The sequence below is a fragment of the Paraburkholderia sp. J41 genome (assembly GCF_905220235.1).
Lineage (GTDB): Bacteria > Pseudomonadota > Gammaproteobacteria > Burkholderiales > Burkholderiaceae > Paraburkholderia.
Window position 1 is genome coordinate 115,343 of the sequence record NZ_CAJMZE010000003.1, and the last position, 57,671, is coordinate 173,013.

Annotated in this window: 46 protein-coding genes (1 of these 46 cut by a window edge); 26 read left to right on the forward strand and 20 right to left on the reverse strand. The window is 67.1% G+C overall.

Features of this window, described 5'->3' with window-relative positions; all coding sequences use genetic code 11:
• Positions 1–92 precede the first annotated feature (92 nt).
• A complete protein-coding gene (locus U5805_RS04155) occupies positions 93–1,646 on the forward strand; it encodes a methyl-accepting chemotaxis protein (protein WP_322102171.1) in 1,554 nt (517 codons plus the stop codon).
• Here the strand turns inward: U5805_RS04155 and U5805_RS04160 are convergent.
• Positions 1,621–1,881 (reverse strand): hypothetical protein, encoded by a 261-nt coding sequence (locus U5805_RS04160; RefSeq protein ID WP_322102363.1) that lies wholly within the window; start codon positions 1,879–1,881, stop codon positions 1,621–1,623. The two genes, U5805_RS04155 and U5805_RS04160, sit on opposite strands and share 26 nt — an antisense overlap.
• 297 nt (positions 1,882–2,178) lie before the next feature.
• Between U5805_RS04160 and serC the strand changes: the two genes are divergently transcribed.
• From serC to U5805_RS04180, 4 genes are all read left to right on the forward strand, one after another.
• Complete coding sequence (gene serC, locus U5805_RS04165; protein WP_322102172.1) at positions 2,179–3,273, forward strand: 3-phosphoserine/phosphohydroxythreonine transaminase; 1,095 nt, start codon at positions 2,179–2,181, stop codon at positions 3,271–3,273.
• Positions 3,266–4,645: a tetratricopeptide repeat protein gene (locus U5805_RS04170; RefSeq protein ID WP_322102173.1), complete on the forward strand. Its 1,380-nt coding sequence runs from the start codon at positions 3,266–3,268 to the stop codon at positions 4,643–4,645. Before serC ends, U5805_RS04170 begins: the two co-directional genes overlap by 8 nt.
• Positions 4,646–4,809: 164 nt before the next feature.
• A complete protein-coding gene (locus tag U5805_RS04175; protein ID WP_322102174.1) occupies positions 4,810–5,457 on the forward strand; it encodes an arylsulfatase in 648 nt (215 codons plus the stop codon).
• Between the two features lie 322 nt (positions 5,458–5,779).
• Entirely contained in the window at positions 5,780–6,574 is a 795-nt protein-coding gene (locus tag U5805_RS04180) for a YkgJ family cysteine cluster protein (protein WP_322102175.1), read from the forward strand.
• Between the two features lie 103 nt (positions 6,575–6,677).
• On the opposite strand, the gene U5805_RS04185 is transcribed toward U5805_RS04180, so the two are convergent.
• From U5805_RS04185 to U5805_RS04195, 3 genes are all read right to left on the reverse strand, one after another.
• Positions 6,678–7,379 (reverse strand): fumarylacetoacetate hydrolase family protein, encoded by a 702-nt coding sequence (locus U5805_RS04185; RefSeq protein ID WP_322102176.1) that lies wholly within the window; start codon positions 7,377–7,379, stop codon positions 6,678–6,680.
• Between the two features lie 137 nt (positions 7,380–7,516).
• Positions 7,517–8,437 carry a helix-turn-helix transcriptional regulator gene (locus U5805_RS04190; RefSeq protein ID WP_322102177.1) on the reverse strand — a complete coding sequence of 307 codons (921 nt, stop codon included), beginning with the start codon at positions 8,435–8,437 and terminating at the stop codon, positions 7,517–7,519.
• Between the two features lie 197 nt (positions 8,438–8,634).
• Positions 8,635–9,357 (reverse strand): GntR family transcriptional regulator, encoded by a 723-nt coding sequence (locus tag U5805_RS04195; protein WP_322102178.1) that lies wholly within the window; start codon positions 9,355–9,357, stop codon positions 8,635–8,637.
• A gap of 158 nt (positions 9,358–9,515) precedes the next feature.
• On the opposite strand from U5805_RS04195, the gene U5805_RS04200 reads away from it, so the two are divergent.
• The 4 genes from U5805_RS04200 (at position 9,516) to U5805_RS04215 (ending at position 16,174) form a co-directional block, all read left to right on the forward strand.
• Positions 9,516–10,736: a pyridoxal-phosphate-dependent aminotransferase family protein gene (locus U5805_RS04200; protein ID WP_322102179.1), complete on the forward strand. Its 1,221-nt coding sequence runs from the start codon at positions 9,516–9,518 to the stop codon at positions 10,734–10,736.
• A gap of 240 nt (positions 10,737–10,976) precedes the next feature.
• The gene (locus tag U5805_RS04205; RefSeq protein WP_322102180.1) at positions 10,977–12,266 is read left to right on the forward strand and encodes an MFS transporter; all 1,290 of its coding nucleotides are present in this window, start codon (positions 10,977–10,979) and stop codon (positions 12,264–12,266) included.
• Positions 12,263–13,099, forward strand: a complete 837-nt coding sequence (locus U5805_RS04210) for a 2-keto-4-pentenoate hydratase (RefSeq protein WP_322102181.1) — start codon at positions 12,263–12,265, stop codon at positions 13,097–13,099. The genes U5805_RS04205 and U5805_RS04210 overlap by 4 nt, the downstream gene beginning before the upstream one ends.
• Positions 13,100–13,132: 33 nt before the next feature.
• Complete coding sequence (locus tag U5805_RS04215; protein ID WP_322102182.1) at positions 13,133–16,174, forward strand: FAD-binding and (Fe-S)-binding domain-containing protein; 3,042 nt, start codon at positions 13,133–13,135, stop codon at positions 16,172–16,174.
• Between the two features lie 106 nt (positions 16,175–16,280).
• Here U5805_RS04215 and U5805_RS04220 read toward each other — a convergent pair whose 3' ends face one another.
• Positions 16,281–17,618: a carotenoid oxygenase family protein gene (locus U5805_RS04220; RefSeq protein ID WP_322102183.1), complete on the reverse strand. Its 1,338-nt coding sequence runs from the start codon at positions 17,616–17,618 to the stop codon at positions 16,281–16,283.
• A 288-nt stretch (positions 17,619–17,906) separates the two neighbouring features.
• Between U5805_RS04220 and U5805_RS04225 the strand changes: the two genes are divergently transcribed.
• Together U5805_RS04225 and U5805_RS04230 are read left to right on the forward strand one after the other, a co-directional pair.
• Positions 17,907–18,233: a helix-turn-helix transcriptional regulator gene (locus U5805_RS04225; protein WP_322102184.1), complete on the forward strand. Its 327-nt coding sequence runs from the start codon at positions 17,907–17,909 to the stop codon at positions 18,231–18,233.
• Entirely contained in the window at positions 18,230–19,558 is a 1,329-nt protein-coding gene (locus tag U5805_RS04230) for a type II toxin-antitoxin system HipA family toxin (protein ID WP_322102185.1), read from the forward strand. The genes U5805_RS04225 and U5805_RS04230 overlap by 4 nt, the downstream gene beginning before the upstream one ends.
• Before the next feature lie 152 nt (positions 19,559–19,710).
• Here the strand turns inward: U5805_RS04230 and yddG are convergent, their stop codons facing one another.
• The 3 genes from yddG to U5805_RS04245 form a co-directional block, all read right to left on the reverse strand.
• The gene (yddG, locus tag U5805_RS04235; RefSeq protein WP_322102355.1) at positions 19,711–20,637 is read right to left on the reverse strand and encodes an aromatic amino acid DMT transporter YddG; all 927 of its coding nucleotides are present in this window, start codon (positions 20,635–20,637) and stop codon (positions 19,711–19,713) included.
• 323 nt (positions 20,638–20,960) lie between these two features.
• Complete coding sequence (locus tag U5805_RS04240; RefSeq protein WP_322102186.1) at positions 20,961–22,646, reverse strand: MFS transporter; 1,686 nt, start codon at positions 22,644–22,646, stop codon at positions 20,961–20,963.
• 117 nt (positions 22,647–22,763) lie between these two features.
• Positions 22,764–23,888 carry a zinc-dependent alcohol dehydrogenase family protein gene (locus U5805_RS04245; RefSeq protein ID WP_322102187.1) on the reverse strand — a complete coding sequence of 375 codons (1,125 nt, stop codon included), beginning with the start codon at positions 23,886–23,888 and terminating at the stop codon, positions 22,764–22,766.
• Positions 23,889–24,211: 323 nt separating this feature from the next.
• On the opposite strand from U5805_RS04245, the gene U5805_RS04250 reads away from it, so the two are divergent.
• A complete protein-coding gene (locus U5805_RS04250; RefSeq protein WP_322102188.1) occupies positions 24,212–25,243 on the forward strand; it encodes an alpha/beta hydrolase in 1,032 nt (343 codons plus the stop codon).
• Between the two features lie 69 nt (positions 25,244–25,312).
• On the opposite strand, the gene U5805_RS04255 is transcribed toward U5805_RS04250, so the two are convergent.
• Positions 25,313–25,519, reverse strand: a complete 207-nt coding sequence (locus U5805_RS04255) for a hypothetical protein (protein ID WP_322102189.1) — start codon at positions 25,517–25,519, stop codon at positions 25,313–25,315.
• Between the two features lie 156 nt (positions 25,520–25,675).
• The gene (locus U5805_RS04260; RefSeq protein WP_322102190.1) at positions 25,676–26,095 is read right to left on the reverse strand and encodes an H-NS family nucleoid-associated regulatory protein; all 420 of its coding nucleotides are present in this window, start codon (positions 26,093–26,095) and stop codon (positions 25,676–25,678) included.
• A gap of 299 nt (positions 26,096–26,394) precedes the next feature.
• On the opposite strand from U5805_RS04260, the gene U5805_RS04265 reads away from it, so the two are divergent.
• The gene (locus U5805_RS04265; RefSeq protein ID WP_415914537.1) at positions 26,395–27,429 is read left to right on the forward strand and encodes a flavodoxin family protein; all 1,035 of its coding nucleotides are present in this window, start codon (positions 26,395–26,397) and stop codon (positions 27,427–27,429) included.
• Positions 27,426–28,130 carry a PIG-L deacetylase family protein gene (locus U5805_RS04270; protein WP_322102192.1) on the forward strand — a complete coding sequence of 235 codons (705 nt, stop codon included), beginning with the start codon at positions 27,426–27,428 and terminating at the stop codon, positions 28,128–28,130. Before U5805_RS04265 ends, U5805_RS04270 begins: the two co-directional genes overlap by 4 nt.
• A 19-nt stretch (positions 28,131–28,149) precedes the next feature.
• Here U5805_RS04270 and U5805_RS04275 read toward each other — a convergent pair whose 3' ends face one another.
• Positions 28,150–29,094 carry a glycosyltransferase family 2 protein gene (locus U5805_RS04275; protein WP_322102193.1) on the reverse strand — a complete coding sequence of 315 codons (945 nt, stop codon included), beginning with the start codon at positions 29,092–29,094 and terminating at the stop codon, positions 28,150–28,152.
• 305 nt (positions 29,095–29,399) lie between these two features.
• Here U5805_RS04275 and U5805_RS04280 point away from each other — a divergent pair, with 305 nt between their 5' ends.
• Positions 29,400–32,204, forward strand: coding sequence for an ATP-binding cassette domain-containing protein (locus U5805_RS04280; protein WP_322102194.1), 2,805 nt, complete (start codon positions 29,400–29,402; stop codon positions 32,202–32,204).
• Between the two features lie 130 nt (positions 32,205–32,334).
• Here the strand turns inward: U5805_RS04280 and U5805_RS04285 are convergent, their stop codons facing one another.
• From U5805_RS04285 to U5805_RS04295, 3 genes are all read right to left on the reverse strand, one after another.
• On the reverse strand, positions 32,335–33,534 hold the full coding sequence (locus U5805_RS04285) for a phosphatidylserine decarboxylase family protein (RefSeq protein WP_322102195.1): 1,200 nt from the start codon (positions 33,532–33,534) through the stop codon (positions 32,335–32,337).
• A gap of 204 nt (positions 33,535–33,738) precedes the next feature.
• On the reverse strand, positions 33,739–35,115 hold the full coding sequence (locus tag U5805_RS04290) for a sorbosone dehydrogenase family protein (protein ID WP_322102196.1): 1,377 nt from the start codon (positions 35,113–35,115) through the stop codon (positions 33,739–33,741).
• Positions 35,108–35,554: a hypothetical protein gene (locus tag U5805_RS04295; protein WP_322102197.1), complete on the reverse strand. Its 447-nt coding sequence runs from the start codon at positions 35,552–35,554 to the stop codon at positions 35,108–35,110. Before U5805_RS04295 ends, U5805_RS04290 begins: the two co-directional genes overlap by 8 nt.
• A gap of 238 nt (positions 35,555–35,792) precedes the next feature.
• On the opposite strand from U5805_RS04295, the gene U5805_RS04300 reads away from it, so the two are divergent.
• The gene (locus U5805_RS04300; protein WP_322102198.1) at positions 35,793–35,969 is read left to right on the forward strand and encodes a hypothetical protein; all 177 of its coding nucleotides are present in this window, start codon (positions 35,793–35,795) and stop codon (positions 35,967–35,969) included.
• A gap of 49 nt (positions 35,970–36,018) precedes the next feature.
• Here U5805_RS04300 and U5805_RS04305 read toward each other — a convergent pair whose 3' ends face one another.
• The 4 genes from U5805_RS04305 to U5805_RS04320 all read right to left on the reverse strand — a co-directional run bounded on the left by U5805_RS04305 (position 36,019) and on the right by U5805_RS04320 (position 40,842).
• The gene (locus U5805_RS04305) at positions 36,019–37,668 is read right to left on the reverse strand and encodes a GMC family oxidoreductase (protein ID WP_322102199.1); all 1,650 of its coding nucleotides are present in this window, start codon (positions 37,666–37,668) and stop codon (positions 36,019–36,021) included.
• Between the two features lie 57 nt (positions 37,669–37,725).
• Positions 37,726–38,463, reverse strand: a complete 738-nt coding sequence (locus tag U5805_RS04310; protein WP_322102200.1) for a gluconate 2-dehydrogenase subunit 3 family protein — start codon at positions 38,461–38,463, stop codon at positions 37,726–37,728.
• Positions 38,460–39,392, reverse strand: coding sequence for a hypothetical protein (locus U5805_RS04315; RefSeq protein WP_322102201.1), 933 nt, complete (start codon positions 39,390–39,392; stop codon positions 38,460–38,462). Before U5805_RS04315 ends, U5805_RS04310 begins: the two co-directional genes overlap by 4 nt.
• A gap of 304 nt (positions 39,393–39,696) precedes the next feature.
• A complete protein-coding gene (locus U5805_RS04320; protein ID WP_322102202.1) occupies positions 39,697–40,842 on the reverse strand; it encodes an enolase C-terminal domain-like protein in 1,146 nt (381 codons plus the stop codon).
• A 227-nt stretch (positions 40,843–41,069) separates the two neighbouring features.
• Between U5805_RS04320 and U5805_RS04325 the strand changes: the two genes are divergently transcribed.
• From U5805_RS04325 to U5805_RS04365, 9 genes are all read left to right on the forward strand, one after another.
• On the forward strand, positions 41,070–42,866 hold the full coding sequence (locus U5805_RS04325; protein ID WP_322102203.1) for a thiamine pyrophosphate-requiring protein: 1,797 nt from the start codon (positions 41,070–41,072) through the stop codon (positions 42,864–42,866).
• Between the two features lie 203 nt (positions 42,867–43,069).
• Positions 43,070–43,363 (forward strand): hypothetical protein, encoded by a 294-nt coding sequence (locus U5805_RS04330; RefSeq protein ID WP_322102204.1) that lies wholly within the window; start codon positions 43,070–43,072, stop codon positions 43,361–43,363.
• A 271-nt stretch (positions 43,364–43,634) separates the two neighbouring features.
• On the forward strand, positions 43,635–47,720 hold the full coding sequence (locus U5805_RS04335) for a CheR family methyltransferase (protein WP_322102205.1): 4,086 nt from the start codon (positions 43,635–43,637) through the stop codon (positions 47,718–47,720).
• Positions 47,721–47,749: 29 nt separating this feature from the next.
• Positions 47,750–48,346 (forward strand): helix-turn-helix domain-containing protein, encoded by a 597-nt coding sequence (locus tag U5805_RS04340; RefSeq protein ID WP_322102206.1) that lies wholly within the window; start codon positions 47,750–47,752, stop codon positions 48,344–48,346.
• Between the two features lie 145 nt (positions 48,347–48,491).
• Positions 48,492–48,788, forward strand: coding sequence for a hypothetical protein (locus U5805_RS04345; protein ID WP_322102207.1), 297 nt, complete (start codon positions 48,492–48,494; stop codon positions 48,786–48,788).
• A 145-nt stretch (positions 48,789–48,933) separates the two neighbouring features.
• Positions 48,934–50,214 carry a HAMP domain-containing sensor histidine kinase gene (locus tag U5805_RS04350; RefSeq protein ID WP_322102208.1) on the forward strand — a complete coding sequence of 427 codons (1,281 nt, stop codon included), beginning with the start codon at positions 48,934–48,936 and terminating at the stop codon, positions 50,212–50,214.
• Between the two features lie 173 nt (positions 50,215–50,387).
• On the forward strand, positions 50,388–50,642 hold the full coding sequence (locus tag U5805_RS04355) for a DUF6723 family protein (protein ID WP_322102209.1): 255 nt from the start codon (positions 50,388–50,390) through the stop codon (positions 50,640–50,642).
• A 40-nt stretch (positions 50,643–50,682) separates the two neighbouring features.
• Positions 50,683–50,913, forward strand: coding sequence for a hypothetical protein (locus U5805_RS04360; protein WP_322102210.1), 231 nt, complete (start codon positions 50,683–50,685; stop codon positions 50,911–50,913).
• Positions 50,910–51,929, forward strand: coding sequence for a chemotaxis protein CheB (locus U5805_RS04365; RefSeq protein ID WP_322102211.1), 1,020 nt, complete (start codon positions 50,910–50,912; stop codon positions 51,927–51,929). The genes U5805_RS04360 and U5805_RS04365 overlap by 4 nt, the downstream gene beginning before the upstream one ends.
• A gap of 52 nt (positions 51,930–51,981) precedes the next feature.
• On the opposite strand, the gene U5805_RS04370 is transcribed toward U5805_RS04365, so the two are convergent.
• On the reverse strand, positions 51,982–55,791 hold the full coding sequence (locus U5805_RS04370) for a chemotaxis protein CheB (protein WP_322102212.1): 3,810 nt from the start codon (positions 55,789–55,791) through the stop codon (positions 51,982–51,984).
• Positions 55,792–55,949: 158 nt separating this feature from the next.
• A complete protein-coding gene (locus tag U5805_RS04375) occupies positions 55,950–56,201 on the reverse strand; it encodes a hypothetical protein (RefSeq protein WP_322102213.1) in 252 nt (83 codons plus the stop codon).
• A gap of 311 nt (positions 56,202–56,512) precedes the next feature.
• On the opposite strand from U5805_RS04375, the gene U5805_RS04380 reads away from it, so the two are divergent.
• On the forward strand, positions 56,513–57,671 hold the start of the coding sequence (locus tag U5805_RS04380) for a PAS domain S-box protein (protein WP_322102214.1). 1,163 nt of this gene lie beyond the right edge of the window; the window shows 1,159 of its 2,322 coding nt (coding positions 1–1,159); its start codon is at positions 56,513–56,515; its stop codon lies beyond the right edge, outside the window.

Below are 57,671 nucleotides of genomic sequence, written 5' to 3' on the forward strand. Positions count from 1 at the left end.
AGCCGCGAGGCCGAGCACGAAAAGTCATGCGCCGTGCTGCCTTGCTGGAGACCAAGGCTCGCCACCGGCGACGCTCGTCCTTCGCCCCGAAGATGAAAAACCTCACCCTGAACGCCCGGATCGCCGCGATCATTCTCTTTCTCGCCCTGTTGCTGATCGCCACCGGCGCCATCGGCATCGCGGGCATGTCCACGAGCAACCGCGCGCAGCGCGAAGCCTATGGCGTGTACTACGCGTCGGCGGTCACGCTCGGCAAATCGAATACGGCGATGTCGCGGGCGCGCTTCGGCCTGGATTGGGCCATCGCCAATCCGCAGTCGCCGCAGCTCGGCGTTCAGCTCGACCGCGCGAGCGCGCTGCTTGCCGATTCCGACGCGTGGTGGCAGCGCTTTCGCGCCTTGCCGAAATCGGCCGAACTGGCGGCGCTTACCGACGACCTCGACGCGAAGCGCGGCGCCGTGCGCCGCGACGGCATCGACCGCTTGATCGCCGCGATCCGCCGCGGCGACACCGGCTGGATGGACGCGCAACGCGCGCAGCAACTCATCGGCCTCTACACGGCGATGAACACGAGCCAGGGCGCGCTTGAACGCTGGCTCGACCAGCAGTCCGACGCGGCCGCGCAGCGTTCGGACGCGCGCTTTCATACGATGCTCGCAATTTGCGCGGCCAGCATCGCGCTCGCGCTCACCGCGTCGTTCTTCGGTTGGCGGGCTTTGCGGCGCGCCATCATGACGCCGCTCGGTTCGGCCATGCGCCAGTTCGAAGCCATTGCGGCGGGCGACCTGACGACGCGCGTGGAAATTCGTTCGAACGACGAAATGGCGACGTTGCTGCGCTCGCTCGCGCAGATGCAGGCGAGCCTTGCCGCGACGGTGTCGGCGGTGCGCTCGGGATCGCAAGCCATCGCGGGCGCGACGCAGCAAATCGCCGCCGGCAATCAGGACCTGTCGCAGCGCACCGAGGAACAGGCCGCTTCGCTGAGCGAGACGGCGTCCGCCATGGAGCAGCTCACGGCAACCGTTCAGCAGAACTCCGCGAACGCGGGCCAGGCGAGCGAGCTTGCGCGCAGCGCGGCGCAACTGGCCGGTCGCGGGCGCGAGGCCGTGGGCACGATGATCGAGACCATGCGGGCGATCCATACCGGCTCGGCGCGCATGACCGGCATTATCGGCACGATCGAGGGCATTGCGTTTCAGACCAACATTCTCGCGCTGAACGCGGCGGTGGAAGCCGCGCGAGCGGGCGAGGAAGGGCGCGGCTTCGCCGTGGTCGCGGGCGAGGTGCGCAGCCTCGCGCAACGCTCGGCCACGGCGGCCCGCGAGATCGGCGCGCTGATCGCCGAGGCGACCGCGCGCGTGGAAGCGGGCGCCGGGCTGATCCAGGATACCGGCGCGACGATGGCCGAGATCGACGCGGCCATCGCCGGCGTCACGCATATCGTCGCCGGGATTGCGCAGGCTTCGGGCGAACAGAGCCAGGGCATCCAGCAGGTCGGGCTGGCGATCACGCAGATGGACGAGGTGACGCAGCAAAACGCCGCGCTCGTGGAAGAAAGCGCGGCGGCGGCTTCCGCGCTTGCCGGCCAGGCGCATACGTTGCGCGAGCTGACGGCCGCGTTCAGGATGGAGCGTGGCGTTGCTTGAGCGCCAATGCGAGCGTGGCCGCCGCCGCGAGCGCGAGAAACGGGAAACCGACGAGTCCCGTCAACGTGAGATCAATCGACACCGACGACGTATAGAGCGCCTGGCAAGCGGCGAGCACCAGCGAGGCGCGTTCGCCGTGCGCGCCGGCGGCCTGCACGGCGGCGTCGGATTGCTGCGAGGGCGGCGCATTGCTGCCGGGCGCGGCGCGGCGGGTTGGAACGGAGCTTCGGTGCATCGGAGGTTCGGGCGCGGTGAAGGACGCCCAATCTTCGCGCGCTGCCTGTTGGCCGGAATGACAATGTTGCGTCAATTCCTGCCGTAGCAGGTCGCGCCCATGCCGTCGTTGCGTTCCTGCGTGCGCCCGATCGAAGGGTTCGGGAAAGCTGCGCGAAAGCGCGGTCGGGGGAACTGGGTTCGGTTTCTCTCGCACCTTCCGGCTTTGCGAGGCGCGTGGCGCGGTTAGTCTGTCGACATCCCGCATCACGCCCGCGCGACGGCTTTGAAAGCCGGTCGCGTCTTTACCGGACGCCTCATGACGCCCAACGCGCTCAACTTTTCCGGCGGCCCTGGCGCCTTGCCGGCCACCGTGCTCGACGAAACGCGCGACGCGATCGTCGCGCTGCCCGAAACCGGGCGCTCCGTGCTGGGCATGAGCCATCGCTCGGCGTGGTTCCTCGGTCTGCTCGACGAAGCCGAACGCAATATCCGCGCATTGCTCGGCCTGCCCGAGCGCTATGCCATTTCGTTTCTGCAAGGCGGCAGCAGTCTGTTGTTCGCGACGATTCCGATGAACTTCGCGACGCGTGCGTTCGCGCCGCCCGAATATGTGAACTCGGGCTATTGGAGCCGCCGCGCCAGCGCCGAGGCGCAACGTACCGCCGCGTGCCGCATCGCATGGGACGGCGCGCCAACGGGCTTTAGCGAGTTGCCGGCTTTGCAACAGCTTGCCGTTGCGCCGAACGCGGCCTATCTGCATTACGTGTCGAACGAGACGGTGGAAGGCCTGCAATTCGGCGATGGCGAAGCACGGTCGGCGGTGCCGCTGATCGCGGATATGTCGTCGGACTTTCTTTCCCGGCCGCTTGCCGCCGAGCGTTTCGCCATGATTTACGCGCACGCGCAAAAGAATCTGGGCCCGGCGGGCGTGACCGTCGCGCTGATCGACCGCGCCTTGCTCGAACGCATTCCGCCGAATCTGCCGCATATGCTCGACCTGCGCACGCAGATCGAACATCGCTCGAATTACAACACGCCGCCGGTATTTGCGATCTATGTGCTCACGCTGGTCACGCGCTGGCTGCGCAACGAGATTGGCGGTCTTGCCGCGATGCAGCGCATCAACGAAGCCAAGGCGCAGCGTCTTTACGGCACGCTCGACGCCATGCGCGAGGTCGTCAAGGTGCATGCGGCGGCGCCGTGGCGCTCGCGCATGAACGCGGCGTTCACGTTCGGCGACGCGCGGCTCGACCGCGCATTCATCGCCTGCGCGAACGCGCGCGGCATGGCCGGTCTCGAAGGGCATCGTTCGCTTGGCGGGCTGCGCGCTTCGCTCTACAACGCGGTCACGCTCGAAGCCGTCGACGTCCTGTGCGAAACGCTGATCGAATTTGGACGCCGCCATGCCTGAGTCTCGCGACGACAATCCCAACCCGAGTGCCGCGGCGGATGCCGGCGCGAAGTCCGCGGCCGTGGCGGAGCGCATCGAAGACCTGGCGCGCGCCCTGGACGCGGCGCCGCTCGACGCGGGTCTGCATGCCCGCATGCTCGCCGCCGCGCACGAACTGGCGCTGGCGGCGTTCGCGATGCTCGGCGAGGCGCCGCGCGAACAGTTGGCGCTCGTGCTTTACAACGTGGCCACGGTCTATGCGATCAAGGGACGGCGCGAAGCGGCGATCCGCTGGTATCGGCATACGCTCGACATCGACGCCGGGCTGGCCATTGCGCATCAAAATCTCGCGGTGGCGCTCGAACGCGAAGGACAGCGCGAAGCGTCGGCGTTTCATCGCGAGCGGGCGTATCGGTTGCAGCGGGTTTTCGTCGACGGCGCGCTCGGCGAAGAGCAGCGCCGCGTTCTGATTCTTGGCGCGGGAAAGGGCACGGGCAACGTTCCCATCGACACGCTGCTTTCCCGGCAGACGACCGCGCGAATCCGCTATGCCATCGACTACGCCGGGCAAGCCGAGGACGCGCAACTGCCGCCTTATGATCTCGTGTTCAACGGCATTGGCGACCCGGATATCGCCGCGCCGCTTGCCGCGCGGCTCGCGCGTTTTTCGGCTGCGTGCGAGCGCCCGGTGCTCAACCGGCCCGAGGCGATCGAGCGCACGCATCGCCACAAAACGGCGGCGCTGCTGGCGGACCTGGACGACGTGATCGTGCCGCCGTGCGTGCGTCTCGACGCGCGTCCCGCAAGCGCCGAAGCGTTGGCGAGCCAGCTCGCGAAATCGGGCGTTGCGTTTCCGGTTTTGATGCGCCCGCTCGCGATGCACGGCGGCGACAATCTCGAACGCCATGCGTCGCTCGACTCGCTCTGGCGCGCGATTGTCGATCGGGACGCGCCTTGCTATCTCAACGCGTTTTACGACTTTCGCAGCCCCGACGGTTATTACCGCAAATATCGCGTGATTTATGTCGACCGCGAAGCGTATCCATACCATCTCGCGATATCGCCGCACTGGATGGTCCATTATTTTTCGGCGGGAATGCTCGAGGCGCAATGGAAACTCGACGAGGAACGCCGCTTTCTCGCCGATCCATCGGCCGCGCTCGGCAAGCGCGCCAGCAACGCGATTGCGGCCATCGGGCGGCGGCTCGATCTTGAATACGGCGGTGTCGATTTCACGCTCACGCCGAAGGGCGAAGTGCTGGTTTTCGAAGCGAACGCCACCATGCTCACGCACGGCGAAGCCGTGACAGGGCCGCTCGCGCACAAAAATGCGTACGTCGGCAGGATTATCGAAGCGTTTGAAAAGATGGTGCGCGCGCGATTGCTTCGATAACGGCTTGCAGCGAACCGCCGATGCCGTCGATAAACCGCGGCATGGCATTTTCTCAGGGAGGTACCGGACATACCATTACGCGAGGTTGCCTTGTTAGCGGCTTGCCGCGTTGAAACAATGTGCGCGCATCAACACACAGGGTTTATTCAACGAGGAGACCGGCGATGCGCATAGCGTTCCTGCATACGATCGACGACAACCCGCGCATTTTCGAGGCCGCCGCCGGGCAGCTCGGTTTGCGGGCCGTCGATTTTCTCCATGAAGTGCGGCCGCATCTTCGCGAGGCGGTTCAGCAAGCGGGTGCCATGCCCGCCGACGTGAAAGAGGAAACGCGCCGCTGCATCCGCGAGTTGGCCGCGCGGGCGCACGCCGTGGTCGTGACTTGCGCCACGCTCGGTGCGGCTCTCGAAGAAACAGAAAGTACCGGAGCCATTGTGAGAGCCGATGTGGCGTTGGCATCGGCGGCGGGCAAGGCCAGCGGGAAAGTCGTGGTGCTGTGCGCGGTGGAATCGGCCGTGGAGCCGAACCGGCAACTCTTCGCGCGGCATGCGAGCCCCACGGTCAGCTCGGTGGAAGTCATTCATGTCGAAGCGGTGTGGACGCTGGTTCGCAACGGCGAACTCGACGCGTGCTTCGCGGCCCTTGCCGCCGCCACGCATGCCGCTTATGAGAACGGCGCCGCGCGGGTTGCCTATGCGCATCCGTGGATGGCGCCGGCCGCGCGTCTCGTGCGCGAGGACCGGCAGCCGCTCGACAGCGCCCGCGCCGCGTTGCGTGCGGTGATGGAACGCAGCGGCAAAGGGAGCGCGTAGTGGGTGAGCGCAATACGTGCGCAATACGTGCGTAATACGTGTATATCCGTGCGCATGATACGTGCGCATAGGTGCGCGTCGAAGTTGCGCATATTGGATTGCGATTCGGGCCACGCGTTAAGGCAGCGAGTTAAATCGACACGGCTGTGAATTCGTATCGTCGTGTCAAGAATTCGTCATTGATTCGAAAGAGAAGGCCGGTTCGCTCTCGTTCGCTATGCCGCGCATCGGGAAATATTCAGGTAGACGCTGTAACCAGGAAGCGCAGAATGACGAATTAAGGTTCTTACGGCATGCCCGCCGGAACCAGGACGCTTCCGCCATGAGCCAAACGCTCCATTTTTCCTGCACGATGTGCGGCAAGTGCTGCCACGACTTGCGATTGCCGCTGAGCGTCGACGAAGCCATTGGCTGGCTCGGCAACGGCGGCAAAGTCGAATGCTTTTGCGAAGCGATCCCGTGGCCGCTGGAGCCTGCCGCCGACGATCTGCCCGCGCGCCACAAGCGGCGGCGCTCGTTTGCGGCGCGCAGCGGCAAGCTGCCGGTGAGGGTGATCGTCAATCTGGTGGCTTCGTATGAAGGCGCGTGTCCGTTCTTGCAGGCGGACCTGCGCTGCGGCGTGTACGAGACGCGTCCGCGCGTGTGCCGCATTTATCCGGCGGAAGTCAATCCGTTTGTCGAACTCGACCCCGCGAGAAAGGCGTGCCCGCCCGAAGCGTGGAGCCCGGAAAACCGTGTTCTCGCGCGCGGCGGCGTGATTGTCGATGCGCAAATCGCGGCGCTTGCCGCGCAGTCGCGAGAAGCCGACGCGCAAGACGCGAGCGTGAAAGCGGCGCTCTGCGCGAGTCTCGGCATATCGACGGCCGCATTGTCGAACGAGGGCTTCGCCATTCACTCGCCGGATCGCGATGCGTTGTATCGTGCGTTGCGCGCCGCGCGCGAGTCGGGCTTGCGCGCAGCGGACTTGCACGACGAGCCGGACGCGATGCAGTGGTCGTTCGCGAGCAACCGGGCGCCCACGCGAACCGTGCTGGAAGAGATCGGCGCGAACGTCACGCCGTTGCAGGATAACGCCACGAATGCATGCCGTTATCTGGGCTTTCATGCGGACCAGTGAAACGGCAAGCGCAAAGCATTCAAACACCCGGGCGCGAAACCCTCGCTCATTCCTTGCGACGGTTTCGCGCCCGCAGCCTTGTTTGGATGCTCAATACGGCGAGTTACGCGGCCGCATTGCCCACGACGAATTCGAACTCACCCACGCCTTCCACGCCGCCGCTCACGCGGTCGCCGCGCTGCAAGGCGCCCACGCCCGCGGGCGTGCCCGTGAAGATGACGTCGCCGGGCATCAGTTCGATGGACTGCGAAACATAGCTCACGATCGACTCGACCGGCCAGATCATGTCGCGAAGATCGCCTTGTTGCCGAATCTCGCCGTTCACCGACAACCAGATTTTTCCCGCGCTGGGATGGCCGATCTCCGAAGCGGGGCGAATGGCCGAGACCGGTCCCGACTGGTCGAAGCCCTTGGCCCAATCCCACGGGCGCCCGAGTTTTTTCGCTTCCGCTTGCAGGTCGCGACGAGTCAAATCGACGCCGACCGCATAGCCCCACACGTGTGAGAGCGCTTCCGATTCGGGGATATTGAGGCCGCGCCCCGAAATGGCAATGACCAGTTCGATTTCGTGGTGCAGGTCCGAAGTCAGCGGCGGATAAGCAATCGTGCCTTGCGCGGCAACGACGGCGTCGGCGGGCTTGCCGAAGAAGAACGGCGGCTCGCGGTTCGGATCGCCGCCCATCTCGCGGGCGTGGTCGGCGTAGTTGCGCCCGACGCAGTACACGCGTCGAACGGGAAAGCGCGCGTTGCTGCCGGCGATTTCGATCGAAGGTGTTTTCGGCGGATCAAAAGAATAGGTTGTCATGCTGGCTGCCTTGGTGGGTCGTATGCGGATCGTGTTCGTAGCGATAAGTCGAAAGCTCACGCGCTGTGCGTGTGACCCGAGATTAACAAGGCGGCCGGCCGCGAAATGGGATGCTGATCGGGTTTTCCAGGACACATCTACGCCGGCGGATCGGCGAGATCCCGGCAAGTCTTGCGGTATTCCCTCGGCGTGAGCCCGAGCCGCGCATGGAAGCGGCGCGCGAAATAGCCTTCGTCGCGAAAGCCCACGGCGCGTGCGACTTCGGCGATGGGCAGCGCCGTTTCGGCCAGCAGCGACTGCGCGTGGGAAATGCGCCGCTCGGTGACGAGTTCGGTGAAAGTCTGGCCCGTTTCCTTGCGGATGATGTGCGAGAGATAGTTGGGCGTCAGGGCGATTTTGGCCGCCGTGCTCGCCAGCGTGAGATCGGGCTTCGAAAGATTTCCGCTCAAATGCCGGATCGCGCGGCGCAGCCCCGGCGACTGGCTGACGCGCTCCACGCTCGACTTTTGCAGCGCGTGGAGGGCTTCGGCTTGCGCGGCGCACGCAAGCCCGATCAATTGAAGCAGATAGCCGCGCAGCAGTATCGCCGAGCCGAATCCGCGGTTGCGGTCCGCTTCGAGCATGCTGGCGGCAAGGGTCGCGGCCGTGCGCCGATCCTCGCCGTGCAGCACGAAATCGACACGCTCCTGAAACCGGAAGGGCGCGAACTCCGCCGTGCCGGGCACGAAGGCGTCGTCGGCGTCCGCAAGCCCGGACTCCATGTCGGGGCGGAGAAACGAGCGCGCGAAGTTGATGACGATAAAGCGCGCGCCTTCGGGATGCGGAATCAAATGCGTCTGAAACGGCGCGACGAACGCGATGGCGCCTTCGGGAAACGGCCGGTTGGCGCCGCCGATCAACTGCGTGGTGTCGCCTTTCAGATTCAACTGAATCTGGAAATACGCGTGGCGGTGCGGCTCCACGATGGCGGGCCGCGCGGTCTGCTCGCGAATATAGAAGTCCAGTCGGTCGCTACGCTGGCTCATGCCGTACGTGCGAGGAAAAGCGTTGGAAGCCATGCGAGCTGACGATGAAGCGCGGCGGAATTGCCGCGTAGCTTACTACAGCGCGAGGCGGCATGAAGGGGCCATGAAGCGGCCATGAAGCGGCATGAAGCGCCGCGAAGTGCGCCGAAGCCGGCTGCGACTCGGCGGCGGTTAACGCAACGGGCGGCGCGACGCGGCGCGGCGTTGTTCGCGCTGCATCGTCACGCTGTTCAAGCCAGCAGGTTCGCGGCCGGTGCGGGCTGCTCGAGTCCCACGGCCAGCACCGCGTCGCGTTTTTGCAGGAGATGGCTGCGGAGAATCGCGGCAAGACGCTTGCCGTCGCGCGCATCGAGCGCTTCGAGCATGTCGTTGTGGTCGTGAATTGCGCGGTCCCATTTCGAAGGCGCGAAATTCGAACGGAACCGCAGCGCCTGCAAGCGCCGGTTCACCGAAACATACGTCTGCCGCAGCGCCGAATTGCGCGCCGCCTCGTTGATCTTGTCGTGGATCGCCTGGTTGCGGCTGTAATAGCCGGGCAGATCGTTTTGGGCGCGGCACGCCAGCATCGCGTAATGGAGCGCCTTGATCTCCGCGATTTCCTCCGCCGTGATGCGCTCGCAGGCCAGTTCGCCCGAAAACGCTTCGAGCCCGCTCATCAGCTCGAACATCTCGCGCAGTTCCGCCTCCGACATCGTGTAGACGGACGCGCCCCGATTGGGCGAAATCACGATCAAGCCTTCCGCCGCCAGCACCTTGAACGCCTCGCGCAACGGCGTGCGCGAAATGCCGAGCATCTCGCACAGCTCGCGTTCGTTGAGCTTGCTGCCCGGTTCGATGACGCCTTCGACGATAAAGCGGCGCAGATGATCCACCACCGTGTCGTGAAGCCGTTGACGTTCGACGGGCGGAATCGTCACGCCGGTCTTTGCTCCCGCAAGTGCGTCATTTTGCATACAAAAAACGAAAAGAGTTCTTTCAGTCATTTTATCCGATGCGGATTTTTGCGGCAATTTACACCGCCACGGCGGGTATACCCAGGTCGAAAAGCATTTGCCGCCGCCTGCCGCGAGTCGTATAGTTTTTTGAATGCAAAATTCAAACGGAGAGGACAATGCTCAAACTTGACTTTCATCCTGCTGGGCGGCACTTCCTGCAAATTCCCGGTCCGAGCCCCGTTCCCGACCGCATTCTCCGCGCGATGAGCTATCCGACCATCGACCATCGCGGGCCGGAATTCGGTGCGCTCGGGCTGCGGGTGCTCGACGGCATCAAGAAAATCTTCAAGACGCAGCAGCCGGTGGTGATTTACCCGGCTTCGGGCACGGGCGCGTGGGAAGCGGCGCTGACGAATACGTTGAGCCCCGGCGACACCGTGCTGATGTACGAGACGGGACACTTCGCGACGCTCTGGAAAAAGATGGCCGAAAGTCTGGGCCTGAAGCCGGAATTCCTGGGCTTGCCCGGCATCGAGGGCTGGCGCCGCGGCGTGCAGGCCGACCTGATCGAGAAGCGCTTGCGCGAGGACAGCGGGCACGCGATCAAGGCGGTCTGCGTCGTGCATAACGAAACGTCCACCGGCGTGACTTCCGATATCGCGGCGGTGCGGCGCGCGATGGACGCGGCGGGCCATCCGGCGCTGTTGCTCGTCGACACCATTTCGGGGCTCGCCAGCGCCGATTACCGCCACGACGAATGGGGCGTGGACGTCACGGTGTCCGGCTCGCAGAAAGGCTTGATGCTGCCGCCCGGCATCAGCTTCAACGCCGTCTCGGCCAAGGCGCTGGCCGCCAGCGCGAGCGCCCGCCTGCCGCGCAGCTTCTGGGGCTGGGGCGAGATCATCGAAATGAACAAGAGCGGCTACTGGCCGTACACGCCGAACACGAATCTGCTCTACGGCCTGGCGGAAGCGCTCGACATGATTCTCGACGAAGGGCTCGACAACGTATTCGCGCGCCATCAGCGGCTGGCCGAAGCGTGCCGGCGAGCGGTGCGCGCGTGGGGCCTGGAGATTCAATGCGCCGATCCCGCGGTCTACAGCCCGGTGCTCACGGGCGTCATGACGCCCGAGGGCGTGGACGCCGACGTGGTGCGCAAGATCATCTACGAACGCTTCGACATGTCGCTCGGCACGGGCCTCGGCAAGGTGAAGGGACGCATGTTCCGCATCGGCCACCTGGGCGACTGCAACGATCTCACGCTGATGGCGACGCTCGCGGGCTGCGAAATGGGCTTGCGGATTGCCGGCGTGGGCGTGGCCGAAAGCGGTCTGCCCGCCGCGATGGACTATCTCGCGGCGCAGTCGAATGTCGTGCAACTGAAGGCCGTGGCGTAGCGTCGTTCGCGGCGCGCGCGGTCGCCGGGCTGGGCGCGAACCTGCGAGCAGATTTACCGCCACGGCTTGCGCACCGGGCGCATCACCCGCAACCCCCGCACCAAACGCATTACCGCACCAAACGCATCACCCGCATTACCCGCACCAAACGTATCACCCGCTTCGAACGGCGCACAGAACGCCGTGCCTCGCACGCGGTATTTCCCGTGGTTCTGCGCATCACAAATACGGAGACAGACGATGAAACGGTATCGCCCGACGAGTGCGACTAGCATCGTGCTCGTAATGCTGTGCGTCATGTATTTCATCACCTATCTGGATCGCGTCAACGTCAGCACGGCGGCGGTCGGATTCGGTAAGGAGTTCAAACTATCCCATACCGAGGTCGGGCTGGTGTTTTCCGCCTTCGCCTATCCTTATCTCGTGTTCCAGATCATCGGCGGCTGGGTCAGCGACCGGTTCGGCGCGCGGCGCACGCTGCTGTTTTGCGGCGCGCTCTGGGGTTTTGCCACGCTGATGACGGGCATGGCAGGCGGCCTCGCGTCGCTGCTGGTGGCGCGGCTGCTGCTCGGTTTCGGCGAAGGCGCGACGTTCCCGGCGGCCACTTCCGCAATGGCGCGCTGGGTCGCGAAAGAGCGGCGCGGCTTCGCGCAAGGCATCACGCATGCGGCTTCGCGCATCGGCAACGCCATCGCGCCGGCCGCCATCATCCTCATTCTTTCGCACTACGGCTGGCGCGCATCGTTCTATTGCTGCGCGGCGATCAGCCTCGTGTGGGTCGTGGTCTGGTCGCTCACGTTCACCGAAAACCCGAAGGATCACCCGCGCATCACGGCGGAGGAACTCGCGATCCTGCCGCCGCCCAAGGAGCGGGCCGCGAACGTGCCGTGGGGCGCCCTGTTTCGCCGCATGCTGCCCGTGACCGTCGTCTATTTCTGTTATGGCTGGACCTTGTGGCTGTTCCTGAGCTGGATTCCGCAATACTTTCTCCATAGCCAGCACGTGCAATTGCAGAAGTCGGCCATCTTCTCTTCGGTGGTGTTCTTTTCGGGCGTGATCGGCGACACGCTGGGCGGCCTCGTGACCGACTGGCTCTACGAACGAACCGGCAGCCTGAAGCGCGCGCGAAGCTGGATGGTGTCGATCTGCATGCTCTGCACGCTCGCCGCGCTCATTCCGCTGATGTTCACGCACGACCTCTATATTTCGATCGCGTGCCTCGCCTCGGGGTTTTTCTTCGCCGAGATGACCATCGGCCCGATGTGGGCGATTCCGATGGACATCGCGCCGCAATACTCGGGCACGGCAAGCGGGATGATGAATACGGGCTCCGCGCTGGCCGCGATCATTTCGCCTGTGGTGGGCGGCTATCTGATCGACCAGTCGGGCAACTGGCAACTGCCGTTTGCGGGCAGCATCCTGCTGATGGCCGTGGGCGTCGTGCTGGCGTTTCGCATGCAGCCCGAAAGCCGCTTCACGCACGGCGTGGAAAGCAGCGAAGTGGCGGCGCCGCTGGGAGCGCAGCGATGAGCGAAGGCGATATCGGCATGAACGCGAAGACGAGCGCGAGCACGAACGCAAATGCAGTCGCGAACGCGGGCAAGCCTTCGGGCGAGGCCGCCAACCTCGCGAGCGCGCTCGGCGAGGCGTGGCGCACGGGCCAAACGCTGCAAACGGTGCCCGCGCAATGGGTGCCCGCCGATGCGCAGTCGGCGTTTGCCGTGCAGCACGAGTTGCTGGCGAGGCAAGGCTGGCGCATCGGCGGCTGGAAAGTGGGCGCGAAGTCGGCGGACGGCCCGATCCAGGGCGCGCCGCTGCCCGAGCCCGCATGCCGGCGCAGCGGCGCGCGATTCCCGCGTGCGGCGTACGCGCCGCTCGGCCTCGAACTGGAGATCGCGTTTCGCTTCGGCCGCACGTTCGCGCCGCGCGACGAACCCTATGACGCCGCCGAAGTGCTGGCTTCGATCGAGTCGATGGCGGCCGCCATCGAGATCGTCGCGAGCCGGTTCGCCGACTGGCCGCGCATCGACAAGTTCGCCCAACTCGCCGATTTGCAGAACCATGGCGCGCTCGTGGCGGGCGAGTTCGTGCCGTATCGCGCGGACTTTCCGTTCGTTGCGCCGCACGCGCGCTTTCGCTTCGGCGCCGAGGACATCGCGAAAGACATCGCGAACCCCGCCGGCGACCCGCGCAGACTGCTGCCGTGGCTGGTCGATCACTGCACGCGCGCGCGGCGGGTGGCGATCACGCCGGAAACCATCGTCACCACCGGCTCCTGCACCGGCATGTTTTTCCCCGCGCGACCCGGCGCGGCGCGCGGCGAGATCGACGGGCTTGCGCCCGTGGAGCTTTTCATCGAGTAACGCGTTTGCGCTTTGCCTTGAGGAGGCCCTTCCATGACCTCGCCGTCTCAGCATCTGCTCGTCAAGCCGGTTCATCTCGTGCCCTCGGCGGCGGGCTATACGTCGCCGCTCGCGCGCCAGTTGCGCGAGTCCGTGCGCGGCGACGTGCATTTCGATCTCGCGAGCCGCGGCCGCTATGCCACCGACGCCTCGATCTACCAGATCATGCCGATCGGCGTGGTGGTGCCGCGCGACCAGGACGACTTGCGCGCCGCGCTGGAGATCGCGCGCGCCGGGCGCATTCCCGTGCTGGCGCGCGGCGGCGGCACGAGCCAATGCGGCCAGACGACCGGCGAGGCGCTCGTGATCGACACCTCGAAGTGGCTCAACAACATCGTGGCGTTCGATGCCGATGCGCGCACGGTCACGGTCGAGCCCGGCGTCGTGCTCGATCATCTGAATGCGTGGCTCAAGCCGCATGGCCTGTGGTTTCCCGTTGACGTCTCCACGGCGGCGCAGTGCACGATCGGCGGCATGGCGGGCAACAACTCGTGCGGCTCGCGCTCGATCGAGTACGGCAACATGGTACACAACGTGCTGGCGGTCGACGCGATTCTCGCGGACGGCACGCAGGCGTGTTTCCGCTCGCTTGCCTTGCCCGTGCAGGGCGCGCGGCTTGCCGGGATCGTCGATGAGGTTCGCCGCATCGCCGTGCGCGAGCGCGACGAGATGATCGAGCGCGTGCCGAAAGTGCTGCGGCGCGTGGCGGGCTACAACCTCGACATTTTCGATTGCCAGAACCCGCGCGCCTACACCGACGACGGCCACGCCAATCTCGCGCATCTGCTGGTCGGCTCCGAAGGCACGCTGGCCTTTAGCCGCCAGGTGACGCTGAAACTCGCGCCGCTGCCCACGCACAAGACGCTCGGCGTGATCAGCTTCCCGAGCTTCTGGCAGTCGATGGAGATGACGCAGCACATCGTCAAGCTCGCGCCGAGCGCCGTCGAACTCGTCGACAAGACGATGATCGAGTTGGCCTTGAGCAATCCGGCCTTTCGGCCGGTGATCGAAAAGGCGCTGGTGGGGCGGCCCGACGCGATCCTGCTGGTCGAATTCGCGGGCGACGAGCGCGGCGCGCAGGTGAGCCGCTTGCGCGACCTCGCCGATCTCATGGGCGAACTGGGCTTGCCGGGTTCCGTGGTCAGCATGACGGACGCCGGCGAGCAGAAGGCGCTTTGGGAAGTGCGCAAGGCCGGGCTGAACATCATGATGAGCATGAAGGGCGACGGCAAGCCGGTCTCGTTCATCGAGGACTGCGCGGTGCCGCTCGAACATCTCGCCGAATACACGAGCCGCCTCACCGCGATTTTTCGCGCGCACGGCACGGAGGGCACGTGGTACGCACATGCGAGCGTGGGCACGCTTCACGTGCGTCCGATTCTCGACATGCGCCGCGACGGCGCGGAAAAAATGCGCGCCATCGCGGAGCAGGCGGCCGAACTGGTGCGCGAATACCAGGGCGCGTTCTCGGGCGAACACGGCGACGGACTATGCCGGGGCGAATGGATCGCGTGGCAGTACGGGCCGCGTCTGAACCGTGCGTTCGGCGAAATCAAGCAGCTGTTCGACCCCGACAACCGCTTCAATCCGGACAAGATCGTGCGCCCGCCGAAGATGGACGAGCGGCGTTTGTTCCGCTTCGCGCCGGGGTATCGCGAACGCGCGCTGCGCCCGCAACTCGACTGGTCGAGCTGGAACGTGCGCCGCGATCCGTCGACGGGCATCGAATCGGCGCCGGGCAGCGGCGGCGACCTGAGCGGCGGCCTCGCGAAAGCCGTGGAGATGTGCAACAACAACGGCCATTGCCGCAAGTTCGACGCGGGCACGATGTGTCCGAGCTACCGCGTGACCAAGGACGAAAAGCATCTCACGCGCGGGCGCGCCAACACGCTGCGGCTCGCGCTTTCGGGGCAGCTTGGCGAGAGCGGGCTGGCCAGCGCCGACGTCAAGGAAGTGCTGGATCTCTGCGTGTCGTGCAAGGGCTGCAAGCGCGATTGCCCGACCGGCGTGGACATGGCGAAGATCAAGATCGAGGCGCGCGCCGCCTGGTCGCGCGAGCATGGCGTGACGTTGCGCGATCGCGCGATCGCGTTCTTGCCGCGCTATGCGCGGCATCTCTCGCGCGTGGGCGGCGCGCTCGCGCTGGCGGACAAGCTGCCGCTGCTTTCCGCGGGCATGAAGCGCCTCGCGGGCTTCGCGCCGCAGCGCTCGTTGCCGCGGTTTCGCCGCTCGTTTCTGGCCGGCGCGAGCGAAGCGGCGCGAAAGCATGAGGCGCATGAGGCGCGCGGGGAAGCGCCGGTGCGGGAAGTGGTGTTGTTCGTCGATACCTTCAGCGATCACTTCGAGCCGGAGAACGCGCGCGCCGCGCAGCGCGTGCTGCAAGCCGCGGGCTATCGCGTGCATTTCAACGTCGATGCCGGAAAGCGGCCGCTCTGCTGCGGCAGAACGTTTCTCGCGGCGGGACTCGTCGATCACGCGAAGCAGGAGGCACGCAGGCTGCTCGACGCGCTGCTGCCCTATGTCGAGCGCGGTGTCGCGATCGTCGGTCTGGAGCCGTCGTGCCTGCTTTCGTTGCGCGACGAATTCCTGCAATACGGTTACGGCGACGACGCGCGCAAGCTCGCCGAACACGCTTTTCTCTTCGAGGAATTTCTCGTGCGCGAAAAGCAGGCGGGGCGGCTCGACTTGCGGTTGAAGAAGATAGCCGCGCCGCGCGCCTGGGTACACGGCCATTGTCATCAGAAAGCGTTCGACGCGTTTCGTCCGGTTCGCACCGTGCTCGAATGGGTGCCCGAACTGGACGTTGCGCTGATCGAGTCGTCGTGCTGCGGCATGGCGGGCAGCTTCGGCTACGAGGCGGAACATTTCGAGGCGTCGCGCGCGATGGCCGAGCTGACCTTGCTGCCCGCGGTGCGCGGCGCGGTGCGGGAAGATGTCGTCGTGGCGGACGGCACGAGTTGCCGGCATCAGATACACGACGGCGCGCATCGAAGCGCGCTGCATGTCGCGAAGGTGCTGGAGATGGCGTTGGCGTGAAGCGATGCGGCGCCGGGGCGGTTGGCCGCGTGCGCCGTCGCCGCGTCCGGGCGATGCGTTTCGCACCGTAATTTCCGCGCCCGCGCGCGCAATCGCGAAAGCCGCATCATGTCGCGGCGGCCTGCTCCAGCCATGCGCCGTGAAATCCGGTGGGAATGCGCACGGGCAGATGAACGGTCGCGACAGGGCCGCCGGAAATATCGCGCGCATCGAGCACCACCACGTCGCTCGTATCGCTCGCGTGCCGATAAACACAGGCGAGCAGCCAGCCTTCGTCCTCGGCGCGCGCGCCCGCACGCGGCACGAAAATGGGCTCGCTGTTCTGATCGCCCTGCGGCAGCGAAAAACGCGCGAATGTCCCGCTAGCCCAGTCGTAGCGCACGAGGCCGCGCATTTCGAAGGGCGTCGGTTGCTCGACCGCGTAGAGATAGCGATACGCGCGCCCGCAAAAACGGTCGTTGATGCGAGGCAGTTCGACGCCGCATTCGCCGACGGCCGTCTCGCCGACTTCGCCGGTTGTCAGGTCGATGCGGTAGCGCCACAGCGCGCCGGGCGGATTGTCGTCGAACCCCGCGCCATCCGGCGCGAGCCGCAAGTACCACGGGTAGCGGATCGCGTCGAGCACGATCGTCGCGGCGTCGGCATCGTAGGCGTTGACGACGTGCTGGATGAAGCACGGCGCGATGCCCAACCATCGAACCGCGCCGCCGTTGCGCGGCACCACGCAAAGCCGCGCCTCGCGCTCGCCGTGCCAGCGCAGGGGCATGCGGTGCCCGCGCGCGAGCATCGTGAAGTCATAGGCCACGTTGGTGTCGAAGAGAATCGCGTGCGTGGCCGTGATCGCCATGTCGTGCATCATCGAGGCGCTCGTCATGGCGATTTCCTGATCGACGCGCTGCTCGCCGGTTGCGTCGATCACGCCGTAACGCAAATACGGCGGCTTCCAGCCGGCGCGAAACGTGAACAGTTCGCCGCTGTGCGGATCGGTTTTCGGGTGCGCGGTCATGCCGCTCGCGAACGCGGTGCGAGGCAGGCCCGGCCCCGCCGTGTCGAGCGCGGCGTCGATCGCGAGCGGCGCGCCGCCTTCGGCCAGCGCGAGCGTCGCGCCCGCATGGCGAATCACGTTGACGTTCGGATTGGTGTCGGCATAGGACGGCGCGCGTGCCGCGTCGTGCGCGCGCGCCCACCGTTGCGTGCGCAGCCAGCGGTTGCGGTAAGTCCGCGCGCGGCCGTTTTCGAAGCGGATGCCGTGCAGCATGGCCGCTTCGGGCCACCACGAGAGCACGCCCAGGCCTTCGAAGCGCCCCGCGAGCGGGTTCGGGCCGTTGCGCACGAGCACGCCGTTCAGGTCGTCGGGCAGGCGGCCGCTAACCGGCAAATCGGCGAAGTCGGTTTCGGCGGCAACGGGCGCGAGGGCGCCCGCGTTGAGGTCGATATCGGTCATGGCGTCGCTCTGGAAGCAAGAGGTCGCCAATTTATATCCGGGTAAAATATAAGTCAATATTGCCCGGGTAAAATTTCCAAGTCGGGAAATGCTCGCAACTCTCCATTGCCAAGCGATGCCGCCTATCTCGCTCAAGATATTTTAATGTGATATATAAAACACATTAAAGAATAGATTGGCATTTATGTGCTATATAGATCACATTAAGCCAAAGCGCCGCCCTTGCGAAAATGTGAAACATACATCACATTAATAGACGATATCGCCATAAAGTAACGCATACATCACATGAATCTTGCCGAACTAGGTGAAACTTTCCGCGCGGCTCGCTTGGCGGCGGGCCTCACGCAGCAGCACGTCGCCGTGTTGAGCGGGGTGCCGCGCGAGCGCATCAGCCTGTTCGAGACCGGCGCGCTGCCCGAGCTGGGCGCGGTCAAGATGCTGAGTCTTTTCGACGCCGTGGGTCTCGAGATTCTCGCGCGCCGCCGCGGCCATCAACGCACGCTCGACGACGTGCTGGCCGACCCCGCGGATTCCGGCGAACCGGCCAACGCCCCCCGGCGCGTGCGGGCGCGCGCCGCGCAACGCCCGAAGGGCGCGGCGGGCAAGTCATGAGCCGCGCCCCGCTGGATGTTTACGTACGCGGCCAGGCGGTCGGCACGCTCGCCGAGGAGGGCGGCCAGTTCGTGTTCACCTATCTGCCCGGCGTCGCCGAGGAAAACCAGGTCTCGCTGCTCATGCCGGTGCGCGCCGGGTCATACGTCTGGCGCCGCCTGCATCCGTTCTTTCAGATGAACCTTCCCGAAGGCTTCAAGAAGGACCTCATGACGCGTCAGCTCGGCCCGCATGCCGACGTGAGCGACTTCGGCCTGCTGGCGCTCACGGGCGCCGACACCATCGGGCGCGTGCAGGTCGTGCCGCGCGGCACGCCGCTCGAAGCAACGGCCAGCAAGGCGAACATGGCCGAACTGCTGGCTTCGGCCGATTCGCGCGGCAACCTGTTGCGTCTGCTCGAAACCGGGGTGGCGGAGGGCGTTTCGGGCGTCATGCCCAAGACGCTGATGCAGTCGGCGGCCAAGGCCACGACCTGGACCGACGACTACATCCTGAAAACCGGCTTCGGCGATCTGCCGGGCCTCGCGATCAACGAGTACCTGTGCCTGGAAGTCGCGCGGCGAGCGGGGCTGGAAGTGCCGCTCGCGCAGCTATCGGACGACGGGCAGGTGCTGGCGGTGCAACGCTTCGACCGCGCCGCCGACGGGCAGCGGCTCGCCGTGGAAGATTACTGCGCGCTGAAGGGACTCGATCCCGTCGAGAAATACAACGGCACGCTCGAACTGCTCGAAACCTTGACGCGAACCTACGTGCCGCGCGAGGCGTTCAAGGAAAACGCTCGGCGTCTTTTCACGCTGCTGCTGCTGAACTACGCGACCCACAATCAGGACGCGCACCTGAAGAACTTCGCGCTCGTTTATACCCGCCGTGAGGACGTGCGGCTCGCGCCCGTGTACGACGTGCTGTGCGGCACGGCCTACGCGAATTACGCGAGCGCATTGCCCGCGCTGCCGCTGAAGGGCAAGCGCGTCTGGGCCTCGGGGGCGCTGCTTCAGACCTACGGCGGCGCGCGGCTCGGCTTGAGCAAGACCGATATGGGCGAAGCCGTCGAACGTGTTTCCGCGGCCGTCCGCGAAGTCTCGCCGATGGTGACGGCGTTCGCGGACCGGTACGCGCAGTTTCGCGAGATCGCCAAGCAGATGTTGAACGCGTGGGCCTGGGGTCTCGAAGACATCAAACCCGACGCGAAGCCGGGCAAATATCCGCCTGCCGCGTTGCGCGAGCAGATGGGCATGTCCGCGCCGGGGCCGGGCGCCGGCGGCGCGCGCAAGGAAGCCAACCCCTACGTCAACCCCGACGGCGCTTTCAGTCACAAGGCGAGATAGCGGCGCCCATACCCGGGCGCGGCTGCCTCGTTCCCGCCGCATTGCGGTGCCGTTCGCGCCCGAGCGAACCGGGTGATCCGTTCGTCACCGTGATCGCGAGGCGTGCGGGCGGCACGGTGCGAGCATTCGCCGCGCTAACGCGCGGACGGCGCTCATGAAGTTTCGCCGGTCTCGACCGCGCGGACCGCTTCGGGCTTGCCTGCGCGCGTGGCGATCCAGCACAGGATCGAGCCGCCGCACACCATGAGCGCGCCTTGCCAGAAGGGCAGCGAAAGCGGCGCATGAAGCAGCGCCGCCGCGATCGCCGCCGAAAACACCGGAATGAAATACGACGCACCCGCGAGCACCGTCACGTTGCCGTGCAGAATGCCCACGTTCCATGCGGCATAGCCGAAGCCCATCGCGCCCGCGGCCAGCAGCAGGCAGACGATGGCGCGCAGGTCGAACGTCATCGGGCCGCCGCCCTCGAAGGCGTACTTGAGCCACAGCGCGAGCGAAACGAGCATGAAGAACAGCGTCACGCCGTTCTTGCCTTTCGCGATGCGCGCCGTCACCGTGCAATACGCGGCCCAGATGAACGCGCCCAGCAACGCGAGGCCGTAGCTCAACGGATTGTCCTTCACGTTCGCGAGCATGCCGTGCAGGTCGAGACCGCGGTCGCCGCCCAGCACCCAGCAGATGCCGAGCATCGAAAGCGCGAAGCCCGGCACGACCAGCGCGTTCGCGCGCTGCCGGTTGAACACGATGGCGGAAACCAGCGTCAGCGTGGGCCAGAGATAGTTGACCATGCCGACTTCGATGGCCTGCCGCCCCGTGTTCGCATAGCCGATGGAAAGCGACAGGCACAACTCGTAGGCGACGAACAGCACGCTGCCCCACACGAGATACGCGCGCGGAAAGTCGCGAAGCTTCGGAAAGCGGACCGTGAGCACGAGAAAGACCGAGGCGACCGAATACACCATCGCGGCACCGCCCGTCGCGCCTAGACGCTCGCTTACGCCGCGAATGAGCGCGACGATCGACGCCCACAACAGTACGGCGATCAAGCCGATCAGCGTTGCCTTTTTCTTGCTCATGATGCCTGGTGCCTGCTTGTTCCGGTGATGAAGGACGGCCGGTCGTGGCCGATCTCGACCGATCGGCGCGCGCCGAACCGGCATTATCCGCGCTGAACGCGCTTGCCGGCATCGAACGAGGGCGGCGCGCTTGCGCACCGGGCGTGAATCGTCCATGAATCGGCCATGAATCGGGCACGAATCGGCCATGAATCGCAAACGAAAGCGGAAAAAGAAAGCGCAAAAAAAAGCGGGCCGGTCGCGCAATCCCGGCACGCGATCGACCCGCCGAATCATGACGGCGCGCTCGATTCCGCGAAGCGCGCGCGTTGAGGCAAAAGCGCGAATCAGAACTCCGCTTCCAGATCGACGTCTTTCGTTTCGCGCAGGAAAAACAGGGCGACGACGAACGACAGCACGATCCAGGCGAGCGGATACCACAGCCCGAAGTAGATGTTGCCCTGCTGCGCGGAGATCGCGAAAGAGAACGTCGGCAACAGTCCGCCGATCCAGCCGCTCGCGAAGTGATACGGGAACGACATCGACGTATAGCGAATGCGCGTGGGAAACATCTCGATGAGCGCGGGCGCCGTGGGCACGAGCGCGAGCGTCATGAGCGCGAGCAGCAGCACGAGCAGGCCGAACACCTTGGGCTTGTCGAAGCGCTCGGGGTCGGCCGAGCGCGGGAAGCCCGCGAGATCGAGCGCGCCGCGCAGCGAAGCCGCGAACGCCGCCGACTGCGCCTTCGCGTCGCCGGCGCCAAGGCCGGTTGCATCGAAGGCGCGCACGCTGCGATCGCCGATATGCACCGTCGCTTGCTGGCCCGGCGCGGCGTCGCGCGTTTCGTAGCTGACGCCCGCTTCGGTCAGCGCCTGGCGTGCGATGTCGCACGAAGTCGTGAACTTGCGCGAGCCGGTCGGGTTGAACATGAACGAGCACGCGTGCGCGTCGGCCTCGATCCACACGGGAACGTTCGCCTGCGCCTGCGCGAGCGCGGGATTCGCGTAGCGCGTCATGGCGTGAAAGATCGGAAACAGCGTGAGCGCGGTGAGCAGGAAGCTCGCGAGCAGAACCGGCTTGCGTCCGAAGCGGTCGCACAGCCAGCCGGAAACGAGAAAGAGCGGCGTACACGCGAAGGTGGCGAGCGTGACGACGATATTGGCCTCGGCGCCCTCCACCTTGAGCGTGTGCGTGAGAAAGAACGTGGGCAGCAGCACGGCGGTGTAATAGACGCAGGTCATGCCGCCGCAGATCGCGAACAGCGCCACGAGCAGCCGCTTGACGTTGGTCCAGTCGAGAAACGTTTCGGTCAGCGGCGCGCGCGAAAGCCGGTTGCCGCTCTTGAGCGCCTGAAACGCGGGCGATTCCTCCATGCGCATGCGGATCAGCACGGAAATCAGCAGCAGAAGCACCGAGAAAATGAACGGCAAACGCCAGCCCCAGGCTTCGAAGCGCTCGCCCGTGAGCGCGCGCGCGGCCAGCACGACGGCGAACGACATCAGCAGGCCGACGGTGCCCGTCGCCGATATCCACGAGGTATTGAAGCCGCGCCGCCGCGCGGGCGAATGTTCCGCGACATAGGTGGCCGCGCCGCCGTATTCGCCGCCGAGCGCGAGCCCCTGGAGCATGCGCAGCGCGATCAGCACGATCGGCGCCGCGATGCCGATGGAGGCGTAGCCCGGCAGGCAGCCCACGCCCACCGTCGAAAGCCCCATGATGACGATGGTGACGAGAAACGTGCGCTTGCGCCCGATCTTGTCGCCGATGCGCCCGAACACCACGGCGCCCACCGGCCGCATGATGAAGCCCACGCCGAACGTGAGCAGCGCGAAGATGAAGCCGGTGACGGGATCGACGCCGGCGAAGAAGCGGCTCGCGATCACCGTGGCGAGCGAGCCGTACAGCGTGAAGTCGTACCACTCGAATACCGTGCCGATCGAGGCGGCCGCGATCACGCGAACCGTCGAGGTGCCCATCTGCGTATTCGCGAGCGCGCCGTCGCGCGCGGCGCTCGCGTTCAAGTCCGATGCCATTGCGTGTCTCCTGATTGTTGTGTCGTCGCCTGGTCGCTTGTGCCGTAACCTGGGGCTTGCGTTGAGGCGTTAAGGCGTAGGCGTTAAGGGGGATGCCGCGCGCATGCGGCCGCGCCGCTACATCGTCACGATCTGCCGCACGGCCTGGCCTTCGCGCAAGCGGTCCATGCCCGCGTTGATGTCGTCGAGCTTCAGGCGGTGCGTCACGAGCCGGTCGACGGGCAGGCGCCCGCGCCGGTAAAGCTCGATGTAGCGCGGCATGTCGCGCGAGGGCACGCTGCTGCCGAGATAGCTGCCGCGAATGGTTTTTTCGTCGGCGACGAGCGAGACGGCGGGAATCGCGAAGCGCGTGGCGGGCGGCGGCAGGCCGGCCGTGACGAGTTCGCCGCCGCGCCGCGCGATGGCGTAGCCGAGTTCGAGCGCGCTGCCCGCGCCTGCGGTTTCCAGCACGATGTCGACGCCGCCGCGCGTGGCTTCGCGCACCGCTTCGGCGGTGTCGGGCGATTTCGCGTCGAAGGTGTCGGTGGCGCCGAGCGCCCGCGCGAGCGCGAGCTTGTCCGCGTTCACGTCGATAGCGACGACGCGCGCCGCGCCCGCCGCCACGACGCCCAGCAGCGCCGCGAGCCCCACGCCGCCCAGCCCGATCACGGCCACGACGGCGCCCGCCTGAACGCGCGCGGCGTTCACCGCCGACCCCACGCCCGTGAGCACGGCGCAGCCGAACAGCGCGGCTTCTTCGAGCGAAATGTCGCGCTCGATCTTCACGAGCGAATGGCGCGAGACCGTCGCGTATTCGGCGAATGCGGAGATGCCCGAGTGGTGGAACAGCGGCGCGCCGTTGCGCGAGAGGCGATGGCCGCCCGCCAGCAACTGGCCCGCCGTGCCCGCGACGGCGCCCGGCTCGCACAACGCGGGACGGCCGCTCGCGCAGGGATTGCAATGGCCGCACGCGGCAACGAACACGGAAACCACATGATCGCCGGGCTTCAGATCGCTCACGTTCGCGCCGGTTTCCTCGACCACGCCGGCCGCCTCGTGCCCGATCACCATGGGGAGCGGGCGCGGCCGCACGCCGTCCACCACCGAAAGATCCGAATGACAGATGCCGGCGGCCGCGATGCGAATGAGCACTTCGCCGGGGCCGGGCGGCGCGAGGTCCACCTGCTGCACCGCGAGCGGGCGCGACTGCGCATAAGGCGGCGGCAATCCCGCTTGTTCGAGCACGGCTGCGCGGATTTTCATCCGATGTCTCCTTGTGATTGGTTTTTGAGATGCGTGGTCTCGAAGTATATTCTTGTCATACAATCCGTCAAGACGACATTAATACAGCGGCGGTCGCGCGCACCCGCCGATCGGCCAAGCAAAAATCGCTTGACTATCTATCTTCCAGTAGATAAAGTTCGACGCATGCAGACGAATTCAGGACGAACTGATGTCACCGCTGAATCTATCTTTGAATAGATAGATGGAAATTACTCCAAGGCCTCGCGCCTGTTTTTTAACCGACTTTATCTACCTTTGAGTAGATAGAAAAACGACCCCAACCTGCCGAAAAGGAAGCTACCGTGAAGAACCTTCTCAAGCCGCTCGTCATCGCCGCCGCCGTTGCCGCTTCCACCGCCGCGCTGGCCGCCGGCCCCACGAGCGCCGCCACGCCCGACGCCGCCACCACGCAGTTCCTCGCCGCGCTCAACAGCCACAAGGGCCCCGGCCTGGAAACGCTGCCGCCCGTCAAGGCGCGGCAGGTGCTCACCGACGCGCAGAACGGCGTGAAGGTCGACCTGTCGGGTATCGACGTTTCGAATCGCACCATCGAGCAGGACGGCGTGAGCGTCTCCGTGACGATCGTGCGTCCGCAAAACGCGCAAGGCACGCTGCCCGTGTTCATGTTCTTCCACGGCGGCGGCTGGATTCTGGGCGACTTCCCGACCCACGAGCGCCTCGTGCGCGATCTCGTGGTGCAGTCGGGCGCGGCGGCGGTGTTCGTGAACTACACGCCCTCGCCGGAGGCGCGCTATCCGGTGGCGATCAACCAGGCCTACGCGGCCACGAAGTGGGTGGCCGCGCACGGCGACGAGATCGGCGTGGACGGCAGCCGGCTCGCGGTGGTGGGCAACAGCGTGGGCGGCAACATGGCGGCCGTGGTCTCGCTCATGGCGAAGGACAAGGGCGGCCCGGCCATCCGCTTCCAGGGCCTGCTGTGGCCCGTCACCGACCATGATTTCAACGACGGTTCGTACAACAGCTATCAGCAAGGCCACTTCCTCACGCGTCCGATGATGAAGTGGTTCTGGAACGCCTACGCGCCGAACGAAAAGCAGCGCGACGACATCTACGCCTCGCCGCTGCGCGCGTCCGAAGCCGAACTCAAGGGCTTGCCGCCCGCGCTGATCCAGGTGGCGCAGTTCGACGTGCTGCGCGACGAAGGCGAAGCGTACGGCCGCAAGCTCGACGCCGCGGGCGTGGAGGCCGCCACCACCCGCTACGACGGCACCATCCACGATTTCGGCCTGCTCAACGCGCTCGCCAACGACGCGCCCACCAAGGCGGCCATCAAGGCGATGGGCAACGAGCTCAAGACGCGGCTTGCGCAGTAAGCCACGCAAAGTCCGGGTTGCGCGCGGCGGCAGGCGCGCCGCGCGACTCGGGCGCGAACGTCGCGTTTATCAGGCGATTTCGTCGAACATGCCCGTCACGTTGCCGCTCGCCGGCATGCGTTGCGCGAGTTTGGCCGTGGCGGTCTGAATGGCCGCGTCGATGGTGACGGCTTGCGTCGAGAGCGTCGCCGCGATGGCCGTTCGCCGTGCCGGTCGGGTCGTTTGCGCCTGGGCCCGCTCGTGCGCGGCGGCCGCTTCCCTCCGCGCGAGCTGCACGCGCCATTGCTGGATCAGCGCTTTGAGCTGCTTGATCGGCGCGATGTTAGGCCCGCTGTTCCGCCCGCTATTCGGCCCGCTGTCGCCGCTGTTCGGCGATGCCCCCGCGCTACTGGCGCTTCCCGTGGACGAAACGCCTTGATCGCTCGTGCGCGGCTACGACGAATGCAGGCTGCGTTCGCCGCCACGCGACCACGACCCGCGACGCTCGCGAACCTCATGTGCCTCATGGGCTTCGAACGCGGCGGCCTTGCCGCTCGCGAGCCGCGTCCCCGCGAACGGATCGTCGCGCCAGTCCACGCCGGTGCGCGCTTGCGCTTCGGCGGCGTGCAGTGCCGCCGTTTCGTCGATGGCGAAATGCTCCAGGGCCTGGCCCGCGCTGGTCGCCTGCACGACCCATTGCGGCGGCGTGCCCTTGCCGTCCCACGTTTGCCCGAAGGCGTCCCGATAGCGCACCTGGCGAAAGCGCGCTTCGTCGTCGGCGAGGGAGCGGGCGATGTCTTCCGGCTCGATGTCGAACTCGGCCATCCGTCGGCGCAAATACGCCACCATGCTGTCGCGTTTTCTTTCATCCATATGCCAACTCTCTATCCCATGCGGTTCAAAACGATTTAAGGCGAGACAAAAACGGCTCGAAAGCGGTATTCCCGCAGCAAATTGCAAATCGCGTGCCGCGCCGCCGGAATCGACCGAAAAACGCCGGAAAAACGCCTGGGGAACACGCGCAAAAACGCCCGCAAAACGCTTGAAAAACCGTGGAACGCTCATTGCGGGACAGGTTCGGAATCGACCGATCGACGTAAGGAGTCCGCATGGAAAAGACGACCGCCAACGGCCCCGCACCGCAGGTGCGCAAGGGGCAGATGCAGGAGGGGCTGTCGCGCGAAGCCTATCGCGCGCGCTTCATGGCGCGCTATGCCGACCCCGCGTTCCGCGTGGAGGAAAGCGCGCTCGCGCGTCTCGAAGCAATCGCGTGGGACGCCTATTCCGAAGGGCGCAAGTCGCCGATGACGGCGAAGGCGGGCGAAGGTTATGCCGATCCCGACTATGCGCTCTCCGACGAATGGCGCGAAAACGCCGCGCGCATCGACGCCGCGCAACGCCGCCAGCGCGAAGCGGGCACGCCCTCGCGCGTGCTCGTGATCGTCGCTTCGTCGCGTAACGACTACACCTGTCCTGGCGAAATGTCCAAGAGCTTCCGGCTCGCCAAACTCTGCGAGCGCGAGTTAACGGACGCGGGCATCGAGGCGGATCTGCTCGACCTCTCGCGCCTTGCCGCCGAGCCGGATCTGCACATTCATCCCTGCAAGGGCTGCGTTTCCACGGCCATGCCGCTATGTCACTGGCCGTGCAGTTGCTACCCGAACCACTCGCTCGGCCAGGTCAACGACTGGATGGGCGAAATCTACGAGCGCTTCGCCGCCTGCCACGGCGCGATTTTCGTCACGCCCGTGTACTGGTATCAGGTGAGCAGCCCGCTCAAGCTCATGATGGATCGGCTCGTGTGCGCGGACGGCGGCAACCCCGATCCTTCGTCGACGCACGGCAAGCACGCCGACGAAGCCAAGGCGCTCGAACTCGAAGGCTGGGACTACCCGAAGCATCTCGCGGGCCGCGCCTACGGCGCGATCGTACACGGCGACGTGGCGGGCATCGAAGGCACGCGCCGCGCGCTGTCCGACTGGCTCGACTGGATGGGCTGGATCGAGGCGGGCGCGACCGCTCGGCTCGACCGCATGATCGGCTATTACGAGCCTTATGCCACCTCGCACGACACGCTCGACGCCGACGCACCGTTGCAGCAGGAAGTGGCGAACGTCGCGCGCGCCGTGATCAACGCGGTCCGCGCGTTGCGCGCGGGCCAGCTTCATCGCGCCGACGAAGGCATCCAGCCGGCGCGCGCCAAATGACCGGCGCCGCGCTTTCGGGCGGCGCCGTGCCGCGTCTTATCGTCGTATCGCCGCACCTGGACGACGCCGTGCTCGGCTGTTCGGGATTGCTGGTGCAATGCCCCGGCTCCGTCGTCTGCACGGTGTTCGCGGGCGAACCGGACGCGCCCATGAGCACGCCGTGGGACGCCGCGTGCGGATTCGCCGACTCGCGCGAAGCAATGCGCGTGCGCCGGGAAGAGGACGATCGCGCCTTGTCGCTCTGCGGGGCGCAAGCGGTGCGGCTCGATTTTCGCGACGCGCAGTACGGCGCGACGCCCTCCGTCGACGACGTGGCCGAGGCGCTCGCGGCGCAGTTCGCGCGTTTTCCCGGCTATGTGCCCGTGTGCCCGCTGGGGCTTTGGCATTCCGATCACGAACTCGTGGGCGCGGCCTCGCGGCGGCTGCTCGGTTCGGGGCGGCTCGCGCGCTGCATCGCTTACGAAGATGCCATTTACCGGGCGATGCCGGGCGTGCTCAGCGCGGGCTTCAAGAGGCTCGAACACGAACGTCTGCGCGCGCATGCGTTGCGGGCCGACGCCTTCGGGCCGCGCGCCGCGAACGGCTTTACGGCGCTCAAGCGGCGCGCGGTGCAAGCCTATGCGAGCCAGATGCGCGCGTTCGAGACGATTCCGCCCGACGCCGTGCGCGCCGAGCATTATTGGCGGATCGCGCCGCGTTGAAGCGCGGCGCAGGCGAGGTTCAAGGGCGCTCCGGCGCCGCGTGCGCTTTCTCGCGATCGACATGAGCAACGGTTGCACGCACCGGCGCGCGCTCCGCCTCGCGCACGGCCGCGCGCAGTTGCAACACGCGCGCGGCCACCGGGCGCCGCCGCCGTGCGGCCCAGGCAATGCCGCTGCACAGTTGCGAGACGTCCTCGGCGAGGTGCCGTTCGCGCCAGGCGCTGCGCACAGCATGCCACGTCGCGGCCCACGCTTGCATGCGCGGCAGCCGCAGCCAGGCGACCAGCGCCGCGTTGCGCGCGAGCATGCGGCGGCGCAAACGGCTGTCGCGCTTGAGCGACGGCCGATGGTGGACTTCGAGCATTTCGGCGTAGGCAATGTCGTGACCGGCTTGCATGACGTCGAGCGAGAGCAGCGCCTCTTCGCCGCCGATAAACAGGCGCGGCTCGTAGCCGCCGAGCGTGTCGAAAAGCGCGCGCCGGAACACGCACGCACCCGCCATGAAACCGACCAGGCGCGGCAACGAATGCGTGCCGCCGGTTAGCGGACTCGCCGCCATGAGCGCGCAAGTCGGGTCGAGCGTGCGCTGATCGCCCACCACCACGCGCGCGCTCAGCACGCCGATGCGCGGGTAGCGCTCCAGCAATTCGACGGCGCGGGCGAGCGAGCCCGTTTGCCAGTCGGTGTCGTCGTCGCTGAACGCCACATATGGCGTGCTCACCTGCGCCGCGCCCACATTGCGCGCGGCCGCGCCCAGATTGCTCTCGCAGCGCAGCACGCGCAGGCCGGGGTACGCGTGCGCGAGCGCGTGCGGCGAGCCGTCCGTCGAGCCGTTGTCCACCACGACGATCTCGGGCCGCTCCGGCAAACGCAGCAGCGAGGCCACGGTGCGCAGGACTTCGTCGCGGCGGTTGTAAGTCAGGACCACCACGCTGATGTGAGGATTGAGAAAATGACGCTTCAACGGTAGGCGCTCCGCGTGACCGAACCAAGGGGAACGAAGAAAGGAAACGTGCGAAGGGGAAACCGGAAAACGCGGCGCATCGCGCGTTCCCAATCCGTCGCTCCGTCGCTGCGTTGCGCGGCGAAGCGCTGCCCGGCGGCGACGCGCAATGAGGCGCGGTGAGGGGCAATGAGGGGCAATGAGGGGCGATAAGGCGCGATAGGGCGCAACGAGGCGCAATGGGGCGCAACGCGACGCGAATGAGCGGCGCGGGCGCAACGATTGCGCGCTTATGCGACACATCACGGCGGCGAGGGCCCAACCCGATGCACGAGGCTTCACCGAACCGGCCGTCCAACCGGCCGCCTAACCCGGCACCCAACCAGCAGACACCTAACCAGCAGACATCGAACCAGCAGGCATCGACTCAGCCACCGAACCGGCAGCCGCCGAACCGGAAAACGCATCGCGGGCCGATTGCCCGCACGCTGGGCGAGGCGCTGTGGCGTCATCGCGGCGCCACGGCGGCCGCGGCTTCCCTGATGATTCTCGCGCGGCTCGGCGCCGTGACGGTGCCCATCGCGCTCAAGCATCTGATCGACGACCTCGGCCATTTGCACACGCTGGCGATGGTGCCGGTGCTGCTCGCGCTCGCCTACGCGGTGCTGCGCTTTCTTTCCGATGCGCTCGGCGAGGCGCGCGACGTCGCGTTCAGCATCGTCGTACAGCGTGCGGTGGCGTCGCTGCGCGAGCGCACGTTCGCGCAATTGCATCGGCTGGGCGCGCGCTTTCATGCGCAGCGCGAAACGGGCGCGATCGTGCGCGACGTGCAAAAAGGCGCGGACGGTTTGGGCTTTCTGCTCGGCACCGCGCTGTTTTCCGTGTTGCCGACGCTGTTCGAAATCGGCCTGGTCGTGGCGATCGTGGCGACGCACTACGACCATGCGTTCGTGCTGGCGATTGCCGCCACCTTCGTGTGCTACGCCGTGTACACGGCCGTTTTCACGCGCCGCCGCCTCGTGTTCCAGCGCGCCGTGAACGCCATCGAGGCGCAGGCCGACGGGCGGCTCGTGGACAGCCTGCTCAATCACGACACGGTGAAGTATTTCTCCACCGAACAGCACGAAGTCACGCGCCTGCGCAGCGTGCTGGACGAATGGGTGCTGGCGCGCACGGCGAACCAGCGCGCCCTGACCGCGCTGCACGTGGGGCAAAGCGGCGTGGTGGCGGCGGGCATCGCGGCGGTCATGCTGATCGCGGTGCAGAACGTGTTGAGCGGCGAGATGACGATCGGCGATCTCATCCTCATCAATGCGTACATCATTCAGGTCTGCGCGCCGCTCAACACGCTCGGCTTCGTGTTTCGCGAAGCCAACGACGCGCTCGTCGACGTCGAACGCCTGTTCCGCATTCTCGCGGCGCGCGGCGTGCCCGGCGAGGACGAGGACGTGCCCGGCGCGCGCGCCCTCGTCGTGCGCGAGGGCGAGCTGGCGTTCCGTCACGTGGACTTCGGCTACGATCCCGCGCGACCCGTGCTGCACGACATTGCGTTGACGGTCGGGCCGGGCCAGACGGTGGCCGTGGTGGGCGGCAGCGGCTCGGGCAAGTCGACGCTGATCCGTCTGCTGTTTCGTTTTTATCAGCCGCAGCAGGGCAGCATCACCATCGACGGCCAGGAGATCGCGCACGTCACGCAGTCGAGCCTGCGCGAAGCGATCGGCATCGTGCCGCAGGACACGGTGCTGTTCAACGAGACGATTGCCTACAACATCGCCTATGGGCAGCCCGAGGCCACGCGCGCCGATGTCGTGCGCGCGGCGCGCGCGGCCCAGCTAAACGATCTCGTGGAGCGGCTGCCCGATCACTACGAAACGCGCGTGGGCGAGCGCGGCGTGCGGCTTTCCGGCGGCGAGCGGCAGCGCATCGCGATCGCGCGCGCGATCTTGAAGAATCCGCGCATCATGGTGTTCGACGAGGCGACGTCGGCGTTGGACACGCGCTCGGAACGCGCCATCCAGCGCGAACTCAAACGGCTCGCGCGCGGGCGCACGACGCTGGTGGTCGCGCACCGGCTTTCGACGATCGTGGACGCGGATCTCATCGTCGTGATGGAACATGGGCACATCGTGGAGCAAGGCCGGCACGACGCGCTGCTCGCGCGCGACGGCGTGTACGCGAAGATGTGGGCGATGCAATGGCAGCAAGACGATCTGGAACACGCGGAACGCCGCGTGGTGGCCACGCCCTTGAATGTCGCCGATGTTTTCGCGCGCGTGGCCGCACGCGTGCGCGATTCGGCCGGCGCGGCGGCCGCGGCGCGTTTCTTCACGCAGCCGGCGGCCGGCGTATGGGCAACCACCGTCGACGCCGACGCGCTCGTGCAGGCGCTCGCGCGGCTCGCCGCGAATGAACTCGCGCACGCGGCGAGTGACCAGAACGGCGCGAGCCGGCCGCGCCACGAGGTGCGGCTCGACGTGCGGCGCGCAGGCAATGCGGTGCTGCTGTGCGTGAGCGGCGGCGCGCGTCCCGCGCCGCTCGACGACGCCACGCTCGCGCAGATCGAAGCGCTGCTGCGCGATGCGGGTGCGAATCTCGCGCTCGAGCCCGGCGAGCGCAGCGTGTGCTACGCGGTCACGCTGCCCTTGCACGTGCTGCTGCCCGAAGCGGAGCCCGAGGGCGAGGCGCCCGCGCAAGACGCCGGGCGCGAACTCGCGGGCCTGCGCATCGTGGTGCTCGACGACGAAGAAGAAACGCGCAATGCGCTCGAAGCCGTGCTGACGCTACACGGCGCATCGGTGCAACCGGAGGCGAGCGGCGCGCGCTGGCTGGCGGCGCTGCGCGAAACGCCGCGCGCGCAGTGGCCCGACGTGCTGCTTTGCGATCTGCAACTGGAGGAACCCGAGGACGGCGCGCGGGTGGTGGCCGCGTTGCGCGAGCAGGAGCGCGAGGCGCATGCCGGTTGCGCACCGTTGGCGGCGATTGCGTTGACGGGACAAACCGGGCGCCTCGCGGACCCGGACGACGCCGCGCTCGGCCTTTTCTCGGCGCGGCTCGCGAAGCCCGTCGCCGTGCCCGCGTTGCTGGCGGCGCTGAGTGTGGCGACGGGGCATCGCGGGCAGCCGAACCCGTAGGAGGTGGATAGAGTCCGGCGAAGGGAGTCCAGTTCAGCGCGCGTCCCATCGCGCAATCACATCGCCGCCTTCAGCGGCCTGGCTTCGGCCCTCGCCGTGCGCATCGAAACGGCGGAATGCGCCGGATGCCTCATCGCCCCGCCAGCGCGAGACGCGAATTGACCTTGAGCGGCGGCGCGTCGTCGCGATACGGCGGGCGCGGCTCGAACGCGCGGATCACGTTCGGCTCGAAAATCAGGCAATACGTGCTGCCGCCGTACTGGAAGAAGCCCAGTTCGTCGCCCTTGTTCAAATGCTGGCCCGGCTGCACGACGATGCGGCACGACGACACTTCGGCCATGCCCACGAACGCGCACGCGATCAGCCCGAGCGAGGGTTCGTCGGCTTCGATCACGATCACCGCGCGCGCCGCGAGCGCCGTGGTGTAGCCTTGCGAATCGTTGAGACCGCGCGCGTCGGTGCCTTCGGCTTCGAGTTCGGAAAAATAGGTGCCGTCGACGTTGTACGCTTCGCGAATCGTGCCGGCGACGGGCGCATGCCAGCGGTGATAGTTGAACGCGCTCAAATAGCCCTGATACACGCTGCCGTCCACGAAGCGCTCGACCACCTCGGCTTGCGTGCCGGCCAGAATTTCACGCAACGAATAAGGCTGCGACTTGATCCAGAACTGATCGTGCAACTGGCACCGCGCGGCCACGTTGTAGGGCGAGGCTTCGCAGGCATTGACGATCACGGCGGGATTGGACGGCTCCGCAACCGGCCGCGCGCCGTCTCGCAGGCGGCGCGTGAAGAAGTCGTTCCACGAGGTGTAACCCCAATGCGGCTGCGAGCGGTCGCACACATAATCGGCGAGATGCATCTTCTCTTGGGCGGCCTCGCTGAACCAGCCGTGCGGCGCGGCGGTCGTCAGATGCATGCGCGAATGCGGGCCGTCCAGAAAGCCGCACCAGTGTTCGAGTACCTTGCGCAACTGCGCGTTGAACGCCGGATCGCGGAACACCGCGTAACCGGAGGGCATGCACATCGGCCAGTCGAGCACGAGATTCAGCGGCGTGGCAATGGGCACGGCCGCGTTGAAGGGCGGCGCGTAGCCCGTTAAATAATCGACCACGGTCATCATTTCGTCGATGTTCGCATAGCCGAGTTCGAAGCCCGCGGCGCGGGCTTCCTCGATCGCGCGCGTGAGATTCATGCGCAGCACCGTGTCGTGCTGCACGAGCCGCGCGAGTTCGCGCACCACGTTCGACATCGGCGCGCGTTGCGCGTGTTCGCGTGCGGCGCGGGCGATGTCTTGCCGGAACGCCGCGGCGACTTCCTCCTTTTGAGGCATCCAGTTGCCGAGGCGGCGCTTGGTTTTCGCGGGGTTTTTTGACGGGTTTTTCGCAGGATTTTTCGTTGCGTCGTCTGCAAGTTTCTCTGTATGCGCATTCATGGGCTGGCTCCGGTGTTTTCTCGCCGAGTTGCGTGAAGCGGGACAGAAGGGCGCGACGTTCGCCGCGCAGCTTACGTGTTTTTTACCTGTTCGAAAGGATGCCTAACCATGTGTTGCGCCTGCCGTCGCGGGCGCGGGAGCGGCGTTGGCCGCGCTGGCGGTGTTGCTCGTCGCGGCCGTCACGCGCCACACGGCGTTGCCCACGTCGTCGGCGATGATGAGCGCGCCGCTGCGGTCTTGCGCCACGCCGACGGGCGCGCCATATGACGATTTCGCGTCGTCGGACACGAAGCCCGTGACCACGGGTTGCGGCGGCCCGCTCGGCGTGCCGTTCGCGAACGGCACGTACACCACGCTATAGCCGCTGATCGGCGAGCGATCCCAACTACCGTGCTCGCCGACGAATGCGCCGCCGCGATACGCTGGGGGCAGGCTGTCGCCGGTCGAGAACACGAAGCCGAGCGGCGCGACGTGCGAGCCGATCGCGTAGTCGGGCGGGATTGCCTTCGCGACCAGGTCGGGGCGCTGCGGCTGCGCGCGGCGGTCGACGTGTTGCCCGTAGTAGCTATAGGGCCAGCCGTAGAAGCCGCCTTCATGCACGGAAGTCAGATAGTCGGGCACGAGGTCGGCGCCGATCTCGTCGCGTTCGTTGGCGATCGCCCAGAGCTTTCCTGTTTTGGGTTCCCATTGCAGCCCGGTCGGATTGCGAATGCCCGCCGCATAGATGCGGCTGCCGCCCGTGGCGATATCCACTTCCAGCACGTTGGCGCGGCGATATTCCACTTCCAGGCCGTTTTCGCCCACGTTGCTGTTCGAGCCCACGCCCACGAAGAGTTTCTTGCCGTCGGGGCTGGCGAGCAGCGCCTTGGTCCAGTGGTGATTGACGGTGTCGGGCAAGTCGGTCAATTCCACGCCCGGACTGTCGATATGCGTTTCGCCGGCATGATAAGGAAAGCTAAGTATCGCATCCGTATCGGCCACGTACAGCGTGTTGCCGACCAATTGCATGCCGAACGGCGAATGCAGCCCGTCGATGAACACGAACTTGTCCCACTCGCCGGTGTTGCCGCGCTTGCGCAGCAACGTGATGCGGTTGGCGCCTTTGGCCTTCTTGCCCGAGCGCTCCGTGATCAGGCCCGCGATCAACTGCTTGGGCGTGGTCACGGCTTCTTCGTTCGGGCTGTTCGATTCGGCCACGAGAATGTCGCCGTTGGGCAGCGTGTAGACCTGGCGCGGATGCACGAGGCCCGAAGCGATCTTCTCGATCTTCAAGCCCGCCGCCACCTTGGGCGTCGCGCCGTTGCGCCAGCCCACGTACTTCGGCACTTCCATCGGCGGCGCGAGGAAGTTCCGCGACTGGGGCAGAGGAGGATTCGCGCCCGCCTGCTGCGCGGCGTCGTACTGCGCATGCTGGCTGCATGCGCTCGCGGCTATCGCGACGGCGGCGGCGAGCGCGCCTTTCGTCAGGGCGCTATTCATGAACGGCCTCCGTGAAGGCGAATTTGCCGAGTGCGCGCGCCACCAGCGCCACACTCAGCAGCGCGACGGTGATTGCGGAAAGAACGACGTTCAGCGGCACCATCGCGTAGGCGTCGCGGCTATGCACGAACGCGTTGAAAATGGCGGCCACGACCCCGGCGAGATAAAGCCAGAAGTCGAGCTGATCGAAGCGCGTGACGATCTCGCGGTGCGAAGGCATCCACACGTAAAAGAGATGAATGAAGCGCGGCACGATGGCGAAGAACAGCCCGACCGTGACGAGCCACGCGGCGCCCTTGCCCCAGAATACGTTGCGCGTGGTCGCGTAAGTGATGTCGAAAATGAGCGCGCCGACGAACATCCCGTAAGGAATCGGGTCGAGCAGATCGAACAGGGCGGCAGCGGTTCGCGACCGCCAGGCGGGAAGAAGCGGCGTCATGGTGCGGGTCTCCGATGAGTCAGCGCACGCGGCGCGCAGCGCGCCGCACGTCTACCCGCGCGCACATCATGTACCCAGCGTTTCAAACAGCGCTGCATCCCACTCTTCGTCCACGCTTCATCCCGCGTGTTTCGCGCGACGGCGCGGCGGCGCGGCACGGCGGCTGCGCCTTCTTGATCCGGTACGCATGGCAGCGAAACGTGGGCGCGTGGGCGCGTGAAAGCGCGAAGGAGGGAACATGAAGCGGATGGCTTGCATAACGCTCGCGATTGCCTTGGGCTTGAGCGCCGGCGCGTGCAAAAAGGCGCACAAGGCCGGTAACGACAGCATGAAGGTCACGCATGGCGTGGTTCAGGCGCAAGCGCCGGTTTTTCCCGCGCTGTGGCCGGCGGCGGTATCGGCGAATCGGCAATAGCGGGATCGTTGCGCGCTCGCCGTGCCCGCGCTTTCGCCGTATCCCGGGCTTACAGTTCGCCGCGCGCCGCGAGCGCGCGAATTCGGTCGGCGGTTCGGCACGCGACGGCCTGGATCGTCAACGAAGGATTCACGCCGCCCACGGTCGGGAACACCGAGCCATCGCAGATCCACAGGTTCGGGATGTCCCAGCTGCGGCAGTCCGCGTTCACGACGCTCGCGAGCGGGTCCGCGCCCATGCGCGCGGTGCCGTTCAGGTGGCAGGTGTCCTCGTCCTGGGTCCAGATATCGCGGCCGCCCGCGGCGTCGAGCGCGGTTCGCATGAAGCCGAGCGCGTGGCGCACCATGCGCCGGTCGTTGTCGCTCATCGACCAGGTCACGCGGGCAACGGGCAGGCCCAGCGCGTCCTTTTCCTGCGCGAGCGTGACGCGGTTGCGTTCGTCGGGCAGCGTTTCGCCCACGATCTTCAGGCCCGCCTGATGGTTGTACTTCGCCATCTCGCGCACCAGCTCGTCGCCCCACAGCCCGCGCCCCGCCTGCGTGCCGGCCCACACCACGGGCAGCGGCCCCTGGCTCATGTAGCAGTAGCCGCCGAAGAAGTCCTTGCCGTGATCGGTGTAATTCCAGTGCTCGGTGAGCGAGAGCGAGGGCGGTCCTTTGTACCAGCGGATTTCCTCGTCCATCGTGCCCCATGCGGCCTGATTCAGTTGCACCATCAGATTCTTGCCGACGAGTCCCGAGCGGTTCGCAAGGCCGTGCGGAAAGCGCGCGTTCGCCGAATTGAGCAGCAGGCGCGGCGTTTCGATCGCGTAGCCCGCCACCACCACGTGGCGCGCGCGCTGAAAATGCCATTGGCCTTCGCGATGAAAATGCACGCCGCTCGCGCGGTCCCGCGCGTCGGTCTCGATCCGGCCGACCATTGCGAGATCGCGGATTTCGGCGCCCGCGCGCACGGCGCGCGGAATCCACGTGACCAGCGTGCTTTGCTTCGCGTTGGTCGAGCAGCCCGTCACGCAAAAGCCGCGATAGACGCACTGATGCGCGTCGCCGCGCGGCGCGGAGAGCGTGGCGAGCGGCGTGGGCGACCACGGAATGCCGAGCGCCTCGCAGCCGCGCGCGAGCACGAGCCCCGCGCCGTTGACCTCGTGCGCGCGATACGGGTAGCGCGGCCGCTTCGGTCCCCACGGATAATTCACCGGCCCCGAGATGCCGAGCGTCTGCTCGACTTCGGCGTAGTAGCGCCACATTTCGCGCCAGTCGATCGGCCAGTCCGCGCCATAGCCCAGCAGCGAGCGCGACTTGAACCACTCGGGGCGAAAGCGCAGCGACACCATCGCGAAGTGAACCATGCTGCCGCCCACCGCCTTGCCGCTGTTGTTGCTGCCGAGTTGCAGCGGATTGTCGCCGTCGCAAAGACGTTCGTCGGTCCAGTAGAGCTTGCCTTGATGCGTCTCGTCCGAGGCGAATTCCTCGAGCGGCCGCCACCATGCGCCCGCGTCGAAGGCCACCACGCTGAAGCCGGCTTCGGCGAGCCGGCAGGCGAGCGTCGCGCCGCCCGCGCCCGTGCCGACGATGGCGAAATCCACCGGTTCGTCGAGCGCGTATTCGCGCATCGGCATCCAGCCGCCCTGGCGGAATACGTCGGGCGCGCGGCCGTTTTTGCCGCGCGGCGTGGTTTGAGCGTCGTCGTTTTGCGTCATGGGTCTCACGATGAAATGGCGATCGGGCAAGAGCGTCGAGCGAGCTTCGGCGCTCCCTCAGCGCAGGCGGCCATTCGCACGGCGCGCCGCGTCGCGGGCTTTGTCGGCGGCTTCGCCCGCATGGCTTTCAGCCGGGGCTTCGGCGGCTTCCCACGGGTCGCGCCTGCCGTCGACGAGACGCACATAGCCGCGCGGATTCGCCGGGCCGCCGAAGCCGAGCGCGCTCCACGAGGCGGGGTGCGAATAGAACGCCGCGCAGATGTCGTGGACCGCGCGCTTCGCGAAGAATACGTCGCTGGGCATGCCGTGCCACGCGCGATGGCGCAGCGCGCCCTTTTGCATCTGCGCGAGCAGCGCATGCTGGCGCGGCGCGTCGAGGTCGGCGAACGGCGCGCGGTAATGCGCCTCGCTTTCCGCGTCGAGCGCGGCAAGCCCGGTGGTCCACGCTTCGCGCAACGGCGGCAGGCGGCTGTCGCGATAGCCGTCGCGCCGGTCGTCCAGCAATTTTGCGTCGACGAGCGCGGCCACCGGCACGAAGCACGCGCCATCGGCGTTCTGGGCGGGCGGCGGCGCGGCGTGCGCGTCGCTTTCGCCATCGACGGGATTGATATGGCGCGCTTGCGGCACGATGCATTCGCACAGCGCGACCAGCGCGCGCCACGCCTTCGGCGCGAGCCAGCGGGCTTCGTGCGGCGTGCGCAGGCGGGCGGCGACGACGGCGCGCGTGGGCGCGTCCCACGATGGCGTGCCGCGCTTGGCGAGCACGTCGTAACCGGGATAGCGGCTGCGCGTCATTGCTCGGTCTCCCGCATGCGCAGCGCGGCAAGCCCGGCCACGGCCAGCGCGCTGAACGAGGGCGGCGCGGGCAGCGGCGGCCCCGCGAGCAGGTTCTGCGACCAGTTGCGCCAGCCGCCTTGCGCGCGCGCCACGCCGTTGGCGTGAAAGCCCGCGCCCGCGAAACCGAGCACCGACACGAACCGCAGCCACAGATACGCAAAACCGCGCCAGCGCCGCGCGCGCGGCGGCGCGGCCAATGCGGCCTGCGCGAGCAGCGCCGCGCCCACGGGCGCGACGGTCACGGGCGCGTACATCGCCGGATGCTGGAACGCGCCGCGAAAATGCAGCAACGCGGCTTCGGCGGCGGTGCCGATCAATCCCGCGGCGCTGACGAGCGCGAGCGCCTTGCCCGCCGGCATGCCGAAGAGGCGCGGATCGTGGGCGGGTTCGTCGCGCAACTGTTCCGCAATGGCGCCGAAACCGCCCGACAGCAGCAGCGCGAACGGCGCGCCCACCGGCGCGCCATAAAACAGGTTGTGCCAGCTCCAGCCGCCCGGCCGCTTGCCGACGTTGTAGAAGTGGAAGGTCGTGCCCGCGAGGCCCGTGGCGGCCGCCGCGAGCTGGATCGCGTGACGCAGCGCGTGCGAGGTTTCGCTGCGGTCGGCGCCGCCGTGCAGGCTCGCGCCCAGCGCCGCCGCCGCGCTCGCGAGCGCGGCGTACATCGCCGGATTTTCGAAGCCGCCGCGATAGTGCTCCATGGCGCTGTCCGAGAGCACGGAAAGCGCGAGCAGCGCCGATCCGCCATTGAACGCGCGCGCCGCCGCGATGTGCCGGGCCGTGACCGGCGCGCTGCGCGGCGTGCGCAACGACCGCGTTGCGGCGAAGGCGAGCGCGGCGCCCGCCGCGACGCTGAGCAGTCCGCCCGCGAACCGTGATGCTTGCGTCATGCGATGTTCTCCGTTTTTTCGGCGTGGCGCGGCCGATGTTCCGCGCGCAGCCCTGAGCCGGTTTTGCTTGTTGCGACGTTTGCTCGCGATTCGCGCAAGCTTCGCACCTGGCCCCGGTTTGAAAGAGAGTTGTCGGGAAAGTGCGATTGCGCAGGCGAGCGCAGCCAGGCCCCGCAGGCTCGATCACGATCGGCAGTGCTAACGATAGGGATCGCTGGAAACAAGGCACGCGCGCACGGTTGCGTCGGCAACGTTGTGTAGTCGGTGCCACGACGACAAATCCGCCGCCGATAAACAATCGTGACTAGACGGCGAAACCGACGGCGTAGCGTTCGGCGTCGGCGTGGCGCAGCGCAAGGCCGTGGCCGGGGCGGCCGAGATCGGGGGCGATCGCGCCGTCGCGCAGGCGCGGCGCGCCTTCGAACAGCATCGACTCGATGCGCGCGTGATCGTGAAACCATTCGATATGTTCGAGCCGCCGCGCGGCGCAGGCCGCATGCAGATGCAGCGCGGGCGCGCAATGCGCGGAAAGCGGGGTATGCCACGCGTCGCAGAGCGCGTCGGCCTGCATGAAACCGGTAATGCCGCCGCAGCGCGTGGCGTCGGCTTGCAGCACGTCCACGGCATGCGCTTCCAGCAGTTCGCGCAGATCGTCGGCGCTCCACGCGTATTCGCCCGCGGCCAGCGCCATGCCGGCGGGCAGCGCGCCGCGCAATGCGGCCAGGCCGCGCCGGTCGTCGGAGGAAAGCGGCTCCTCGAACCAGGCCACGCCTTGCGCCGCGAATTGCGCGGCCAGCCGCCGCGCATCCGCGGGCGTATAGGCGCCGTTGGCGTCGACGAATAGCGCGGCCGCCTCGCCGATCGCCGCGCGCGCGGCTTCCACGCGCCGCGCGTCCGCCGAGGGATCGCTGCCCACTTTCATCTTCACCCAGCGGCAGCCGTCGCGCTGCACCCAGTCGCGCAACTGGTCTTGCAGCGTGGCGAGGTCGTAAGTGGTGAAGCCGCCGCTGCCGTACACGGGCACGCAGTCGCGCTGCATGCCGAGCAGCTTCGCCAGCGGCACGTCGAGCGCTTTCGCCTTGAGATCCCAGAGCGCGGCGTCCACGGCCGAGATCGCGCACGCGGCGATGCCGGGCCGGCCGATGTTGCGCACCGCCCGCTGCATGGCCAATGCGATACGGCCGATGTCGAACGCATCGTGCGCGCGCACGACATCGGCGAGCAGGCTGTCGATCACGTGCGCGGCGCTCGCGTGCGCATAGCTGTAGCCGAGTCCCGTATGACCCAGCGCGTCGACTTCCACGGTGACGAGCGTGGTGGACGACCACGCGATCGTGCCGTCGGCTTCCTCGCGATCCGTTGGAATGGTGAAGGCGCGCGGCGTGACGCGCGTGGCGCGCGCCGAAGATTGCGCTGGCGATTGAAGCGGCGTTTGAAGTGGCGTTTCCATGCGGGTGGCTGTGCCCGATAAAAGGTCCAGGAGCGGTTCGACCCGGCGCGCAAATCATGCGCCCGACTTGTGCCCGATGTGCGCCCCGACGTGTTCCCGACGTGTTCCCGACGCCGACCCGATAGTTGACGAACAGCGGCCGCCGCCGCGCACGGAAGCTCTTTGTTGGGATTGGCCTTTGCGCACGCACGCTTATCGACTCACCGACCTGCGAAAAGGAGAAGGGCATGGCGACGACTACCGTAAGCGACTTCATCGTCGAACGGCTTTACGACTGGGGCGTGCGGCGCATTTTCGGTTATCCCGGCGACGGCATCAACGGCGTGTTCGGCGCATTGCAGCGCGCCGGGGGCAAGATCGAATTCGTGCAGGCGCGGCACGAAGAAATGGCCGCTTTCATGGCGAGCGCGCACGCGAAGTTCACCGGCGAGCTGGGCGTCTGCATCGCCACCTCGGGACCGGGGGCGGCGCACTTGCTTACGGGCCTCTACGACGCGCGGCTCGATCACATGCCGGTGCTCGCCATCGCGGGGCAGCAGGCGCGCGCGGCGCTGGGCGCGCATTATCAGCAGGAACTCGATCTCGTCTCCATGTACAAGGATGTCGCGGGCGACTACGTGCAGCAGCCGAGCGTGCCCGCGCAGGTGCGCCACGTGGTCGACCGCGCGGTGCGCATCGCGCTGTCGCGCCGCACCGTCACGGCCATGGTGCTGCCCAACGACTTGCAGGAGCTGCCCTATGAAGCGCCGCCGCGCAAGCACGGCACGGCGCATTCGGGCGTGGGTTATGCCACGCCGAAGGTCGTGCCGCAAGACGCCGATCTCAAGCGCGCCGCCGAAGTGCTCAACGCGGGCAGCCGCGTGGCCATTCTCGTGGGCGCGGGCGCGCTGCACGCCACCGACGAAGTGATCGCCGTGGCCGAGCGGCTGCATGCGGGCGTGGCGAAGGCGCTGCTCGGCAAGGGCGCGGTGCCCGACGATCTGCCCTACGTGACCGGCTCGATCGGCTTGCTCGGCACCAAGCCCACCGACGAGATGATGTCCGCGTGCGACACCTTGCTGATGGTCGGCTCGGGGTTTCCGTACTCCGAATTCTTGCCGAAGGAAGGCGACGCACGCGCGGTGCAGATCGACATCGACGCGGGCATGCTGAGCCTGCGTTATCCGATGGAAGTGAGCCTCGTCGGCGACAGCGCGGCCACGCTGCGCGCGCTGCTGCCGCTGCTCGAACAGAAGGATCAGGCGAGCTGGCGCAATCGCATCGTCCACGCGAACGAGCGCTGGCAGCGCGTGCTCGACGAGCGCGCGCACGCGGACACGGGCGGCAAGGTCAACCCGCAGCGCGTCGTCACCGAGCTTTCGCCGCGCCTGCCCGAGCACGCGATCATCACGAGCGATTCGGGGTCGTGCGCGAACTGGTATGCGCGCGATCTCAAGATCCGGCGCGGCATGATGTGCTCGCTTTCGGGCGGCCTTGCTTCGATGGGCGCGGCGGTGCCGTATGCCATTGCCGCGAAGTTCGCGCACCCCGAGCGGCCCGTGATCGCGCTCGTCGGCGACGGCGCGATGCAGATGAACAACATGGCCGAACTCGTGACGGTCGCCAAGTACTGGAAGCAGTGGAAAAGCCCGAGCTGGATCTGCTGCGTGTTCAATAACGAGGACCTGAATCAGGTGACGTGGGAACAGCGCGTGATGCAGGGCGATCCGAAGTTCGAGGCGTCGCAGGACATTCCGAACGTGCCGTATCACCGTTTCGCGGAACTGGTCGGCTTGACGGGCATTTATGTCGACGATGCCGCGAAGCTCGGCGAGGCGTGGGAGCAGGCGCTCGCCTCCACGCGGCCGGTGGTGCTCGAAGTCAAGACCGATCCCGAAGTGCCGCCGCTGCCGCCGCACGTGACGATGGATCAGGCGCGCCATTTCGCGCGCACGCTCATGGAAGGCGACCCGGCCGAAGGCAGCGTGATCGCCAACACGGCGCGTCAGGTCATGGCTTCGGTCATTCCGGGCAAGAAGTCCTGAGCGGCTTCGGGCGAGGGAAGCGCCGCGCTGCTTCCTTCGCCGCAGGCGCGAGCTTGAGCGCGAGCTTGAACTCGAAAGGCGGCTGCCCCTGCGCAGCCGCGCCGAAGCGCCGCCCGCTTTCGGACTAAATCGAGCGCAACGCCGCCAAAAGGACGAGGCGCGTCCGATGCGCACTTTCCCGGCATGTCAACCGGGAGAGGGCCATGTATTCTGTCGGCGACTACTTTATCGAATGTCTCATGGAGCATCGCCCCGGTGACGGATGGACCGCGCTCGCGCGTATCTCGCGCCGCGACGATTATCGCAAGGCGCAGCACGTTCCCAAGGCGCTCTTTCATCCGGCAATCGAGCGCCATACCCGGCACGATGCGGAGCGCGCGGCCGTTCAGTGGGCGCGCGCCAAGGTGAGCCTGCACCGCGAAGAGATCGAGCGGGCGATCGAGCGGGCCGGATCGCGCACGGGCAAGCACGCTCCGCGGGACATTCCGCGCGTATAATCGCACGTGTCCAAAAGGCGACTATTTCGTACGGACGACGCGCGCGTGCCGGCGTTGCCGGCACCCTTGAACGGCATGGAATTTGCGCGCCGCCCGCGCGCGGGGCACCGCTTCGCGAAATTGCCGCCGCGGCTTCCGCATCCCCTTTCCGTACAGGGTTTCGACCGTGGATAATAACGGTCTCCGGCGCCCCAGCATGTGAGCGCGCCGCGGCGGCCGCCGGTTCTCCCCGCCGGTCCCCATTTCATTCTTTTGACAGGACATGCCAGCCATGGCGAAGCGACGTGGGCACACAATTCCCGCTCAAGCCAAATACCCCGTGGTGGGCATCGGTGCGTCGGCGGGCGGCCTGACCGGGCTGAAGGAGTTTCTGGAAGCCTTGCCCGCGCGCACCTCGATGGCCTTCGTCGTGGTCGTCCATCGTGCGCCCGACGCGGAAAGCGGCCTCGCCGCGCTGCTGCAAAAGTCCACCACCATGCCCGTGGTGGAAGTCACGCAGGCCACGCCCATTCTTCCGGACCACGTTTATCTCATCGCGCCCTCGCTCGACCTGACGATGGTCGACGACTATCTGCGCGTCGCGCCGAACCAGCCCCAGGAGGGGCGGCGCGCCGCCATCGACCTGTTTTTCCGCACGCTGGCCGAAGCGCACCGCGAACGCGCGATCGGCGTGGTGATGTCGGGCGCGGGCTCGGACGGTTCGGCGGGACTGGCGCGCATCAAGGAAATGGGCGGCATCACTTTCGCCCAGGACCCCTCGGAAGCCGAATACGAAAGCATGCCGCGCAGCGCGATCGCCACGGGCATGGTGGATTTCGTGATGACCGCCGCCGAGATGCCGCAAGGGCTCATGGACCTGTGGCACACGACCAAGGCGATCCACCTGCCGAGTCTCGCGGCCGAGCCGCGCGACGACGAACTCGCGAACGAGACCGCCGAGCGCGCGCTGCGCGAGATCATGATCATCCTGCGCACGCGCACGGCGCACGACTTCCGCCATTACAAGCGCGCGACGGTCATGCGCCGCATCGAGCGCCGCCTCCAGGTGAACGGCATCACCGACTTGCAGGCGTATCGCGACTATCTGCATCTGCATCCCGAGGAAACCCAGGCGCTGCTTCAGGACATGCTCATCAGCGTGACGAACTTCTTCCGCGACAAGGAAGCGTTCGAGGTGCTGGAGCGCGACGTGCTGCCCTCGCTGTTCGAAGGGCGCGGCGAGCAGGAGCGCATTCGCGTGTGGTCGGTGGGCTGCGCGACGGGCGAGGAAGCCTATTCGGTCGCCATGTTGTTGCAGGAGCGCTCGCTCAAGTCGCCCGAAGGCGCGTCGTTCCAGGTGTTCGCGACCGATATCGACGAACGCGCCATTTCGTTCGCGCGCACGGGCCTTTATCCCGACTCGATTCTCGCCGACGTTTCGGCGGCCCGCGTGCGCCAGTTTTTCTCGAAGGACGCGGCGCATTTGCGCATCAAGAAGGAGCTGCGCGAGCACATGCTGTTCGCGCATCACAACGTATTGAGCGATCCGCCGTTCTCGCGGCTCGACCTCATTTGCTGCCGCAATCTGCTGATTTATCTCGACCGCGACGCGCAGATCGAGATCCTCAAGATGTTTCATTTCGCGCTGCGGCCGGGCGGCGTGCTGTTTCTCGGCAGCTCGGAGTCGGCGGACAGCGTCAGCTCGATGTTCAGCGTGGTGGACAAGCGCAATCGCATCTACCGCGCGAACATGGCGGTGCGCGGCGATACGCCCGTGCCCGTCGCGATGTCGGGGCAGTTGAACACGCGCCCGGTGGTGGCCACGGTGCAGCCGCCGGGCCGCCGGCGCTTTTCCTTCGGCGACCTGCATCAGCGGCTCGTGGAGCAATACGCGCCGCCCAGCGTGCTCGTGAGCCGCGACTCGGAAATCGTGCATTTGTCCGACCGCGCGGGCCGCTTCCTGCAATATTCGGGCGGCGAGCCTTCGCACAATATCGTGGCCGTGGTGCGCCCGGAGCTGCGCGTGGAGTTGCGCACGGCGATCTATCAGGCGCTGCACACGAACCGCAGCGTGGAGGCGCGGCGCGTACACATCGAACGCGACGGGCGCTCGTATTTCGTCAACATGACCACGCGCCCGGTCCACGACCCCGAAGCCAACGCGGACTTCGTGCTGGTGCTGTTCGACGAAGTGGAAGACAGCATGAGCAACCAGGAAGTCTCCACGGGCGACGTGCAGAAAGACCCCATCATCAGCCAGCTCGAACGCGAGCTGCAACGCACGAAGGAGCAGTTGCAGTCGACCATCGAACAGTCGGAAACCTCCACGGAAGAACTCAAGGCGTCGAACGAAGAGTTGCAGGCGATCAACGAGGAATTGCGCTCGGCGACCGAGGAACTGGAAACCAGCAAGGAAGAGTTGCAGTCGATCAACGAAGAGTTGACCACGGTAAACGCGGAACTCAAATCGAAGGTCGAGGAAACCGGCAAGATCAACGACGACTTGCAGAACCTGATCGCGGCCAACGACATCGGCACGATCTTCGTCGACCGCAACATCTGCATCAAACGCTATACGCCGCGCGCGACCGACGTATTCAGCATCATTCCGTCCGATATCGGGCGCTCGCTGCTCGACATCACGCACCGGCTCGAATACGACAAGCTCGCCGACGACGCCGCCGAAGCGTTCGACTCGCTGCGCCTCATCGAGCGCGAATTGAAAAGCAACGACGGGCGCTGGTATCTCGCGCGCTTCGTGCCGTACCGCACGACCGAGGACCGCATCGACGGCGCGGTGCTCTCGTTCATCGACGTCACCGACCGCCGCCAGGCCGAGGACCGGCTGCGCGAAGGCGAGCGCCGCATGCGCATCGTGGCCGAGGGCACGCGCGATTACGCGATCATCACGTTCGACGACACCGGCCTGATCACGAGCTGGAACGCGGGCGCGGAGCGCATTTTCGGCTATACGGAAGCGGAAATCATCGGTCAGCCGGCCGATCTGCTTTCGACCGAAGAAGATCGCGCCACCGACGTCTCGCAGCGCGAGTTCGCGCAGGCGCGCCTGAACGGCCGCACCGAGGAGGAGCGCTGGCATCAGCGCAAGGACGGTAGCCGCTTCTTCGCGAGCGGCGTGCTCTCGCGTCTGGACGAGCCGGGAGTGAGCGGCTTCGCGAAGATCGCGCGCGACCTGAGCCAGCTTCGCGCGAGCGCGCAGGGCGAGCGCGCGGGCTGGTCCGCCGACGCGGCCGAACGCGACGCGCAGTTGCGCCGCGACGAGTTTCTCGCCGTCGTCTCGCACGAACTCAAGCATCCGCTCAACCTCATTTCGGCGAGCGCGGAGCTGATCGCGCGCGCGCCGGAAACGCGCCAGAACCTCAACCTCTCGCGCGCGACCGACACGATCCGGCGCACGGTGATCGGCCAGGCGCAGATCATCGACGACCTGCTCGACATTTCGCGCGTGCGCACCGGCAAGCTTTCGGTGGTGCGCACCGTGGTGGACATGCGCGACATCGTGCTGCGAGTGACCAACGCCGTGCGCGAGGAAGCGAACCAGCGCGGCATTGCGTTCGACGTGTCGATGAGCGAGGCGCCCGTGATCGTTCACGCCGATCTCACGCGTATCGAGCAGATCGTCTGGAACCTCGTGAGCAACGCGCTGAAATTCACCACGCGCGGCTCGGTGAACGTATCGCTCGACGTGAACGGGCACGGCGAAGCGGTGCTGCGCGTGACCGATACGGGCAGCGGCATCGAGCCTGCGCTGCTGCCGCACATCTTCGAGATGTATCAGCAAACGCGCGATACGGCCACGCGCCGCGCGGGCCTCGGCATCGGTCTCGCGCTGGTGCGCGATCTGGCCACGCTGCATGGCGGCGCGGTGCGCGCGGAGTCCGAAGGCGCGGGGCGCGGCTCGGCCTTCACGGTGACGCTGCCCACGCATCGCGCGCATGTCGAAGCGAACGCCGTCGACCACGCCGCCATGCAGTCGCTTCAGGGGCTGCGCGTGCTGATGGTGGACGACGACCCCATGACCGTCGAAACCTTCAGGCTGCTGCTCGAAAGCGAAGGCGCCTCGGTGCAGACCGCCACGAGCGGCGAGGAAGCGCTCGCGCGGCTCGACGCGCATTCGCCCGACATCGTGCTCTCCGACCTGGGTATGCCGGGCATGAGCGGTCTGGAATTCGTCGGCAAGCTGCGCGAGCAACCGGCGCTCGAAAAGGTCATCTGCATCGCGCTCAGCGGTTTCGGCCACGAAGCCGACGTGCGCCAGGCCGAAAACGCGGGCTTCGACGCGCATGTGAAAAAGCCCGTGCTGCTCGACGACCTGCTCGCCGTGGTCGCGCGCCTGCGCGCCAATAACGTGGCGTGACGCCCGCAACGCACCGCCTGGAGACACGAGTGGCACGCACGTTTTTCTATGTCAACGGCGCGCGGGACAGCCAGGTTCCCGAACAGGAGCTGATCCGCTTCGACCGTGCGGGCTACACGATCGCGCTCAACCGCGTGGCCTACGACAACGTGCCGCCTTATGTCGCCGGTCTCGAACGCAGCGCGCTGATCGCCACGCTGCGGCGGGTGGCGCCCGGCGACGAACTCGTGGTGCTCGATCTCGCCTCGCTCGGTTGCAGCGCGCGCGACGTGCTCGCCACGTTGCTGCTGTGCCGCAAGGCGAAGATCGCGGTGCGTTGCGTCGAATTCGGCAACACGGATCTCGCCGCGCGGCCCGAGCCGCAGGCGGTAAAAATGCTGCGCGCGCTCGTGCGTCTCGACTCGTCCACCCGCAGCGAGCGCAGCACGGCGGGGCTCACGCGCGCTCGGGCGAGCGGGCGCGTCACCGGCCGGCCGCTTTCGCTCACGCGCCAGCAGCGCGAGCGCGTGGTGGACCTGCTCAAGCAAGGCGTGTCCGTGAGCGAGCTTGCGCGTCGTTTCGAAACGTCGCGGCAAACCATCATGCGTGTTCGAAAGTCCGAAACCCCTTCCAACGGCCGCGCGTAGGACGGCCCGCGGCGGCCCGCGCAGCAAGCGATTCGCGGCCTGTCCGAAAACCGACCGTTACGAACGCCGCCGAGCCACACTTTCGCACCGCGTTTTCAACTAGGCTAACTCTTGAAACGGTTCGACGAATCGAGAGGAGCGCGCCATGGAAAGTTATTCGCTGGTGGTCTGCGCGGGCATCGGTCAGTTGCAAACCGTGCCGATCTGGCGCGAGGTGCTGCAATCGGGCGCCACGGTGCGCGCGTGGCGCGTGCATGTCGACGAAGCGCGCGTCGAGGAATCGTTGACGATCGAACTCGTCGGTCTCACGTCAGCTAACTTCGAGGCTTTCGTCGCCCGACTCAACGAGGTGCCGGAGGAGACCCGGCAGCCGGTCAGCCCGGTGAGCGCGGTGGACCGTGGCGCGACGATGCGCACGGTCCTGGCCCCCGTTCGCCGCTGAGCGGATCGAGCATTGCCGGTCGCCGTCGTTCCGGCGCCATCGTCCGGCGGTCGTCTGGATACCGCAGCGGGCATCGCGGCGGGCTTGAGCGCCGCGAAGGCTTCGCTCCTTGCTTCGAGGTTGTTGCCGCACGATCGGGGAACGCATGAAACTCGAAGGTTCGAAAGCATCGTCCGTCGACGATGTCTTGTTGAGGGACGCACTCTTGCGCCGGCGCGGCGGCACGCACGATGCGCACGCGGAGTGCGCGGCGTTCGCCCTGCTGGGCGAGCTGCTCACCAAGGACATGGCCGCGCTCGCGCAAACCGCCGCCGAGTTCGCACGTTCGCTGTGCCAGGCGGATTCGGCCGGCATTTGCGTGCTCGACCGGGAAGGCGCGCGCGAAGTGCTGCGGCTGGATGCGATAGCCGGGCCGCTCGCGCCTCACGCGGGCCTGCGCTTCGCGCGCGAACGCAGCCCGTGCGGCACCGCCATCGACCGTAACGCCACGCTGTTGTTCGACGAGCCGGGCCGCTGGTTCATGGCGTTGCGCCAGGTCGTCCCGGCGATTCACGAAACACTGGTGGTGCCATGGACCGTGGGCGGCGTGGCGACAGGCTCGCTGTGGGTGGTCGCGCACGCGCCCGGCGAGCGCTTCACCGCCGCCGACGCGCAGTTGCTCGCGCGGCTCGGCACCTTCGTGGCGGCGGCGCATCGCATGAGCGGCGCGCTCGAAGCGACGCGGCGCGCCCGCGAGGCGAGCCGGCTCACCGACGAATTCGTCGTGACGCTCGCGCACGAACTGAGCAACCCGCTTTCGTCGATCAACAACGCGACCACGCTGTTGCTGCGCACGCGCTCGACGGGACGCGTGCCCGACAACGTGGTCGACATGCTCGCGCGCCAGGTGCATCAGGTGATTCGTCTCGTCGACGATTTGCAGGACATCTCGCGCATCGCGCGCGGCAAGCTGGCGCTCGATCTCAAGCCCACGGTGCTGGGCGAAGCCGTGCGCGGCGCGCTCGACGCCTGCATGCCGCTGTTCGAGCAGGCGCGGCAGCCGCTTACCGTCTCGCTGCCCGAGGAGCCCATCGTGCTGCCGGCGGACGGCGTGCGGCTCACGCAGATCATCGCGAATCTGCTGCACAACGCAACGCGCTACAGCGAGACGGGCAAGCCTGTGGCGCTGACCGTTTCGTGTGAAGAACCGGCGGACGTGGTGATTTCGGTGCGCGATTGCGGCGCGGGCATCGAGCCCGCGCAACTCGCGCATATCTTCGAAATGTATGCGCAGGCGCATCGCGACACGCGTAACGGCAGACGCGGGCTCGGCATCGGGCTCGCGATGGTGCGCAAGCTGGTCGAGCTGCACGGCGGCCGCGTGGAAGCGCATAGCGCGGGGCCGGGATGCGGTAGCGAATTCGTCGTGCGATTGCCGCGCCATTGAGCGGGCGGAAGTTTTGCCGCGTGCTTTTTGCTGTTTGCGGCGCGTTTGTCCGGTGTTCGCCGGAGTCGGGCCGATCTTTGCGCGACGCGGCACGTCGCGTGCGGGAAGGAGGGAACGCCACCTCGCGGGTGGCGCCGTCAACTCCATCGCACTCCTGAAGATCGACCGACACCATGGACAAGCTTGTGAATTCGCCGGCGGGATTGCAGCCGGAAGACTACGAGGTGATTTGCGGCCAGCAAGTCAACGCATTAGGGCGTTATATCGCCGATTTGCGCATACGCCGCAAAACCGACGGCAAGCTCATTTATCCGTTCGACGGCTGCGAAGTGCCGGGACCGTTCGCCACGGCGCAGGAAGCGCGGCAGGCGGCGCGCGTGCTCGCGGACGAACTGGTGCGGCTCGACATCGCGTGCCCCGAGCAGTGAGCGCCGCGAAAGCCGGTCACACCGAACAGGGAGACGAACCATGATCGAAATTTTTTCACGCGATGCCGGGTTGGCCGCGCCGTTGCGTCACTGGATGGCGGCGCCGCATGAAAACGGCGAGAGCGATGCCGGCGAAGCCGGCGGTATCGACGATAACGAGGATAGCGACGATATCGACGAGGAACTCGACGAAACCGGCGAGGTGACGAACCGCAGCAGCGGCAAATCCGGCACGGACACGAGCGCGGAGCCTGAACGCAAACCGACATGATTGCCAAACACGTGGTGGTGATCGCCGCGTCGCGCGGCGGCGTCCCGGTGCTGCGGACGCTGGCCGCCGGCTTGCCCGCCGATCTGGACGCGGCGGTTTGCGTGGTCATGCACATCGGCCGCCACAAGAGCGTGCTGCCCGAGTTGATGGCGCGCTCGGGGCTGTTGCAGGCCATTCACGCGCGGGACGGCGAGCCGCTGTGCGCGGGGCGCATCTATGTCGCGCCGACCGACCGTCATCTGGTGATCGAGACGCAGGCACAGCGGGTGTCGCTGCGCTTGTCCGATAGCGCGCCGGAAAATTTTTCCCGGCCGGCCGCCGACCCGCTGTTTCGCAGCGCGTCGATGGTGTACGAAGGCTGCGTGACGGGCGTCGTGCTCAGCGGCGATCTGGACGACGGCGCGGCGGGGCTCGCGATGATCCGCGCGCGCGGCGGGCGCTGCATCGTGCAGAATCCCGCCGACTGCGAAGCCGCGTCGATGCCGAAAGCGGCGTTGCGGGCCGTGGGCGCGGCGGCGGCCGTGGTGGAAGTGAGCGAACTGGCCGCGGCGATTGTGGAAGCCGTGCGCGCCGGGCCGTGCGAGGAGCGCGCAATGGCAGGCAACTGGAAAATCGAGGAAGAAGCGCGGCTCGCGGCGCGCGGCCTGGTTTCTCCCGACGAACTCGACGGCATCGCGCGGCGCTCGGCGCTGACGTGCCCGGAGTGCGGCGGCACACTGTGGAGAATCGACAACGGCCAGCCGCATCGCTACCGCTGCCACACGGGTCACGCGTTCTCCGACCTGTCGCTGGAAGAGGGCATCGCGCGCGAAGTCGAACGCGCGTTGTGGTCGGCGGCGCGCACGGTCAAGGAGCGCGCGCTGTTCGCGCGCGAGCGCCGCGAATGGGCCGTGCGTGAAGGCGACGCGGCGCTCGTGGAGATCGAAGACGCCCGCATCGCCGAAACCGAAGCGCTCGAAACCATTTTGCGCGAGGCGCTGAGCGAAGCGGACGCAGACGGCAAAAGCGCGGACTAATCGCGGGGGTTCGCGCGGTGCCTGGGTATCGCCGTCCTGGTATCGTCCACGTTCAAGAACGGGGCGGTTTTCCGTGGCGCGAGATGATGACCGCGGCGGTTTGCGCGAACGCGGTGGCAAGTTCGAGGTCCACGGCCGAAGGTTCGCGCGGCTCGGCAAAGTACATGGCCAGCGAACCCACGAGCCGCCCGTCCGAGGTCTCGACCGGAAACGACCAGCAGCCGCGATAGCCGAATTCCAGCGCAAGCCAGCGCCACGGCCGCCAGCGCGGCTCCTCCAGCACGTCGGGGGTGACGACCGGCATGCCGGTCGCGACGGCCAGTCCGTCGGCGAGCGATTCGGGCGAAATCTGGAAGCCCTCCACGCGGCGCGCGTAGTCCTCGCTCATGCCCACGATGTGACGCAAGTGCTTGCCGTCGGCGATATAGAACGCGCAGCGGCGCTCGTCCTCCGCTTGCGCGATCAGCGTGCGAATGAGCACGCCCAGCGACGTTTCGAGCGAGCCGCCGTTCATGGCCGCCTCGAACGCCTCCTTTTGCGCCGATACCCAGATCTGGCTGCGGCGCAGCCGGCCCGTGCTTTCGCGCAAGGCGATCTCGGCCCGCTTGCGTTCGGTGACGTCGCTGGCGGTGCCCAGCCATTCGGTGATATGGCCCGTGTCGTCGAAAACGGGCAGCGCGCGGGAAAGCGTCCAGCCGAGGCTGCCGTCGCGCCGCAGCACGCGATGCTCCAGCTCGAACGTGCTGCGCGTGACCACGGCGCGCCGGATCGCCGCCTGCACCATCGCCTGCTCCTCCGGCGGGATATAGCCCGTCATCCAGTTCGTGCTGGGCTGGATGCTGTCGGAGAGGAAGCCGCGCCCTTCGAGGCGGCGCATTTCGGTCCAGTCCGGGCTCATGCGGTAGACCACGTCGGAACTGGCCTTCACGAGCGCGCGGAAGCGGCCTTCGCTTTCGCGCAGCGCGGCGTCGGCGCGCGAGCGCTCGATCGCGGCGCTCAGGCGCGCGACCAGTTCGCGGCCCGAGAACGGCTTCGCGAGATAGTCGTCGGCGCCCGCCAGCAATCCTTCTATCGTGGCTTCCTCGCCCGCGCGCGCCGTGAGAAACACCACGGCCGTGCGCCGCAGCGTCTTGTCGTCGCGAATCGCCCGCAACAGGCTGAAGCCGTCGCGGCGCGGCATCATCACGTCGGCGAGAATCAGCTCGGGGCGCTCGCTGCGCGCGGCGTCGAGAGCGGCGGTGCCGTCGGCGACCGTGGTGACGTGCCAGTAGCCTTCGAGCATGCGCACGAGATAGTCGCGCATTTCCGCGTTGTCCTCGGCGATCAGCACGCGCGCGCCGCGCGTGAGGCGCGGGTTGTCGCGGTCCGGCAAGTCGTAGCCTTCGCCGATCACCGAAGCCTCGTTGACCGTGCGGCCGATGCCGTTCCACGCCGCCGCCTCGCGCGCGAGCGCCGCCGCCACGCCGGGGCCGGGCTCGGCGGCCTGCGGCGCGCCCACGGGCTGCGCGATCGGCTTGAACGGCATCCAGATGGTGAACGCCGTGCCGGTGCCTTCCACGCTGCGCACGGCCACCTGGCCGCCCATGCGCTGCACCAGATCGTGAACGATGGCCAGACCGATGCCCGCGCCTTCGACCGAACGTGCGCGCGTGCCGCGAACGCGATGAAAGCGCTTGAACACGTTGGGCAGCTCGGCGGGCGGAATGCCCACGCCCGAATCGCTCACTTCGAGTTCGGCGTGCAGCCGCAGCGCTTTCACGCGCACCACGACTTCGCCCGTAAAGGTGAATTTGAACGCGTTCGAGATTAAATTCGAGAGCACCTTTTCCCACATTTCGCGGTTCACGGGCACGGGCGGCAGGTCTTCCGCGATTTCCACGCGCAAGGCGAGGCCCGCCGTTTCGATGGCGTCGCGAAACGCGCTCGCGATTTCGCCCGTCAGCTTGCCGATGTCGACAAGCTCCACGGCGGCGCGCTCGCGGCGTGCTTCGATCTGCGAAAAGTCGAGCAGGCTGTTGACGAGGCGCAGCAGCCGGTGCGCATTGCGCGTGGCCACGTCGAGTTCGTCGGCCGCGCGCGCCGGAAGCTGTTCGCGCCGGCGCGCGAGTTCTTCGAGCGGCGCGAGCAGCAGCGTGAGCGGCGTGCGGAATTCGTGGCTCACGTTGGAAAAGAATTCGGTTTTCGAACGATCGAGTTCGGCGAGCCGTTCGAGCCGCTCGCGTTCAAGCTGGCGCGCGCGCGCCGCGCCGAGACCGGCGCTCGCCTGTTGCGCGAGCATTTCGACGAAACCGGCATGGCGTTCGTCGTAGGGCCGGTGCGGCGAAAGCGCGACGATCAGCACGCCCGTCGGCTCGCGGCCGCTCGTGGCGCGCAACGGCAGCGCCACCGCGCGTTGCGGCGCCTGCCAGCCGGGCGGCAAGCCGGGCTGCATGGCAAAGGGCACGAGGCCGGGAAAGCGCGCGGCGAGATCGTCGACGATCACGGGCTGGGCGTCGGCCGTCGTGAACAGGCTGCCCAGCGGCCAGCCGCCCTGATCGACGCTCGTGAGCGGCACGGCGTGCGCGGCCATGGCGGAGCCGGGCGCGACGCCCGCGGCGCCCGCGAGCGTGGCTTCGCGGCGCCCCGGCGTTTTCAGATAGAACAGCGCGAACGGGACGTCGAGACTATGCTTGCCCAGCGCGGCGGCGGCGAGTTCGCAGGCTTCGCGCGTATCGCCCGCGCCGGCGAGCGCGGCGCCCAGGTCGCGCAGCGCGTCGGTGCGGCGGTCGGCCACCACGTGCTGCGTGGTGTCCCGGCCGGTGTTGCGCACGCCCACCACTTCGCCCGAGACGTTGCGAATGGGCGAATGCGCGAACGTGACGTAGACCTCTTCGAGCGCGCCATGGCGTTCGAGCATGAGAAGCTGGTTCTCGCCGCTCGCGGTTTCGCCGCGTGTCATCACGCGCTGCACCATCGGCCCCAGATCGCGCCAGATTTCCGGCCCCGTTTCGCGCGCGGGCGCGCCGAAAGCGGCCGGATGCTTCGCCGCGCCCAGCAGCGTGCGCCAGGCGTCGTTATAAATCTGGAGCAGTTCCGGGCCCCACCAGACGGCCGTCGCTTCGGTCGAGTCGAGGCTCGTGCGCACCATCAGCCGCAATTCGTCGGGCCAGGCGAGCACGGGGCCAAGACGCGTGCGCGACCAGTCCGTTTCGCGCGCGAGCCTGGCCATTTCGCCTTCGTCGCCGAACGCGCGCTGGACCGCCTGGATTTCGGAGCGCGACTTCGGCCTTGGCGCGCCCGCGAGAATTTCGCCGATCACCTGGCCGATATCGCGCAGCGGCACCACGAGTTCGGCGGCGCCCGCGGCGATGGCGGCGGCCGGCATTTCCGGCTGGTCGCACGACGACTCCGACTGCACGATCATGCGGCCGCCCGCCGTGCGCAGCGTGCGCGCGCCCGCGGCGCCGTCGCTGCCCATGCCGGTGAGAATGACGCCGATCGCGCGCGGGCCGAAACTGCGCGCGGCGGAGTCGAGAAAACGGTCGATCGGCCGTTCCAACGCGCCCTCCGCGGCCGGGCTGATGCGGCAGGTGCCGTCGGGCAGCACTTCCACGAAGCTGCGCGGCGGGCACACGAACAGCGAGCCGGGCACGAGCTGCGAATCGGGGCGCAGCCACGCGGCCTTGAAGCCGAGGCGCTCGTAGAACGCGTCGGTGGCGGCTTCCGGCGGCAAATGCAGCATGATGACGATGGCCGGCGTGCGGCCCTCGGGCAAGCCGCGCAAGAGCGCGGTGCTTGCGACGAGACCGCCCGCGGAAGCGCCCACGACGATGACGTCGTAAGCGGGGTCCACGGTGGCGACGGGATGGGCGTCGTTGAGCATGGTTATCCGCATGGCGAAGGGCGTTGCGTCACGCCGCTCGCCGCGACTCCGGCAACATGATCTAGAACATTAGCACCGCTCGCGCCCGAACACCGGCCAGGAAATCGGGCCCGAAGAAAGCGCGGGTTGCGAAGCGGCGCGGCGCTGCCGGGTGCGGATCAGCAACGGTCGTGGCGAAGCCGTTGGGCCATTTCGCGCACCACGACTTCCGAGTAGTTCCAGGCCTCGCCCTCGGATTCGAATTCGATGGCGATGTCGAAGCGGGCCTCGGCGCGCGGCGCGAGCGGGCGAGCGGCGCGATCGTCGAGATCGGCGGGACCGGCGCAGGCGGAGCGCTTGACCTGGAAAGTCCAGCCACCTCGTTCGGTGGCCACAACGGCGATGGAGTAAAGCTGGTCGTCGACCTGCACGGTTCTTTCACTCGTTCGCGGTAGGCTCATTCGTTCAGACCTGTGGAGATGGCACGCTGCGCGCAACACACCGAGTGTAACGACGCATGACGAGGGCCGGACTGTTCGTAACTGACACGTTACGTACGGAAGGCTTGCCGTATCCCGACAAGGGCACGCCGCGTGCACAGGTCGTCCGTCCGTGGTGAAAGACCGCCGGGCGAGACAGGCTTTACTACTAATTCGCGCCGATTTCCGGCTAACATTCACGTGGCTGTGACGGGGCATCTGTGCAATCCATGGCGGCGAACAAGAGGAATGAGGAGTTTCCGATGAGTCAGTCGAGCACCGACGACGACATCAATTGGGAAAGGGCGCTGATCGAGCGCGTTTCCGAGTATGCGATTTTCCGACTTACGAAAACGGGCGAAGTGGCGAGCTGGAACGCCGGCGCCGCGCGCATCAAGGGCTACGCGGCAGCGGAAATCCTTGGGCGGCGGTTCAGCGTGTTCTATCCGCAGGAAGACCGCGAGGCCGGCATTCCCGACCTCGCGCTGAAGGCCGCCGGCGAAACCGGCCAGTTCGAGACCGAAGGCTGGCGCGTGCGCAAGGACGGCACGCGGTTCTGGGCGCACGTGCTCATCAAGCCGCTGTTCGGCGCGCGCGGCACGCTCGACGGCTTCGCCAAGATCGTGCGCGACATGACCGACAAGCGGCTCGCGCACGAGGCCGTGATCGAAAGCGAGCGCAAATTCCGGCTGCTCGTGCAAGGCGTCACCGATTATTCCATCTTCATGCTTTCGCCCGAAGGCAAGGTCACGAACTGGAATCTCGGCGCGTCGCGCATCAAGGGCTATACCGCCGACGAAGTGATCGGCACGCATTTCCGGCGCTTCTACACCGAGGAAGATGCGGCCCAGGGCGCGCCCGAGCGCGGCCTGGCCATCGCGGCGCGCGACGGCCGCTTCGAAACCGAAGGCTGGCGCGTGCGTAAGGACGGCAGCCGCTTTTGGGCCAACGTGGTGATCGACGCCATTCGCGACGAGGACGGCACGCTCATCGGCTTCGCCAAGATCACGCGCGACGTGACCGAACGCAAGGCCGCCCAGGAACAGCTCGAAAGCGCGCGCGCGGCACTGCTTCAGTCGCAAAAGATGGAAGCCATCGGCAAGCTGACGGGCGGCGTGGCGCACGACTTCAACAACGTGCTCCAGGTGCTGCGCGGCAATCTCGAACTGCTCGAACGGCGTCACGGCGCCGACGCGTGGACACACGAGCGGCTCGGCAAGGCCATCGACGCGGTGGCCCAGGGCGCGAACCTCGCTTCGCAACTGCTCGCGTTCGGCCGGCGCCAGGCGCTTCAGCCCACGGTCGTCAATCTCGCGACCATGCTGCGCAACATGGACGACCTGCTGCGGCGCGCGCTGGGGGAATTGATCGACGTGGAAACGGTGGTGGCGGGCGGCCTCTGGAATACGCTCGTCGATCCGA

Excerpts from the sequence above, each read along its gene's own strand:
- U5805_RS04155 (WP_322102171.1), top strand. The coding sequence starts at position 93 with ATGAAAAACCTCACCCTGAACGCCCGGATCGCCGCGATCATTCTCTTT.
- U5805_RS04160 (WP_322102363.1), bottom strand. The coding sequence starts at position 1,881 with ATGCACCGAAGCTCCGTTCCAACCCGCCGCGCCGCGCCCGGCAGCAAT.
- serC (WP_322102172.1), top strand. The coding sequence starts at position 2,179 with ATGACGCCCAACGCGCTCAACTTTTCCGGCGGCCCTGGCGCCTTGCCG.
- U5805_RS04170 (WP_322102173.1), top strand. The coding sequence starts at position 3,266 with ATGCCTGAGTCTCGCGACGACAATCCCAACCCGAGTGCCGCGGCGGAT.
- U5805_RS04175 (WP_322102174.1), top strand. The coding sequence starts at position 4,810 with ATGCGCATAGCGTTCCTGCATACGATCGACGACAACCCGCGCATTTTC.
- U5805_RS04180 (WP_322102175.1), top strand. The coding sequence starts at position 5,780 with ATGAGCCAAACGCTCCATTTTTCCTGCACGATGTGCGGCAAGTGCTGC.
- U5805_RS04185 (WP_322102176.1), bottom strand. The coding sequence starts at position 7,379 with ATGACAACCTATTCTTTTGATCCGCCGAAAACACCTTCGATCGAAATC.
- U5805_RS04190 (WP_322102177.1), bottom strand. The coding sequence starts at position 8,437 with ATGGCTTCCAACGCTTTTCCTCGCACGTACGGCATGAGCCAGCGTAGC.
- U5805_RS04195 (WP_322102178.1), bottom strand. The coding sequence starts at position 9,357 with ATGCAAAATGACGCACTTGCGGGAGCAAAGACCGGCGTGACGATTCCG.
- U5805_RS04200 (WP_322102179.1), top strand. The coding sequence starts at position 9,516 with ATGCTCAAACTTGACTTTCATCCTGCTGGGCGGCACTTCCTGCAAATT.
- U5805_RS04205 (WP_322102180.1), top strand. The coding sequence starts at position 10,977 with ATGAAACGGTATCGCCCGACGAGTGCGACTAGCATCGTGCTCGTAATG.
- U5805_RS04210 (WP_322102181.1), top strand. The coding sequence starts at position 12,263 with ATGAGCGAAGGCGATATCGGCATGAACGCGAAGACGAGCGCGAGCACG.
- U5805_RS04215 (WP_322102182.1), top strand. The coding sequence starts at position 13,133 with ATGACCTCGCCGTCTCAGCATCTGCTCGTCAAGCCGGTTCATCTCGTG.
- U5805_RS04220 (WP_322102183.1), bottom strand. The coding sequence starts at position 17,618 with ATGACCGATATCGACCTCAACGCGGGCGCCCTCGCGCCCGTTGCCGCC.
- U5805_RS04225 (WP_322102184.1), top strand. The coding sequence starts at position 17,907 with ATGAATCTTGCCGAACTAGGTGAAACTTTCCGCGCGGCTCGCTTGGCG.
- U5805_RS04230 (WP_322102185.1), top strand. The coding sequence starts at position 18,230 with ATGAGCCGCGCCCCGCTGGATGTTTACGTACGCGGCCAGGCGGTCGGC.
- U5805_RS04240 (WP_322102186.1), bottom strand. The coding sequence starts at position 22,646 with ATGGCATCGGACTTGAACGCGAGCGCCGCGCGCGACGGCGCGCTCGCG.
- U5805_RS04245 (WP_322102187.1), bottom strand. The coding sequence starts at position 23,888 with ATGAAAATCCGCGCAGCCGTGCTCGAACAAGCGGGATTGCCGCCGCCT.
- U5805_RS04260 (WP_322102190.1), bottom strand. The coding sequence starts at position 26,095 with ATGGATGAAAGAAAACGCGACAGCATGGTGGCGTATTTGCGCCGACGG.
- U5805_RS04270 (WP_322102192.1), top strand. The coding sequence starts at position 27,426 with ATGACCGGCGCCGCGCTTTCGGGCGGCGCCGTGCCGCGTCTTATCGTC.
- U5805_RS04280 (WP_322102194.1), top strand. The coding sequence starts at position 29,400 with ATGCACGAGGCTTCACCGAACCGGCCGTCCAACCGGCCGCCTAACCCG.
- U5805_RS04285 (WP_322102195.1), bottom strand. The coding sequence starts at position 33,534 with ATGCCTCAAAAGGAGGAAGTCGCCGCGGCGTTCCGGCAAGACATCGCC.
- U5805_RS04290 (WP_322102196.1), bottom strand. The coding sequence starts at position 35,115 with ATGAATAGCGCCCTGACGAAAGGCGCGCTCGCCGCCGCCGTCGCGATA.
- U5805_RS04295 (WP_322102197.1), bottom strand. The coding sequence starts at position 35,554 with ATGACGCCGCTTCTTCCCGCCTGGCGGTCGCGAACCGCTGCCGCCCTG.
- U5805_RS04300 (WP_322102198.1), top strand. The coding sequence starts at position 35,793 with ATGAAGCGGATGGCTTGCATAACGCTCGCGATTGCCTTGGGCTTGAGC.
- U5805_RS04305 (WP_322102199.1), bottom strand. The coding sequence starts at position 37,668 with ATGACGCAAAACGACGACGCTCAAACCACGCCGCGCGGCAAAAACGGC.
- U5805_RS04310 (WP_322102200.1), bottom strand. The coding sequence starts at position 38,463 with ATGACGCGCAGCCGCTATCCCGGTTACGACGTGCTCGCCAAGCGCGGC.
- U5805_RS04315 (WP_322102201.1), bottom strand. The coding sequence starts at position 39,392 with ATGACGCAAGCATCACGGTTCGCGGGCGGACTGCTCAGCGTCGCGGCG.
- U5805_RS04320 (WP_322102202.1), bottom strand. The coding sequence starts at position 40,842 with ATGGAAACGCCACTTCAAACGCCGCTTCAATCGCCAGCGCAATCTTCG.
- U5805_RS04325 (WP_322102203.1), top strand. The coding sequence starts at position 41,070 with ATGGCGACGACTACCGTAAGCGACTTCATCGTCGAACGGCTTTACGAC.
- U5805_RS04330 (WP_322102204.1), top strand. The coding sequence starts at position 43,070 with ATGTATTCTGTCGGCGACTACTTTATCGAATGTCTCATGGAGCATCGC.
- U5805_RS04335 (WP_322102205.1), top strand. The coding sequence starts at position 43,635 with ATGGCGAAGCGACGTGGGCACACAATTCCCGCTCAAGCCAAATACCCC.
- U5805_RS04345 (WP_322102207.1), top strand. The coding sequence starts at position 48,492 with ATGGAAAGTTATTCGCTGGTGGTCTGCGCGGGCATCGGTCAGTTGCAA.
- U5805_RS04350 (WP_322102208.1), top strand. The coding sequence starts at position 48,934 with ATGAAACTCGAAGGTTCGAAAGCATCGTCCGTCGACGATGTCTTGTTG.
- U5805_RS04355 (WP_322102209.1), top strand. The coding sequence starts at position 50,388 with ATGGACAAGCTTGTGAATTCGCCGGCGGGATTGCAGCCGGAAGACTAC.
- U5805_RS04360 (WP_322102210.1), top strand. The coding sequence starts at position 50,683 with ATGATCGAAATTTTTTCACGCGATGCCGGGTTGGCCGCGCCGTTGCGT.
- U5805_RS04365 (WP_322102211.1), top strand. The coding sequence starts at position 50,910 with ATGATTGCCAAACACGTGGTGGTGATCGCCGCGTCGCGCGGCGGCGTC.
- U5805_RS04370 (WP_322102212.1), bottom strand. The coding sequence starts at position 55,791 with ATGCTCAACGACGCCCATCCCGTCGCCACCGTGGACCCCGCTTACGAC.